Source organism: Streptomyces sp. CNB091, from assembly GCF_000377965.1.
In genome coordinates this window covers 55695-113365 of the sequence record NZ_KB898995.1, presented here as the reverse complement: position 1 = coordinate 113365, position 57671 = coordinate 55695, and the positions used below count along the sequence as shown (strand labels likewise).

The following is a 57671-nucleotide window of genomic DNA, read 5'->3' as shown; positions in this document are numbered from 1 at the left end:
CGGTGGGCCCACTCGACGGCGTCGATGCCGGTGCCCTTGCGGCCGCCGTGCGTGGTGACCTCGAACGTGCCCTCCGGGGTGCGGCGGGCGTCGACGGAGAGCACCAGGACCTGGCGTCCGAACCGTTCGGCGATCTCGCGGATGAGGTCGGGGCGGGCGATGGCGGCGGTGTTGACGCCGACCTTGTCGGCCCCGGCGCGCAGCAGCTTGTCGACGTCGTCGGGGGTGCGGACGCCGCCGCCGACGGTGAGCGGGATGAAGACCTGCTCGGCGGTGCGGCGGACCACGTCGTACGTCGTCTCGCGGTCGCCGCTGGAGGCGGTGATGTCGAGGAACGTCAGCTCGTCGGCGCCCTCGGCGTCGTACAGCTTGGCCATCTCGACGGGATCGCCCGCGTCGCGCAGATTCTGGAAGTTGACGCCCTTGACGACCCGGCCGTTGTCGACGTCCAGGCAGGGGATGACCCGTACGGCGAGGCTCACTTCGCGCCTCCCCGGTAGGCCTCGACCTCGACCTCGACGACCAGGCCCGGGTCCACGAAACCGGACACGATGATCATGGAGGCGGCGGGGCGCACGGCGTCGAACAGCTCCTTGTGGGCGCGCCCGATGTCCTCCACGTCCCGGGCGTGTGTGAGGTACATCCGGGTGCGGACGACGTCCTCGCGGGTGAGGCCCACCTGCTCCAGCGCGGCGAACGCGACGTCGAAGGAGGTGACGGCCTGCTCGTACGGGGAGCCCGCGGAGATCTGGCCGTTGACCACGGAGGTGCAGCCGGCGACCAGGACGAGCCCGTTGGGGAGCTCGACGGCGCGCGAGTAGCCGAACTTCTCCTCCCAGGGCGCGCCGGTGGAGATCCGGCGTACGGAGGAAGCTTCGGTGGACCCAGGCGAATCGGTCATGCGGCGACCGCCTTGAGGGCCTCTTCCAGCGTGAACGCCTTCGCGTACAGCGCCTTGCCGACGATCGCGCCCTCGACGCCCTCGGGGACGAGGAGGGAGATCGCGCGGAGGTCGTCGAGCGAGGAGACCCCGCCGGAGGCGACGACCGGGCGGTCGGTGGCCGCGCAGACGTCCCGCAGCAGGCCCAAATTCGGCCCCTCCAGGGTGCCGTCCTTGGCGATGTCGGTGACGACGTAGCGGGCGCAGCCCTCGGCGTCGAGGCGGGCGAGGGTCTCGTAGAGGTCGCCGCCGTCGCGGGTCCAGCCCCGGCCGCGCAGGGTGGTGCCGCGGACGTCGAGGCCGACGGCGATCTTGTCGCCGTGCTCGGCGATGACCTTGGCGACCCACTCCGGGGTCTCCAGGGCGGCGGTGCCGAGGTTGACCCGGCGGCAGCCGGTGGCGAGGGCGGCGGCGAGCGAGGCGTCGTCGCGGATGCCGCCGGACAGCTCGACCTTGATGTCCATGGCCCCGGCGACCTCGGCGATCAGGGCGCGGTTGTCGCCGGTGCCGAAGGCGGCGTCCAGGTCGACGAGGTGCAGCCACTCGGCGCCGGCGCGCTGCCAGGCGAGGGCGGCCTCCAGCGGGGAGCCGTAGGAGGTCTCGGAGCCGGACTCGCCGTGCACGAGGCGGACGGCCTGGCCGTCGCGGACGTCGACGGCGGGGAGCAGTTCAAGCTTCGGCATTACAGCGTCTCGATCCAGTTGGTCAGCAGCTGGGCGCCGGCGTCGCCGGACTTCTCGGGGTGGAACTGGGTGGCCCACAGCGCGCCGTTCTCCACGGCGGCCACGAACCGTTCGCCGTGCGTGGCCCAGGTGACCTTGGGGGCACGGATCTTGGCGTTGGTCACTTCGAGGGACCAGTCGTGCGCCGCGTAGGAGTGCACGAAGTAGTACCGGGCTTCGGCGTCCAGGCCCGCGAAGAGCCGGGAGTCCTCGGGGGCCTCGACGGTGTTCCACCCCATGTGCGGGACGACGTCGGCCTTCAGGGGGCCGACCGTGCCGGGCCATTCGTCCAGGCCCTCGGTCTCCACACCGTGCTCGATGCCGCGCTCGAAGAGGATCTGCATCCCGACGCAGATGCCCATGACGGGGCGGCCTCCGGAGAGCCGACGGCCGACGATCCAGTCGCCGCGGGCCCGCTTGAGCCCGTCCATGCAGGCGGAGAACGCGCCGACGCCGGGGACGAGGAGCCCGTCGGCGTTCATCGCACGGTCGTAGTCGCGGGTGATCTCGACGTCCGCGCCGACGTGGGCGAGGGCCCGCTCGGCGGAACGGACGTTGCCGAAGCCGTAGTCGAAGACGACGACCTTCTTGGTGTCAGTCACAGCGTGCCTCTCAGTCCCACAGTCCCTGGATCCGCAGGATGCCCGCCACCAGGCACATCACGGAGCCGATCGACAGCAGCACGATGACGCCCTTGGGCATCCCCTGCTTCGCGAAGGAGTAGACGCCGCCGGCCAGGAAGAGGCCGACGACGATCAGGATGGTGTTGAGGCCGGTCACAGGGCGCCCTTCGTGGAGGGCAGGATTCCGGCGGCGCGCGGGTCGTGCTCGCTGGCGTACCGCAGGGCGCGGGCGAGCGCCTTGAACTGGCACTCGACGATGTGGTGGGCGTTGCGCCCGTACGGCACGTGGACGTGCAGGGCGATCTGCGCCTGGGCGACGAAGGACTCCAGGATGTGCCGGGTCATCGTCGTGTCGTACTCGCCGATCATCGGCGCCATCTTCTCGGGCTCGGTGTGCACGAGATAGGGGCGGCCCGAGAGGTCGACGGTGACCTGGGCGAGCGACTCGTCCAGCGGGACGGTGCAGTTGCCGAAGCGGTAGATGCCGACCTTGTCGCCGAGGGCCTGCTTGAAGGCGGCGCCGAGCGCGAGCGCGGTGTCCTCGATGGTGTGGTGGCTGTCGATGTGCAGGTCGCCCTCGGTCTTGACCGTGAGGTCGAAGAGGCCGTGGCGGCCGAGCTGGTCGAGCATGTGGTCGTAGAAGCCGACCCCGGTGGCGACATCGACCTTGCCGGTGCCGTCGAGGTTGATCTCGACGAGCACGGACGTTTCCTTCGTGGTGCGTTCCACGCGGCCTACGCGGGGGCTCATGCGTCGTGCTCCTTCTTGAGTTCGCGTACCGCATCGAGGAACGCGTCGTTCTCTGCCGGGGTGCCCGCGGTGACCCGCAGCCACCCCGGTACGCCGTTGTCCCGGACCAGGACGCCCCGGTCGAGGATCTGCTGCCAGACGGCGTGGCTGTCGTCGAAGCGGCCGAACTGGACGAAGTTGGCGTCCGAGTCGGTGACCTCGTAACCGGTGGCGCGCAGCTCGGCCACCAGCCGGTCGCGCTCGCTCTTGAGCTGCGCGACGTATCCCAGCAGCGTATCGGTGTGCTCCAGGGCGGCGAGCGCGGTGGCCTGGGTGACGGAGGAGAGGTGGTACGGCAGCCGCACCAGCTGGACCGCGTCGACCACGGCCGGGTCGGCGGCGAGGTAGCCGAGCCGGAGCCCGGCCGCGCCGAACGCCTTGGACATGGTCCGCGAGAGGACCAGGTTGCGGCGGCCCTCGATCAGCGGGAGCAGCGAGGGGTGGTGGCTGAACTCTCCGTAGGCCTCGTCGACGACGACCACCGAGGGGCCGGCGGCCTGGGCGGCGTCGTACAGGGCGAGGACGGTCTCCGCGTCGACGGCGGTGCCGGTGGGGTTGTTGGGCGAGGTGATGAAGACGACCTCGGGCCGGTGCTCGGCGATGGCGGCGCGGGCGGCGTCCACATCGATGGTGAAGTCCTCGTTGCGCGGCCCGGAGATCCAGCCGGTGCCGGTGCCGCGGGAGATCAGGGCGTGCATGGAGTACGAGGGTTCGAAGCCGATCGCGGTGCGGCCCGGCCCGCCGAAGGTCTGGAGCAGCTGCTGGAGGACCTCGTTGGAGCCGTTGGCGGCCCACACGTTGGCCGTGCCGACCTCGTGCCCGGCGGTGCGGGTCAGATAGCAGGCCAGCTCGGTGCGGAGCTCGACGGCGTCCCGGTCGGGGTAGCGGTTGAGGCCGCGGGCGGCCTCGCGGACCCGCTCGGCGATCCGGTCGACCAGTGCCTCGGGGAGCGGGTACGGGTTCTCGTTGGTGTTGAGGCGTACGGGGACGTCGAGCTGGGGTGCTCCGTACGGGGACTGGCCGCGCAGTTCGTCGCGGATGGGGAGCTCGTCCCAGGGGTTGCCGGGCGCGGGGTTGTTCGTCACTGCTGCGGAACCTTCCAGCCGAACCGTGCCTTCAGGGCGGCGCCGTGGGCGGGGAGGTCCTCCGCCTCGGCGAGGGTCACGACGTGGTGGGTGACCTCGGCGAGCGCGTCGCGGCTGTAGTCGACGATGTGGATGCCGCGCAGGAAGGACTGCACGGACAGGCCCGAGGAGTGGCAGGCGCAGCCACCGGTGGGCAGGACGTGGTTGGAGCCGGCGCAGTAGTCGCCGAGCGAGACCGGCGAGAAGGGGCCGACGAAGATCGCTCCGGCGTTGCGGACCCGGTCGGCGACGGCGGCCGCGTCGGCGGTCTGGATCTCCAGGTGCTCGGCGCCGTACGCGTCGACGACCTTGAGGCCGTCCTCGATGGAGGAGACCAGGACGATGGCGGACTGGCGGCCGGCGAGGGCGGGCTCGACGCGGTCCTTGATGTGCTTGGTGGCGGCGACCTGGGGGGCCAGCTCGGCCTCGGTGGCGGCGGCCAGCTCCTCGGAGTCGGTGACCAGGACGGCGGCGGCCATCGGGTCGTGCTCGGCCTGGCTGATCAGGTCGGCGGCCACGTGCGCCGGGTCGGCGGTGGCGTCGGCGAGGATCGCGATCTCGGTGGGCCCGGCCTCGGCGTCGATGCCGATACGGCCCTTGAGGAGGCGCTTGGCGGCGGCGACGTAGATGTTGCCGGGGCCGGTGACCAGGTTGACCGGAAGGCAGTCCTCGGTGCCGTACGCGAACATCGCGACGGCCTGGGAGCCGCCGGCGGCGTACACCTCGTCGACGCCGAGCAGGGCGCAGGCGGCGAGGATCGTGGGGTGCGGCAGCCCGCCGAAGTCCTTCTGCGGCGGGGAGGCGACGGCGATGCCCTCGACGCCCGCCTCCTGGGCCGGGACGACGTTCATCACGACGGAGGACGGGTAGACCGAGCGGCCGCCGGGGACGTAGAGCCCGACGCGCTCGACGGGCACCCACTTCTCGGTGACGGTGCCGCCGGGAACGACCTGGGTGGTGTGCGTGGTGCGGCGCTGTTCGCGGTGGACGAGGCGGGCGCGGCGGATCGACTCCTCAAGTGCTGCCCGGACGGCCGGATCCAGCTCCGCCAGAGCGCGCGAGAGGGCGTCGGCGGGCACCCGGACCGACTCGATCCGGACACCGTCCAACTTCTCGCCCCAGTCGATCACTGCCGCGGAGCCCCGATGGCGCACGTCCTCGCAGATGGGCCGCACCGTCTCCAGGGCGGCTTCCACGTCGAACTCGGCACGGGGCAGCAGGTCGCGCAGGGCGGCGCCCTCGGGGAGGGCGTCACCGCGCAGATCGATTCGAGAGATCACACGGCAATTCTCTCAGACCGCTCGGAGCGGCCGGTCGCCCGTATCACTGGCTGATACCGGTCGCCCGTACCACTGGCCGATACGCGTCTCGGCCATGTCCGGCTGTCACTGCTGACCGCTAGCTTTCACGGCGTCACACAGAGGGAAGAACAGCACTACAGCATGTGTGCACGGAGGGAGCGGCCGTGACCGAGCCGCACGAAGGCGATATCCCGGACGGCCTCAGCGCAGCGGAGCTGGGCATGTGGCAGTCCTTCCGCAACGGGACCACCTACGACTTACGCAGCTACGACCCGGCCCACAACGACCCGTTCGCCCCGCAGCTGTGGGGGCCCGAGCGGAGCGTCGGCGCGCGCACGGTGGCGCGGCTGCTGCTGAGCGGCCCGGCGGCCCGGCCCGGCCGGGTGGCGGCGCTGAAGCTCCGGGGGGTGCGGATCACCGGAAAGCTGGACCTGGCGGGCGGCCGGGTGGCTCCGTACGTGGAGCTGACCGGCTGCCGCTTCGAGCAGGAGGTGTCGCTCCCCGAGTGCCACTTCACGACCCTGCGGCTGGTGGGGTGCGCGCTGCCCCGGCTGGAGGCCGCGCGGCTGCGCACGGAGGGCGACCTGCATCTGCCGCGCTGCCGGATCGACCGGGGCATCCGGCTGACCGACGCCCAGATCGGCACGGATCTGCTGATCAACCAGCTCAGCGTCGGCCCGGACCGGCACGGGCGGGCCATCGTCGGGGACGGCATGGCGGTCGCCCAGGACCTCCAGGCCGAGATGATCGAGACGCTCGGCGAGCTGAGCCTGCGCGGGGCGAAGGTGGGCGGTTCGCTGAGCCTGCGCGGCAGCCGGCTGCGCGCCGCGGAGGACCGTCGCGCGTTGAACGCCCCACAGCTGACGGTGGAGCGCACGCTCTACATGACCGAGGCGTGGGTGAGCGTCGACACGGGGAACCAGGGCACCACTCCCCCGTACGGCGTGGTCTACGCCCCGACGCCGGCGCGCGGCACCCGCTCGCAGATCTTCGAGTGCCGGGGCGGGGTGCGCCTGGACGACGGGCGGTTCGGGGACGCGGTGGACCTGCACAAGGCCCGGTTCACCATGACCCGGCAGGAGGAGCTGTCGCTGCGCCGGATCGTGACGCCGGAGCTCCGGTTCAACGCGGAGCGCCCGGAGGAGGGCCGCGTCGTGCTGAACGGCGCGAAGGTGGTGACGCTGATCGACCTGTCGACGAGCTGGCCGGGCCCGGGCGGTCTGGCGATGGGCGGCTTCGTCTACGAGAACCTCGTCCCCTACGGCCACTTCCCGCTCTCCCGGCGGCTGGAGTGGGTGCAGGCCGCGACGCCGGAGTACGTCCCCGAGCCGTACGAGCGGCTGGCCACGGTGATGCGCAGTTGCGGCGAGGACGCGGACGCGCGCGAGGTGTTGCTGGCCAAGCAGCGCCGCCGCCGCGAGACGCTGCCGCCCGCCGCGAAGGCGTGGGGCTACCTCCAGGACTGGACGGTGGCGTACGGCTACCGGCCGGGGCGGGCCGCGGTGTGGATGGCGGTGCTGTGGGCGGCGGGCACGGCGGCGTTCGCGCAGCACGTTCCGCCCTCCATCAAGGGCGAGGAGCATCCGCAGTGGAACCCCGCCCTGTACGCGCTGGATCTGCTGATCCCGGTGATCAACCTCGGGCAGGACGGCTACTGGCGGATGGAGGACGCCTGGCAGTGGGCCGCGGCAGGTCTGGTGTTGGTGGGGTGGGTTCTGGCCACCACGGTGGCGGCGGGGGCGTCCCGGATGCTGCGCAGGGGCTGACCGCGGAGGGCTCTTCGGCAGGTTGCGGGCGGTCGGGGCCAGGGGGCCCGACCGCCCGCGCCCCGTGACCGGAGGGAGGAGCGAGCGTCACGAGAGGGTGCGATCAAGCCAGCGGAGGACATTTCCTTTGCCCTTTCTTGACCCGGTCCGATACAACCCATTCACTCGGCACAGAAGCTTCACAGCACACCCCTGGCGCGGCCCTCACCAGCGCTTTTCAATGGTCTGCACCATGGCCTTCCTTCGCGCTCTGCTCAGTACCGCGCGCATGATCCGGCACAGCCCTCCGCTGTCCGCCGGACTGTCCGCGGATGACGCGGTGCTGCTCGACGCCCCGGACGAGCGGCTCTCTCCCGCGCTGGTCGCCGCTGCCCTGGGCGACTACGAACCCGCCGCCGAGCTGCTCGCCACCACCCGGTCCGCCGCCGACTGGGAGAACCGGGACCGCTACCTCGGCCGGCTCGTCGCCTTCGCCCGCGGCCGGGACGGCTGGCTCGTCGACTGGCTGGCCGCCGCCCCGCGCGACCCGGACGCGCTGCTGGTCAAGGCGGAGCTGTCGGTCCGCCGGGCCTGGGAGTCGCCCGCCCGCGCGGAACGGCTCCGCGAGGTCGGCCCGCTGATCACCGCCGCCGCCGACGCGGACCCGCGCGACCCCGTGCCGTGGCGGCTCGCCCTGGACCACGCGCGCGGCACCCACGCCACGCACACCGCCTTCGAAGCGCTGTGGGAGCAGGCCGTACGGCGCTCCGCGCACCACTACGGCTGCCATGTGGCGGCCCTGCGCTACCTCTCCGCCGCCTGGTACGGCTCGCACCGGGAATGCTTCGACTTCGCCGAGCAGGCCGCCGAGGACGCGCTGCCCGACTCCCTGGTGCAGGCCCTCCCCGCCCGGGCGGCCTTCGCGCTGCTCCTGGACACCCAGGCGGCGGGCCGCACCACCTCCGTACTGGAGGAGCGGATCGACGCGGCGGCCGACCTGGCGATCAGGCTCTCCGCCGCCTACCGGCCCGGCGATCCCTGGCCGGCCGAGGTCCGCAACCTCCTCGCGTACGTGCTGCTCGCCCGGGGGCGCTGGGCGGAGGCGCTGCACCAGTTCAACCTGATCGGCCTGCACGCGACGTCGTTCCCGTGGTCGTCCGTGTCCGAGGACGCGCTCGGCCGGTTCCTGGACGCGCGGGACGGCGCACGGCTCCAGGCGGCCTCGCTGCCCCCCTTGCGCGACCGGGCCGACCACGGCCGCCCCCGGGGCCATTACGCTTGAGCGTTGTGACCACCGCCCGCCTTCCCCTTTTCCCGCTCAACGCGGTGCTGTTCCCCGGCCTGGTGCTGCCGCTCAACGTCTTCGAAGAGCGATATCGCGCCATGATGCGGGAACTGCTGAAGAGCGACGAGGACGAACCTCGCCGCTTCGTCGTGGTCGCGATCCGCGACGGCCGCGAGACCGCCCCGACGGCCACCGGCATGCCGGACACCGTCGCGGCCGCCCCTCCCCCCGAACGCGCCCCGGCGGAGGGCTTCGGCCCCGACCCGATCCAGACCTTCCACCGGGTGGGCTGCGTCGCCGACGCGGCGACGATCCGCGAGCGCGCCGACGGCAGCTTCGAGGTCCTGGCCACCGGCACCACCCGGGTCAGGCTGCTGTCCGTCGAGGCGAGCGGCCCGTATCTGACCGCCGAGGTCGAGGAGGTGGCCGAGGAACCGCCGGGCGAGGACGAGGGGGACGAGGCGGGAGCGCTCGGCGAGGGCGTCCTGCGGGCCTTCCGCGCCTACCAGAAGCGGCTGGCCGGGGCGAGCGAACGGTCGCTGGCGACCGGCTCCGAGCTCCCCGACGACCCGTCCGTGATCTCCTACCTGGTCGCGGCGGCGACGGTCCTGGACGTCCCCACCAAGCAGCGCCTGCTCCAGGCCCCGGACACGGCGACCCGGCTGCGCGAGGAGCTGACGCTGCTGCGCAAGGAGACCGCGGTCATCCGCTACCTGCCCTCGCTGCCCGCGACCGACCTGACCAGGGCCCCCACCCACCCCAACTGACGAGGACCGGCGCCCGGTGGCGAAGAAACCCAAGAAGCAGCAGTCGGGCGGCACCCCGGCCACGGTCGCCCTGACCGCGGCGGGCACGGCCTTCACGGTCCACGCCTACGACCACGACCCGGCGAGCCCGTCCTACGGCGAGGAGGCGGCCGAGGCCCTGGGCGTCTCCCCCGACCGGGTCTTCAAGACCCTGGTGGCGGAGGTGGACGGCGCCCTGACGGTCGCGGTGGTCCCGGTGGCCGGCTCCCTGGACCTCAAGGCCCTGGCCTCCGCGGTGGGCGGCAAACGCGCCGCGATGGCGGACCCGGCCGCCGCGGAACGCACCACGGGCTACGTACGCGGCGGCATCTCCCCCCTGGGCCAGCGCAAGCGCCTGCGCACGGTGCTGGACGCTTCGGCGCGCGCCCACACCACGATCTGCGTGTCGGCGGGCCGCCGGGGCCTGGAGGTGGAACTGGCGGCGACGGATCTGGCGGAGCTGACGGGGGCGGTGTTCGCGGAGATCGCGCGGAGCGCCTAGCGCCTCTGCTTCTCCTCAAGGAGCGGGGTCCGGGGCAGCGCCCCACATTTCCAGCCCCTCCGGCGATTGAGGAGCGGGGTCCGGGGCAGCGCCCCGGTTTCGGGAAGGGGCGGGGTGGGGAACAGCCCGCCGCAGGCGACTCTAGGCCGCCCCACCGCCACCGGCGGGCGACGACGGGGGCCCGGACCCCGGCCCCGCCAGGGGCCCCTGCACGGGCCCGTCGTAGTACGACCCGTACCCCGACCACCCCGGCTCCACATCCCGCGGCCCGAACGCCGCCGTGAGCAGCAGATGGATCCCCATCGCCGCGAACGGCCACGCCAGCACCGCCACCCCCACCGAGTGCAGCTCCAGCGGCGCGTCGAACGTCACGCCCTGGCCGGCCTCCCGGGCCCGCGCCACCACGTCGGACGACGGTCCCAGCCAGATGCCGACCCGCCACGCCACCAGCGAGGCGAGCAGGGCGCCCAGTGCCAGCCCCACGACCACGAGGACGCCTCCGCGACGCAGCCGCCAGAAGACGGCGGCGGCCGAGAGCGCGCCGAAGCCGAGGGCCAGCAGGACGAACGTTCCGTCCGCCCCGATCGCCTCCTCGCCCTCGCTGTTCTTGAGGAAGACGGCCGTGTCGTCGGAGATCAGCGGCACACGCGGCGCGAGCCACAGCCACAGCAGCCCGAGCACGATGCCCGCGAGCGCGACCAGAACAAGGACGCCGGCGGCCTGACGAAGCTCCGTGGCCGTATCCGGGTGGTCCGGGCCGCCCACCGAGGGTGCCGGGTGGGAGCCCGAGGGCGGGGCCTGCCACGGGTCGTGGGGGCCGGGCTGGTGAGGCGGCGTCAGAGGTGCGGTCACCGTGCCATCGTGCCAGGCCATCCGGTGAGGCGCCTCACCGGATGCCGCACCCGGGCGCCGGGCACGCCGCCCAGCGCCAGGAGCCCCTACCGTACGGCGGCCCGCCGGTACGCCCACGTCGCCACGGCCAGCGAGAGAACCCCCACCGCCGCGCAGATCGCCAGGAAGAACGCGATGAGCCCCCAGTCCGGGCGGGCGTCGAAGGACCGGGCCAGCGCCTCGACCCCGTACGTCGAGGGCAGCAGGTCACGCGCCCACCCCACCGGCGTAGGCAGCCGGTCGGCCGGCAGCACCCCGAGCAGCAGGGCGGCCGACATCCCCAGCTGGCCCAGCAGGGTCGCCAGCTCCGGCCGCGGGGCGAGCAGCCCCAGGGCGGCGCCGAGACCGGCCAGGGCCGCGCCGGAGAGCGGGACGACGGCCACCAGGACCCAGAGATGGGTCATCGGCAGCTGGAACAGCACGCTGCCGGTGATCGCCGTGAAGACCGTGCCGGGCACGGTGAAGGATGCATAGGCGGCGGCCGTGCCGAGCACCACCGCGGCGGGCGGCACCGGCAGGGTGGCGTAGTGGTCGAGCCCGCCGCTCGCCCGCAGCTGCCCGAAGTACTGGGCGAGCAGGTTGAGCGCGACGAACGCGACGACCAGGACGCTGGATCCCGCGACCACCGCGCGGGCCTCCGCACCGCCGTCGACGACGCCCCGCATCAGGACCATGATCCCGACGGACTGGAAGGTCGCCACGAAGAGCAGCGGGATCCGGGCGACGCGCGCCCGGGAGAGCTGGGCGCGGTAGACGGCGGCCAGCGACGGCAGCAGCCGGGCGCGCGGCGCGAGAGGCGCGGCGACGGTACGGGCGGGGCCCGTAGGAGAGGTGCCGGGCGCGGACCGGACGCTCGGCGGTGCGGTCCTGGCCGGAATGATGCTCGTCACCTGCGGCTGCCCCCCTGAGACACGTCCGAACTGCCACCTGCATCCATCGCGTTCACCGCGTTCACGCTGCCCACGCCGTCTCTCATGCCGATCACGCCGATCACGCCTTGACCAGCCCCTTGGTCGCATTGGCCGCGTCTCCCCCGAGCGCGAGATAGACATCCTCCAGGCTGGGCGTGGCCAGGGTGAAATCGTCGAGCGCGGCGAAGGCCGCGCCGCCCGTCACCGCGGCGACCGCTGCCCGTGCCTCGTCCGGCCCGAGCCGCAGCACCCAGCGCCGCCCGGACTCCTGGGCGGACGGCCGCAGGGCCGCCACCTCGGGGACGTCCAGCGGGGCCCGTTCACGCCACACCAGCTCGACGCGCACCTCCCCGGCGACCTGCTCCTTGAGCCCGGCGGGGGTGTCGCAGGCGATGACCCGGCCGCGTTCGAGGACGGCGACCCGGTCGAGGACGGTCTCGGCCTCGATCACGTTGTGGGTGACCAGCAGGACGGTGGCCCCGCGCTCCGCCCGGCGGCGGTCGACGGCGGCCCAGACGGCGCGGCGGGCGACCGGGTCCATTCCGGTGGTCGGTTCGTCGAGGACGAGGACGGGCCGGTCGCCGACCAGGGTGGCGGCGAAGCAGGCGAGCCGCCGCTGACCGCCCGAGAGCTTCTTCAGGGGCCGCCCGGCGATCGCGGTGAGGCCCAGCTCTTCCAGGACCGCGTCGCGCTCGGCGCGCGCGTCGCGGACGGCGAGACCGCGCAGCCGTCCGGTGGTCTCGGCGGCGAGCGAGACGGTCAGTTCGTCGAGGGCGGTGGACTCCTGCCCGAGGTAGCCGATCAGCCGGGAGGCCCGCTCGGGGTGGCGTACGAGGTCGTGGCCCAGCACCTCGACGCTGCCGGAGTCGGGCCGCATCAGCCCGGTGAGCTGGCGGACCAGGGTGGACTTGCCGGCGCCGTTGGGGCCGAGCAGTCCGAAGATCTCGCCGCGCTCGACGTCCAGACTGATGCTGTCGGTGGCGCGGATCTCGGGCGTCGCGGGGGCGCCCCGGCGGCCTCGGACGGCGGGATAGGTCTTGACCAGATCACGTACCGCGCACACGGTGCCGGTGTCCCGCTGCGCCTGTGCAGTGCCCGTACTCACGAGGTATGAGGGTACGGGGTCACCTGCCCCGGTTCACGTCCGGGGCCACCCCGCGTCGCCGGACGGCACGGGAACGGGGCGGGACGGCTACTCCCCCGCCGGTACGTGCTCCGCGGCGGCCCGCACGTCGATCTCCCGCCAGAAGCCGGCCCGGATCGCGTAGCGGTCGTGCTCGTCGATCTGGTCGTCCTTGTGGGCGAGGAGCCCGAAGCGGGCCGCGTACCGCAGCAGTTCGCCGTCGATCCGGTGCGGGATGCGCGGGTACATGGTGGAGAGTTTCTGCAGGTGGACGGTTTCCGGCAGGCGCTCCATCCAGCGGCGGGCGAAGACCTGGCCCACCTCGAAGGGGTCGCCGCCGACGGTGGTGATGTCCTCCTCCCGGTCCGCCCAGCGCTGTTCGGCGCTGGTGACCTGGGCGAGGGTCGGCAGGGACGCGGTCTCCGCCGGCTCGCCCAGGGGCCCGCCGCGCTCCACCCAGCCCTTGTCGGAGGACCAGCGCAGCGTGGCGTTGGCGGGCTGGGGCGGGTGCTGGCGGTCCGGGTGGGTGGCGTGGGCGCGCAGCGCGGCCAGGTCCTTGGGGGTGGGGACGGTCTTGTGTCCGGGGGCGGACGAGGTGTCGGACGTCGAAGCGGCGGCGTTCTCGGCGGGGGCGGCGGCGCCGCTCCGGGCCGCGGCGGCCTGGGCCTCGGAGGCGCGTTCGGCGGAGGCGGCGAGGGCCGCCTCCGGCAGCGGTGCGGAGAGGATCGCGGCGATCTCGGGGCGCGGGACGGGCGGCGGGGCGCAGGTGCCGCCGAGGTCCTTGGCGCGTACGGCCTTGGTGATCCAGACCCGGTCCAGGACCCGTCGTTCGTCGGCCTCGGCGACGAGGTCCTCGGACTGGTTGTAGTCGCCGTCGGCTGCCTGGACGGCCCAGAGGTGGACGGCGACCCCGTGTTCCTTGGCGGACATCAGGCCGGGCAGCAGATCGCCGTCACCGGTCACCAGGACGATGTCGGAGCAGGCCCGGTTCCTGGCCAGTTCGGTCAGCTCGGCGTGCATGGCGGCGTCGACGCCCTTCTGCGCCCAGCGTCCGTCGCTGCGGGTCAGGGCGCCGAGCCGGACGGTCACACGGGGCATCACGCGGAGCCGGCGGTGCTCGGGCTGGGGCACCCGGTCGGGGGCGCCGTCGAACCAGTAGATGCGCAGCAGGGGCTGTTGGGTGTCGGCTTCGGCACGCTCGCGCAGCCCCTGGATGAGGGCCGCGTGGTCGACGGTGATGCGGGAACGGGCGGGCTCTCCGGCCAGCAGACTCGCGGCTGCGCCCAGCAAGTAGCCGGCGTCCACCAGGACGACGCAACGGTCCACGCGTTCCACCCTCTTCCGAATTCGGGAACGGTTCAGCGGCCCGCTCCTCGATGACCGGGTCCGCTTACCCAGGGTTTCCTTCGAGTCTGCCCGACCGCGCGGGGGTTAACGGCCGGAACTGGATCATCGGCGTGGCGGATCCGGAAAGGAAGAGGGAGGGGAGGGTGAGAAGCGAAGAGGGACGCGTCGCGCGAGGCGCTGAGAGGCCGGGCGAGGGCGGCGGGGCCGGCCCCACTGCGGAAACCACTACGCACGGTAATGATCCAACATGCGGCGTTTACGGCGCTATGTGAATCTGACAGCGGTCCTGGCCCCCCAGGATTCCCCACAGGAGGCATTCACCATGGCCAAGAACAAGAACCGCAAGCAGGGCAGCCAGCACGACCGCGCGTCCGCGTCGGAGCGCAGCGCGGAGCAGGCCAAGTCGACGGCGTACGAGTCGCAGAATCAGCCGCAGGCGCAGGCCCAGGGCAGCCCGTCCGACGTGGCGCGCAAGCATCAGCGACGCTTCGGCCACAACTGACCCGTCGGCCGCGTGCGGTAGGGACAGACGCCGGCGGAGACAGGCGTCGAGGACAGCGAGAGGGGCGTCCCGCACGTGCGGGACGCCCCTCCTGCCGTTCGCGTCGCCGGAGGCGCGTCCGCTCAGCCGGCCAGGCAGGCCGGGCCGAGCAGCACCTTCAGGTCGCCGAAGAGGGCCGAGTCGGCCTTGACCCGGTGCCGGTCGAGCCGGAGCACCGTGGTCTTGCGGGGGCCCTGGAGCTTGATGCGTACCTCGGTGTCGCCCCGGTGGTGGCTGAGGACCTCGCCGAGCCGGGTGACCATGGGCGGGGTGATCTTCACGGTGGGGATGGTGAGGACGACGGGCGCGTTGGTCCCGGCGTTGGAGATGTCGGGGACCTGCATCTCCATGGCGACCAGCCGGGGCACGTCCTCGCGCTTGTCGAGCCGTCCCTTGACGAAGACGACGGTGTCCTCGACGAGCTGGGTGGAGACCAGCTGGTAGGTGGCGGGGAAGAACATGCACTCGATGGAGCCCGCCAGGTCCTCCACGGTGGCGATGGCCCAGGCGTTGCCCTGTTTGGTCATCTTGCGCTGGAGGCCGGAGATGATGCCGCCGACGGTAACGATGGCGCCGTCTCCGTAGTCCCCGCTCATGAGCTGGGAGATCGAGGAGTCGGCCTTGTCGGACAGCACGTGCTCCAGGCCGAACAGCGGGTGGTCGGAGACGTACAGGCCGAGCATCTCCCGTTCCTGGGCGAGCAGGTAGGCCTTCTCCCACTCGATGTCGGAGAACTCCACGTCGAGCCCGAACCCCGGCTCGCCGCTCTCCTCCTCGCCGCCCCCGAAGAGGTCGAACTGTCCCTCGGCCTCCTTGCGCTTGACCTGCACCACGTTGTCGATCATCGGCTCGTGGTGGGCGACGAGGCCCTTACGGGTGTGGCCCATCTCGTCGAACGCGCCGGCCTTGATGAGCGATTCCACGGTGCGCTTGTTGCAGACGACCGCCTCGACCTTGTCGAGAAAGTCGGGGAAGGTGCTGTACTTCCCCTTCGCCTTGCGGGACCGGATGATCGAGTCGACGACGTTCTGGCCGACGTTGCGGATGGCGGTCAGGCCGAAGAGGATCACGTCGTCGCCCTGGGCGGCGAAGTTGGACAGCGACTCGTTGACGTTGGGCGGGAGCACCTTGATGCCCATGCGGCGGCACTCGTTGAGGTAGACCGCGGACTTGTCCTTGTCGTCCTTGACCGAGGTCAGCAGGGCGGCCATGTACTCGGCGGGGTAGTTCGCCTTGAGGTATCCGGTCCAGTAGGTGACCAGCCCGTACGCGGAGGAGTGCGCCTTGTTGAAGGCGTACCCGGCGAACGGGACCAGCACGTCCCACAGCGCCTTGATCGCGGCGTCGGAGAAGCCGTTCTTCTTGGCGCCCGCCTCGAAGAGGACGAAGTTCTTCGCCAGTTCCTCGGGCTTCTTCTTGCCCATCACGCGGCGCAGGATGTCGGCCTCGCCCAGGGAGTACCCGGCGACGATCTGGGCGGCCTTCTGGACCTGCTCCTGGTAGACGATCAGGCCGTAGGTGAGGCCGAGGACCTCCTTGAGGGGCTCCTCCAGCTCCGGGTGGATCGGGGTGATCTCCTGGCGGCCGTTCTTGCGCTCCGCGTAGTTCGTGTGCGAGTTCATGCCCATCGGGCCCGGCCGGTAGAGGGCCGAGACGGCGGAGATGTCCTCGAAGTTGTCGGGCTGCATCTGGCGCAGCAGCGAGCGCATCGGCCCGCCGTCGAACTGGAACACGCCGAGCGTGTCACCGCGGCAGAGCAGCTCGTACGTCTTGGGGTCGTCCAGCGGGAGGGAGAGCATCTCCAGGTCGACGCCCTTGTTGGACTTCACCATCTTGATGGCGTCGTCCATGATCGTCAGGTTGCGCAGGCCGAGGAAGTCCATCTTCAGCAGGCCGAGCGACTCGCACTGCGGGTAGTCCCACTGCGTGATGGTGACGCCGTCGGTGTGTCGCGTCCAGAGCGGCGCGTGGTCGACGATCGGCTCGCTGGACATGATGACGCCGGCGGCGTGCACGCCCATCTGCCGGACCAGGCCCTCGACGCCCTTGGCGGTGTCGATGACCTTCTTGACGTCCGGTTCGCTCTCGTACATCCCCCGGATCTCGCCCGCCTCGCTGTAACGCGGGTGCTTGGGGTCGGTGATGCCGTTGAGGTCGATACCCTTGCCGAGGACGTCGGCGGGCATGGCCTTGGTGAGCCGGTCGCCCATCGCGTACGGGTAGCCCAGGACGCGGGCGGAGTCCTTGATGGCGTTCTTGGCCTTGATCTTGCCGTAGGTGCCGATCATGGCGACCTTGTCGGCGCCGTACTTCTCGGTGACGTACCGGATCACCTCGACGCGCCGGCGCTCGTCGAAGTCGATGTCGACGTCGGGCATGGAGACGCGCTCGGGGTTGAGGAACCGCTCGAAGATCAGTCCGTGCTCGATCGGGTCGAGGTCGGTGATGCCCATCGCGTACGAGACGATCGATCCGGCGGCGGAACCACGGCCCGGGCCCACCGCGATGCCGTTGTTCTTCGCCCACATGATGAAGTCGGCGACGACCAGGAAGTACCCCGGGAACCCCATCTGGATGATGATGTCCATCTCGTACTCGACCTGCTTCTGCCGGTCGTCGGGGACGCCGTTCGGGAAGCGTCGGCCCATGCCGACCCGGACCTCCTCCTGGAACCAGGTGATCTCCGTGAAGCCGTCCGGGATCTCGAACTTCGGCATGAGGTTCTTCGCCTCGAACATGCCGGCGGTGTCGATCTGCTGGGCGACCAGGAGCGTGTTGGCGCAACCCTGCTGCCAGGCGTCGGAGGAGTCGACGGCGTACATCTCGTCCGTCGTCTTGAGGTAGTAGCCCGTGCCGTCGAAACGGAAGCGGTCGGGGTCCGAGAGGTTCTTGCCGGTCTGGATGCAGAGCAGGGCGTCGTGGGCCGTGGCCTCGTGGGCGTACGTGTAGTGGGAGTCGTTCGTCACGAGCGGCGGGATGTCGAGCTTCTTGCCGATCTCCAGCAGCCCGTCGCGGACCCGGCGCTCGATCTCGATGCCGTGGTCCATCAGCTCCAGGAAGTACTTGTCCGCCCCGAAGATGTCCTTGTAGTCGGAGGCCGCCTGGACCGCCTCGTCGAACTGGCCGAGCCGCAGCCGGGTCTGCACCTCGCCGGAGGGGCAGCCGGTGGAGGCGATGAGGCCCTCGGACCACTGGGAGATGGTCTCCTTGTCCATCCGGGGCCACTTCTGGAGCCAGCCCTCGGCGTACGCGTCGGAGGAGAGCCGGAAGAGGTTGTGCAGTCCGGTCTTGTTGGACGCCCAGATCGTCTTGTGGGTGTAACCACCGGATCCGGACACGTCGTCGCGCTTCTGGTGCGGCTGTCCCCACTGCACCTTGCGCTTGTGTTTGCGGGACTCCGGGGCGACATACGCCTCGATGCCGATGATCGGCGTGACGCCCGCCTTCGTCGCCGAGTGGAAGAAGTCGTAGGCCCCGTGGAGGTTGCCGTGGTCGGTCATCGCGATATGCGACATGCCCATCTCGTTGCAGGCATCGAACATGTCCTTGAGCCGCGCCGCACCGTCCAGCAGCGAGTACTGGGTGTGAACGTGCAGGTGCGTGAAGGGCGGCTTGGTCACGGCGTCGGGCCTCCGGGAAGTCGGGCGATGACGGACGGGGGGACAGCGTGGAAGTCTACGACGTGACGGAGTCGAACGACGGGCACTCCCGGCTTCCGCCGAGCGTTGGAGAGAGCGGGACACCTGTCCGTTTTGTCATGCACTCGGTCAGGACCCGATCGGGTGGACCACGGTCCGGCCGGACACGCCAGCTACAGCAGGAGGCAGCAAGAAATGTCGGAAACGCAGACCGGCGCAGCGCAGCGCGGGGAGCAGATTCTCGCCGTTTTCGACACCGCCTTCGGGGAGCTGCTGGCCGCCGATCCGGCAGCTTTCCGGGTCAAGTTCCGCAAGATGGCGGGCTCGGCCTTCGCCTTCTACCGGGGCACGGCCTGCCTGTTCTACGGCGACCTGGAGCGGGAGCGGCACGGCGGCCCGTTCCTGGACGAGCGCACCGGCCGGGTGTGGATCCACGGCGATCTCCACGCGGAGAACTTCGGCACCTACATGGACGCCAACGGCCGCCTCGTCTTCAACGTCAACGACTTCGACGAGGCGTACGTGGGTCCCTTCACCTGGGACCTGAAGCGCTTCGCCGCCTCCGTGGCGCTGATCGGTTACGCGAAGGCGCTGGCCGACGAGCAGATCAGCGAGCTGGTGACGATCTTCGCCATCGCCTACCGCGAGCGGATCCACGCGCTGGCGACGGGCGCGAAGAACGACGAGGTGCCGCCGTTCACGCTGGACACGGCGGACGGCCCGCTGCTGGGCGCGCTCCGCGCCGCCCGGTCGCGCACGCGTTTCTCGCTGCTGGACTCGATGACGGTGATCCGGGACTTCGAGCGCCGGTTCGCGGACGGCGGCGGGTCGATCGACCTGGACGCCGCGACGCGCTACAAGGTGCTGGCCGCGTTCGACGGCTATCTGGAGACGCTCCCCGAGTCGAGCCTGACCCGTCCCGACTCCTACCGGGTCAAGGACGTGGTGGGCCGCCGGGGCATCGGCATAGGGTCCGCCGGCCTGCCTTCGTACAACATCCTTCTGGAGGGCAACAGCGACGCCCTGGAGAACGATGTGGTGATCTACCTCAAGCAGGCGCAGACCCCGGCGGTCTCCCGGCACATCACGGACGCCGCCGTGCGGGAGTACTTCCAGCACGAGGGGCACCGCACGGTGATCTCGCAGCGCGCGCTCCAGGCCCACGCGGACCCGTGGCTGGGCTGGACCGAGCTGGACGGTTCGGGTCAGCTGGTCGCCGAGGTCTCGCCGTACGCGGTCGACCTGGACTGGTCCGACATCGACGAGGCGGACGAGATCGCGGCGGTCGTCGCGGATCTGGGCCGGGCGACGGCCACGATGCACGCGGCCGCCGACGACGAGAGCGGGCACTCGCTGGTGCCGTTCTCCACCGAGCGGGCGATCGACGCGGCCATCGCGGCCGACGAGGAGAGCTTCGCGCCGATGCTGGTCGACTTCGCCCACAGCTACGGGGCGAGAGCCCGCGCGGACCACCAGATCTTCGTGGACCTCTTCCGCAACGGCCGGATCCCGGGCCTGTAGGGCGTCGGAGCCCCCGGGAAGCCGTCCCGGGGCTCTCAGCCTCTTTTAAGGTCCCGCTCACCTCGACCTCTTTTAAGGTCCGCTTACCTCGGCGCATGACACACTTTCCGGCGATGGACATCTCAGGGACGCAGCTCAGGGTCGCGCGCGCGGCGGTCTTCACCGCGCTCGTCGTCACCCTGTCCACGGCGTCCCATGTGCTGCTCTCCGGGGCCCCGCTGCCGCTGACCGCGGTCGCGCTGCTCGCCGGTGTCGTCCTCGCGGTGGCGTACGCGCTGGCCGGCCGGGAGCGCGGCTTCGGGGCGATCGCGGGCCTGCTGGTCCCACTGGAGCTGGCCGCCGACACGCTCTTCACCACGGGCCAGCACCTCTGCTACGGGGCGGCGGGCGGCCCGGTCGCGGGCACGCTGCGCGCGGTGGGCTTCGACGTCCTGTGCGGCGGCGGCGAGGTCGGCGCGGGCGGGGCCCGGATCGCGGGCGTCGGCGCGGTGGGCGCCCCGCTGGCCGATGTGGCCGGTGCGGGCGACCGTGCGGCGGCGCTGCTGGCGCAGCCGGGACCGGCCGTGCCCTGGTTGCTGCTCGTCGCCCATGTGGCGGTCGGGCTGCTCGCCGCGGCCTGGCTGCGGCGCGGTGAGGTGGCCCTGGCCGGGCTGCTGCGCGCGGCGGCCCTGCTGGCGTTCCGCCCGCTGCTGGTCGCGGTCGCGGTGGTGCGCGCGGGCGTCCGGGCCGCGGCCCGCCGCTCCCGGCCCGCCGGGCGTCCGCACCCGCCGCTCACCGCCCGCTTCCTCGTGCACTGTGTGGGACGCAGGGGCCCGCCGCTCGCGACGTACGCCGCCGCCTGAGGGCACGGCCACGCGACGACGGCAGCACCCGCCCACCCCCACACACGTACTCACGGAGAACGACCATGAGCAAGCGCAACACCCAGGCGAACAAGGCAGCGGCCCGCGAGCGGCTGCGCGCCGAGCGCGAGGCCCAGGCCAAGAAGGACAAGACCCGCAAGCAGCTCGTCGTGGCGGTCTCGGTCGTCGCCGCCCTCGCCGTGGTCGGCGGCATCAGCTACGGCGTGATGCAGCTGAACAAGCCGGACGCCTGGGAGAGCGCCGCCGACGCGAAGAACGTCACCGCGCCGAAGAACACCTCGGGCGACGACGGCACCACCGTGGTCGTCGGCGAGCCGGGCGCGAAGAAGACCCTGGAGCTGTACGAGGACGCGCGCTGCCCGGTCTGCGCCACGTTCGAGCAGGGCGTCGGCGAGACCGTCTCGAAGGACGTGGAGGCCGGCAAGTACAAGGTCAAGTTCGTCGGCGCGACCTTCATCGACAACACGGACAACGGTGAGGGCTCCAAGAACGCCCTGAGCGCGCTCGGTGCGGCGCTGGACGTGAGCCCCGAGGCGTTCATGGAGTACAAGGCCGCGCTGTACTCGGCCAAGTTCCACCCCGAGGAGAGCGACGACAAGTTCGCCAAGGACAGCTACCTCATCGAGGTCGCGGACTCGGTCGACGCGCTGAAGGGGAACAAGGACTTCCAGAAGGACGTCGAGGACGGCACGTACGACGCCTGGGCCATGAAGATGTCCAAGACGTTCGACAAGAGCGGGGTGCAGGGCACGCCGACGGTGAAGATGGACGGCGAGAAGATCACGGCCGAGGGCAGCGAGAACGCCCCGATGACGGCCGCCGAGTTCACGAAGGCCATCGACAAGGCGCTCAAGGCGTAACGGCGTCCGTCTTCCGCGACACCCGGCGCACCGGGCGGGCCGACCGCCCCGACGCGCCGGATGTCGCGCGTCTCCACGGAGTCACCGGGCCCACAGGGTCGCCGGGTCTACAGGGTGGCGAGGAAACCGAGCGCGACCTTCCAGGTCTGCTCGGCGGCCGCCTGGTCGTAGTCGTGCAGATCGGGGTCGGTGAACAGGTGCCCGGCCCCGGGGTAGCGGTAGATCTCGACGTCCGCGCCGGTGCGCTGCATCTGGAGGTACCAGCTGTTCAGCCAGTCGTGGGACTCGAAGGGGTCCGGGTCCGCGACGTGCAGCTGCACGGGGAGCTCGTCCACGGAGGCGTTCTCGGCGAGGTCCGAGGTGCCGTGGAACAGCAGCAGCCCGCGGGCCTTCGCGTCGCCGAGCGCCAGGGTCTGCGCGGTCGCCGCCCCGAGGGAGAAGCCGGCGTAGACGAGCCCCTGGTCGGAGTAGGGTGCGGCGGCCAGCACGGCGCGCTTCAGCAGCTCCTCCTTGCCGATCTCGTCCTTGTAGGCCATGCCCTCTTCCACCGTGTCAAAGGTGTGCCCCTCGAACAGATCGGGCACGCGCACCTCGTGGCCGGCGTCCCTGAGGCGCGCGGCCGCGGCGTGCACGGCGGGCCTGAGCCCGTACGTCGAGTGGAAAAGCATGATGTTCATGAGGCCCATGGTGCCATTTGTGCCCTGGAGCCCGCCCTACAGCTTGGAGGACGAGGGAATGGAGAGCGTGCTGCGCCCGCTGATCGTCATCGGCGGTTCCGTGGTGATCACCCTGCTGGTCGGCTGGCTGGTCGACCGGCTGCTGCGGCGGGCCGACAGCCGTCACCACGAGACCCCGCTGTGGGGGCTGCTGCGGCGCTGCCGGCCTCCGCTCCAGGTGGTGATCATCACGGCGCTGCTGCGCGGCAGCTACCGCCAGATGGGGATCTCCTGGGTGTGGGAGCACCGGGCCGGGATCGGCCAGGTGCTGACCCTGGTGCTGATCGGCGCGTCCGCCTGGCTGGTCGTCCGGGTCGCGGCGACGGTCGTGGAGGCCAGCTACGCCCGGTACGCGACGGCCGGCCGCGACCCGGCCCGGGTCCGCCGGGTCCGTACGCAGGTCACGCTGATCCAGCGGGTGGTCATCGCGGTGGTGACGGTGGTCGCCATCGCGGCGATGCTGCTGACGTTTCCGCCGATGCGGGCGGTCGGCACGTCGATGCTCGCCTCGGCCGGTCTGCTCGGCATCGTCGCGGGTGTCGCCGCCCAGTCGACGCTCGGCAATCTCTTCGCCGGATTCCAGATCGCGTTCGGCGACATGGTGCGGCTCGGTGACACCGTGGTGGTGGACGGCGAGTGGGGCACGATCGACGAGATCACCCTGACGTTCCTGGCGGTACGGACCTGGGACGAGCGGCGGATCACGATGCCGGTCTCGTACTTCACCAGCCAGCCGTTCGAGAACTGGTCGCGCGGCGGGGTGCAGATGACCGGCACGGTCTACTTCCACCTCGACCACTCCGCTCCGATCGCGGCGATGCGGACGAAGCTGCGGGACCTCCTCGGGGACATCGCCGCCTGGGACGGCCGGGACTGGTCGCTGGCGGTCACCGACACCACGCCGACCACGATCGAGGTGCGCGCGGTGGTCACGGCGAAGGACGCGGACGACATCTGGACGGCGCGCTGCGCGGTGCGCGAGCAGCTGATCGGCTGGCTGCGCGACCACCACCCGTACGCCCTGCCGCGGGTCGCCACCTCGCCCGCCGTACTGCCGCCGGGCGAACAGTGGGCGGAGCTGACGGGTGCCGGGCCCCGGGCGGGCCGCGGGAAGGCGGTGCCGGCCGACGGGGACGACTCCAGGGCCCCGCGCACGGGCCGCGGCTGAGGCTGCCCCGCGACGGCTCCTCAGCGCAGCGAGCGGAAGTCCAGATACCGCAGCACCCGGTCCACGACCTCCGGGTCGGAGCCGGGCTCGCTGCGCGCGGAGAGCACTTCGTGGCGGGCGGCCGACATCATCTCGCGCTGGACACGGCTGATCGCCCTGAAGCGTTCCGCGCGCTGGGCGTAGGCCTCGCGCCGTTCCTCGTCGACCATGTCCGGGCTGATCCGGGCTCCGATGTCGTACGCGGCGCGCTGGAGCCGCTCCATGACCTCCTCGGGGAACTCCTCGACCTCCTGGATCTCCTTGAGGCGGTACTTGGCGGCCTTGGCGGCCCGGACGGCGAGGTCCCGCTCCAGCGCCTCTTCGGCGTCGGTGTCGGCCCGGACCCTCAGCCTGCGCACCAGCCAGGGCAGGGTGAGCCCCTGGAAGACCAGGGTGGCCATGATCACGGCGAACGCGATGAAGATGATCTCGTCACGGCCGGGGAAGGGCTGCCCGTCGTCGGTCTCCAGCGGGATCGCCAGCGCCAGGGCGACCGAGGCCACCCCGCGCATCCCGGCCCACCACATCACGACGGTCTCCCGCCAGCTGGTGGGGATCTCCTCGCTGACGTCACGGCGCGTGTGGAGCCGCTTGGCCAGCCAGGTCGCCGGCAGCAGGTACAGCAGCCGTACGCCGACGACGACCGCGACGATCGCGAGCCCCCAGCCGACCATCTCCAGGGCGTGCCCGTCGGCGGTGCCGAACACGCTGTGCAGCTCCAGGCCGATCAGCCCGAAGGCCACGCCGGTCACCAGGGTGTCGACGATGTCCCAGAACGTGCGTCCGGTGAGCCGGCCCAGCACGTCGTCGGCGTCGGCGGTGTGTTCGGCGAGGAACAGCGCGACGGTCAGGACGGCCAGCACACCGGAGCCCATCAGCTCCTCCGCGAGGACGTAGGCGACGAACGGCACCAGCAGGGTCAGCCCGACCTGGAGGGTGGCGTCGCCCAGCAGATTCATCAGCTTGATCGTGAGCCAGCCGAGGGCGAGGCCGACGGCGACCGCGACGACGGCGGAGAGGACCAGCAGCCCGAAGGCCTCGGGGAGCGAGAAGGTGCCGCTGACGGCGGCGGCGATGGCCACGTGGTAGAGCACGATGGCGGTCACGTCGTTGAAGAGCCCCTCACCCTCCAGGATCGACACCAGTCGGCGCGGCAGTCCCACGGAGCCCGCCACGGCCGTCGCCGCGACCGGGTCGGGCGGGGCGACGAGAGCGCCGAGGACGACGGCGGCGGCGACGGGCAGCCCCGGCACGATCGAGTTCGCGACCGCGGCGACGGCGGCGGTGGTGACGAAGACGAGGGCGACGGCCAGCAGGAAGATCGGGCGTCTGTTGGCGGCGAACTGCCGCCAGGAGGTGCGCTGCACGGAGGCGTAGAGCAGCGGCGGAAGCAGCGCGGGGAGAATGATCTCCGGCGGGATGTCGACGTTCGGCACGAACGGCATGAAGGCCATCGCGACGCCGATGAGGGTCATCAGCACCGGCGCGGGCAGCCCCAGCCGGTCGCCGAGCGGCACCGTGACCACGGCTCCGAGCAGCAGCAGGAGCAGCAGGGACATCTGTTCCACGAGGTGCCTTCCGGAGCATGCGGGTCCGGCACACCACGAGCGGCCGAACAGGGCTCCCACCCTGCCACGCGGGGTGCGCGAATCGGCCGATACTCCCCGCTACCGGGACTCAGGCCGGGCGGATCTCCCGCCGCATGGCCCGGTGGGGCATGCCCGCGTCGGGGAACTCGGGGCCGTACGCGACATATCCGAGCCGCTCGTAGAAGCCGAGGGCGTGCGTCTGGGCGTGCAGGTCGACGGCGGCCAGGCCCAGCGCCCGCGCCTCGTCCTCGATGGCCCGCACGAGGGCGGCGCCGACGCCGAGGCCACGGGCCTCCCGGCTGACGGCGAGCCGGCCCAGCGAGCCGACCGCCGGGTCGCCGCCGGTCTTCCCGGCCGCGTCGGCGCCGTGCAGCAGCCGGCCCGTGCCGAGCGCGGTGCCGTCCGCCGCGACGGCCAGGACATGCACCGCGGTCGCGTCGTAAGCGTCGTACTCCAGCTCCTCGGGCACGTTCTGCTCGCCGACGAACACCTCCTTGCGGACCTGGAAGCAGGCTTGGAGGTCGCTCTCCTCGACGGCCCTGCGGGTGCTGTACGGGGTGGGAACGGCGGTCACTGACTCTCCGCGGAGATGGTGTCGAGGGCGTGCTGGAGGTCGGCCGGGTAGGTGCTGGAGAACTCCACCCAGCTGCCGTCGCTCGGGTGCTCGAAGCCCAGGCGCACGGCGTGCAGCCACTGGCGGGTCAGCCCGAGGCGCTTGGCCAGGGTCGGGTCCGCGCCATAGGTGAGGTCGCCGACGCAGGGGTGGCGGTGGGCGGACATGTGGACCCGGATCTGGTGGGTGCGGCCCGTCTCCAGCTTGATGTCGAGGAGGCTGGCGGCGCGGTAGGCCTCGATCAGGTCGTAGTGGGTCACCGACGGCTTGCCCTCGGCGGTGACCGCCCACTTGTAGTCGTGGTTGGGGTGGCGCCCGATGGGGGCGTCGATGGTGCCGCTCATCGGGTCCGGGTGGCCCTGGACGAGCGCGTGGTACTTCTTGTCGACGACCCGGTCGCGGAACTGGGCCTTGAGCAGGGTGTAGGCGCGCTCGGACTTGGCGACGACCATCAGGCCGGAGGTGCCGACGTCGAGGCGGTGGACGATGCCCTGACGCTCGGCGGCGCCGGACGTCGAGATCCGGTAGCCGGCGGCGGCGAGGCCGCCGATGACGGTGGTGCCGGTCCAGCCGGGGCTGGGGTGGGCGGCGACGCCGACCGGCTTCATGATGACGACGATGTCATCGTCGTCATGGACGATCTCCATGCCCTCGACGGGCTCGGCGACGATCTGGACGGGGGCGGGCGCACCCGGCATCTCCACTTCCAGCCAGGCGCCCCCGTGGACCCGCTCGGACTTCCCGGCCACCGAACCGTCCACCTGGACCTTCCCGGCTGCGGCCAGCTCGGCGGCCTTGGTGCGGGAGAAACCGAACATCCGGGAGATGGCGGCGTCGACGCGCTCGCCTTCCAGGCCGTCCGGTACGGGCAGGGTGCGGATCTCGGGGTGCGTACTCACCTGTCGAGTATGCCTTGCGCCCGCGGGTCCCCGCGCCGGACGGTCAGTCCTTGTGCACGGTCCCGTCGGGGTCCAGGCCCTTGAAGGAGAGGATCACGATGAGGATGCCGCCGCAGACGATGGCGGAGTCGGCGAGGTTGAAGACGGCGAAGTGCTTGGGGGCGATGAAGTCCACCACCGCGCCCTCGAACGCGCCGGGCGCCCGGAAGATGCGGTCGGTGAGGTTGCCGAGCGCACCGCCCAGGAGGAGGCCCAGGGCGATGGCCCACGGCAGGCTGTAGAGCTTGCGGGCCAGCCGGATGATCACCACGATCACTCCGGAGGCGATGATGGTGAAGATCACCGTGAACGCCTCGCCGATCCCGAACGCGGCGCCCGCGTTCCGGAGCGCCCGGAACTGGAGCCAGTCGCCGATGATGTCGATCGGCGGCTGGTGCTCCAGCTTCGCGACCACGATCATCTTGGTGACCAGATCCAGCAGATAGGCCACGACGGCCACGCTCAGGAGAACGAGGACCTTCCGCTTGCCCCTGCCCGCGTTCACGGCCGCGTCGGCGGCCGTGCTGCCGGCTTCGTCCGTGCCCTCGGCCTCGGGATTGTCCGGCGTACCGATGATGCGCTCCGCCTCTGCCACGTGAGTCCCTCAACCTAGGTGCCTGCCTGAGGATGAGGGTACGACACACCTGTGCGGATCAGCCGCGCCGCTCCTGCTTCTGCTTGTCCTCGACGCACAGGGTGGCCCGGGGGAAGGCCTGCATCCGCGCCTTGCCGATCGGTTTGCCGCAGACCTCGCAGAGCCCGTACGTCCCCGCCTCCAGCCGGGCGAGCGCCCGCTCGGTCTGCTCCAGCGTCTCCTGGGCGTGGGCGGCCAGCGACAGCTCGTGCTCGCGGGTGATGTTCTTGGTGCCGGTGTCGGCCTCGTCGTCACCCGCACCGTCGCCGGAGTCCCGCATCAGCCCGGCGAGCGCCGCACCGGAGGCCTCCAGCTCGCTGCGGAGCCGCAGCGTCTCGCTCGTCAGCAGGGTGCGCGCCTCGGTGACCTCCTCCGGCGTCCAGGGGTCCTCCCCGGGCCGGACGGCCAGCTCGTCGGGGGCGGCGGCGCGGGCCGGCGGCACAGGGGCCGTGGCCTGTGCGCCTGCTGCGGGACGACTCGCGCTCTTCTTGGCTACCACCGTGTGGGCTCCCGTCTGCTCGGCGGCCCGTGCCGCCTCCGTGGCCTTCTCCGAGGCCTTCTTGGCCGCGCTCTTCTTGGCGGTGCTCTTCTTGGCGGCGGTCTTCCTCGCCGTCGTCTTCTTGGCGGACGCCTTCTTGGCGGCGGCCTTCTTCGCCGTCCTCCTCGCGGGCGCGGGCGCCTGCTCGGCCGGCGACTCGTGGCTGCCGTCGTGCTCGGCCGCGGTCTCTTCCGCCGTCTTCTTCGCCACCATGGCCGCGGCCCCTTCACATATTGTGATCTTGCTCGCGAGTCGTGCTGGGACGATAAATCGACTCCAGCCCCGCGGCAACGGGGCACGCCGCCTTCTCGCCCCTCCCCGTGTCCGGTCGTGGCGCGCCTGCCTCCGTTGTTCCCAGCTCCCCGTCCGGTAATCCGGCCCTCGGGCCCCGCCCGGGAAGCCTTGTACCCCGTCCCGCCACTCGGGTCACACCCTCGCGCCGTGGATAACCGGTCGGCCGTCGCCCGTACGGGCCCGTACACTGGGCCCAGCGAGAGGCTTGGATGGGACGAGTAGCGCCGTACGCAGCCAGAAGCGACCCGGGGACGGTGGGAGCCCGGGGGCGAGCGCGCCGTGAAGATCACCCCGGAGCCGCCGGAAGAACGCCTTGACCGATGGGCCCCGCCCACCGGCGCAAGGTCACTAGACCCGGCATCGCGACCCCAATGAGGGGGCCACGGGCCTGCGCCCGGGGCCAAGGAGGGTGGTACCGCGGGAGCCGAGACGCTCTCGTCCCTCCGACGGAAGTGGAAGACGTCCGCCGGAGGAAGCCGCACATGACATCGCCGCAGTACCGCCAGGTGCCCGCCCAGGTCGACCTGCCCGCGCTCGAACACGCCGTGCTCGACTTCTGGCGCGAGAGCAAGGTCTTCGCCAAGAGCCTGGAGCAGTCCGAGGGCCGCCCCGAGTGGGTCTTCTACGAGGGTCCGCCCACCGCCAACGGCATGCCGGGCGCGCACCACATCGAGGCCCGCGTCTTCAAGGACGTCTTCCCCCGCTTCCGCACCATGCAGGGCTACCACGTCGGTCGCAAGGCCGGCTGGGACTGCCACGGCCTGCCGGTCGAGCTCGCGGTCGAGAAGGAGCTGGGCTTCAACGGCAAGAAGGACATCGAGGCGTTCGGCATCGCCGAGTTCAACGCCAAGTGCCGCGAGTCGGTGACCCGGCACACCGACGCGTTCGCCGAGCTGACGACCCGCATGGGCTACTGGGTCGACCTGGACGACGCGTACCGCACGATGGACCCGGAGTACGTGGACTCCGTGTGGTGGTCGCTCAAGGAGATCTTCAACAAGGACCTGCTGGTCCAGGACCACCGCGTCGCCCCCTGGTGCCCGCGCTGCGGCACCGGCCTGTCCGACCACGAGCTGGCCCAGGGCTACGAGACGGTCGTCGACCCCTCGGTCTTCGTCCGCTTCCCCCTCACCTCGGGCCCGCTGGCCGGTGAGGCGGCCCTCCTGGTCTGGACGACCACCCCCTGGACCCTGGTCTCCAACACGGCGGTCGCCGCCCACCCCGAGGTCCGTTACGTCGTGGCGACCGACGGCGAGGAGAAGCTCGTCGTCGCCGAGCCGCTCCTGGAGAAGGCCCTCGGCGAGGGCTGGGAGGTGACGGGCCAGTCGTTCACCGGCGCGGAGATGGAGCGCTGGAGCTACGAGCGCCCCTTCACCCTGGTCGACTTCCCGTCCGAAGCGCACTACGTCGTCAACGCCGAGTACGTCACGACCGAGGACGGTACGGGTCTGGTCCACCAGTCTCCCGCGTTCGGCGCCGACGACCTCCTGGTCTGCCGTGCGTACGGCCTCCCGGTGGTCAACCCGGTCCGCCCGGACGGCACGTTCGAGGAAGACCTCCCCCTGGTCGGCGGCGTCTTCTTCAAGAAGGCCGACGAGGCGCTCACCGCGGACCTGGACACGCGCGGCAAGCTCTTCCGCCACGTCCCGTACGAGCACAGCTACCCGCACTGCTGGCGCTGCCACACGGCGCTGCTCTACTACGCGCAGCCGTCCTGGTACATCAGGACGACGGCGATCAAGGACCGGCTCCTCGATGAGAACGAGAAGACCAACTGGTTCCCGGACTCGGTCAAGAACGGCCGCTTCGGCGACTGGCTGAACAACAACGTCGACTGGGCGCTCTCCCGCAACCGCTACTGGGGCACGCCGCTGCCGATCTGGCGCTGTGAGGACGACCACCTCACCTGCGTGGGCTCACGCGCCGAACTGACGGAACTCACGGGCACCGACCAGTCAGCCCTCGACCCGCACCGCCCGTTCATCGACGAGATCACCTTCACCTGCACGCAGGAGAACTGCCAACTGGAGGCGTACCGCGTCCCGGAGGTCATCGACGCCTGGTACGACTCGGGTTCGATGCCGTTCGCGCAGTGGGGCTACCCGTACAAGAACAAGGAAGTCTTCGAGAGCCGCTACCCGGCGCAGTTCATCTCAGAGGCCATCGACCAGACCCGCGGCTGGTTCTACACGCTGATGGCGGTCGGCACCCTCGTCTTCGACAAGTCGAGTTACGAGAACGTCGTCTGCCTGGGCCACATCCTCGCCGAGGACGGCCGCAAGATGTCCAAGCACCTGGGCAACATCCTCCAGCCGATCCCGCTGATGGACCAGCACGGGGCGGACGCGGTGCGGTGGTTCATGGCGGCGGGCGGCTCCCCGTGGGCGGCACGGCGCGTGGGCCACGGCACGATCCAGGAGGTCGTCCGCAAGACGCTCCTCACCTACTGGAACACGGTCGCCTTCCAGGCCCTGTACGCGCGCACGTCGGGCTGGGCACCCTCCGAGGCCGACCCGGCCCCGGCGGACCGCACGGTCCTGGACCGCTGGCTGCTGAGCGAACTGAACGCGCTGGTCGACCAGATGACCGTCGCGATGGACGGCTACGACACCCAGCGCGCCGGCAAGCTGCTCTCGGCGTTCGTGGACGACCTCTCCAACTGGTACGTACGCCGCTCGCGCCGCCGCTTCTGGCAGGGCGACAAGGCCGCGCTGCGCACGCTGCACGAGGTCGTCGAGACGGTGACCCGGCTGATGGCCCCGCTGACCCCGTTCATCACCGAGCGGGTCTGGCAGGACCTGGTGGCACCGGTCACTCCCGACGCCCCGGAGTCGGTCCACCTGGCCTCCTGGCCGAAGGCGGACCTGTCTTTGATCGACCCGGCGCTCTCCACGCAGATGGCGCTGGTGCGCCGACTGGTGGAGCTGGGCCGGGCGACGCGCGCCGAGTCGGGCGTGAAGACCCGTCAGCCGCTGTCGCGCGCGCTGGTGGCGGCGACGGACTTCCCGGCCCTCTCCCCCGAACTGCGCGCCCAGATCACGGAGGAGCTGAACGTCACGTCGCTGGCCTCGCTCTCGGAGGTGGGCGGCTCCCTGGTCGACACGACGGCGAAGGCCAACTTCCGCGCCCTGGGCAAGCGGTTCGGCAAGGGCGTCCAGGCGGTGGCCAAGGCGGTGGCGAACACGGACGCGGCCGCCCTGTCCCTGGCCCTGCGCGAGGGCACGGCGACGGTGGAGGTCGACGGCGAGCGGATCACCCTCTCCCCCGACGAGGTCATCATCACGGAGACCCCGCGCGAGGGCTGGTCGGTCGCCTCGGACTCGGGCGCGACGGTCGCCCTGGACCTGGAGATCACCCCGGAACTGCGCCGCGCGGGCCTGGCCCGTGACGCGATCCGCCTGATCCAGGAAGCCCGCAAGAACAGCGGCCTGGACGTCGCGGACCGCATCGCCGTCCGCTGGACCTCGACGTCCCCCGCGACGGTGGAGGCGCTCACCGAGCACACCTCGCTGATCTCCGAGGAGGTGCTCGCCCTGGAGTACGCGGAGGGCGAGGCGGACGAGAGTTACGGCGAGGTGTTCGAGGACGAGGGCCTGGCGCTCACGTTCCGCCTGCGCAAGCGGTAGCCGGCACGTCTACGGGGCCCGGCCGGAAGGTTTCCGGCCGGGCCCTTCCGCGTACCCCCTCGGGGGCTCCGCCCCAGAACCCCCGCGCCTCAAACGCCGGCGAGGCTATCTATAGCCCCTCCGGCGTTTGAGGAGCGGGGCCCGGGGCAGCGCCCCGGTTTCGGGAAGGGGCGGGGAGGGGAACAGCCCGCCGCAGGCGCCCCACCCGCACCCGGCCGACACGGCCCCGCCCCCGGCAGCCGCGGCCGGCCCCACGCCAAAGGGCCGGGCCCCGGGAAATCCCGGGGCCCGGCCCTCTGCCTGCCGACGGCTACGCGCTCAGCGAGCGCGAACCGCTCAGTTGTCGTCCTCGTCGATCAGGAACCCACGCATCGGCGAAGGCGCCTGCTGCATCGGCTGCGGCGCCTGCGGCCGCACCGGCGCCATCGGCTGCGTCATCGCGGGCGACATCTGCTGCTGACCCCCGTAGGACGGCGCGCCGCCCATCGTGGACGGGCCGCCACCCATCTGCTGGCCGCCGTGGCCACCGTGGTTGGAGCCGCCCATGGAGTGACCCATCGCACCCGCACCGGCCGGGGCCAGCGAGGGGGACGGCGGCAGCGAAGCGGCTGCCGGAGTCCGCGGCGGGGCGAGCGAGTCGTCCGCCTGGGTCTCCAGCTGACGCAGCTGGCTCTCCAGGTAGGACTTCAGCCGCGTGCGGTACTCGCGTTCGAAGCCGCGCAGGTCCTCGACCTTGCGCTCCAGCGTCGCGCGGGCCGACTCCAGCGAGCCCATCGCCACGCGGTGCTTCTCCTGCGCGTCCCGCTCCAGAGCGTCGGCCTTGGCACGCGCGTCGCGCTCCAGGCCCTCGGCACGGCTGCGCGCCTCGCCGACGATCTTGTTGGCCTCGGAACGGGCCTCCGCGATCGCCTGGTCGGCGGTCTGCTGTGCGAGCGAGAGGACACGGGCGGCGCTGTCGCCACCGGGGCCCTGCCCCTGCTGCTGCATCTGCGGCGGCTGCATCTGCTGCATCTGCTGCTGCTGGGGGTGCTGACCCATGGGGCCGCCCTGCATCGGGCCACCCATGGGACCGCCCTGCATCGGGCCGGGGCCGTGCGGGCCCTGCGGACCGGGACCATGGCCACCCTGGGGGCCGTGGCCACTGGGACCTGCGGGCAGCTGCGGCGCGCCACCGGGCAGCTGGGGCGGACCCATCTGCGGGGGCTGCTGCTGCTGCGGCGGTCCTGATATGGCGGCGGGAACGGGCGCACCCGGGCGATCCTGCTGCTCCGGAGGCTTGCGCATACCCTGCTGCTGTTGCTGCTGTTGCTGCTGTTGCTGGTTCTGCGCGGCGGCACGCGTCGCGGCGGCCAGCTTGGCGCGCAGGTCCTCGTTCTCACGGAGCAGACGGGTCAGCTCCGATTCGACCTCGTCGAGAAAGGCATCGACCTCGTCCTCGTCATAGCCTTCTCGGAGGCGGACGGTCGTGAACTGCTTGTTCCGCACGTCCTCGGGGGTCAACGGCATCTCTTCTTCACCTCTACGTAGTCGTCGGCAGTCGGCAAGACCGTATCGCTCACAACCTGACCACAACGCTGATCAGGATGTAGACGATGATCATCAGAACGAAGAAGGACAGGTCGAGTGCCACGCCCCCGAGACGCAGCGGCGGAATGAACCGCCGCAGAAGCTTGAGCGGTGGATCGGTGACAGTGTAGGTGGCCTCAAGTACGACCACCATCGCCTTGCCGGGTTGCCATGAACGTGCGAACTGGAAGACATAGTCCATGACCAGCCGGAAGATCAGCACGATGAGGAAACACATCAGCGCGATATAGACCACATCCAGTGCGACGCCCATGTCCCGCGGTTCCCTCTCCCCTGGCTCTCGTCAGCTCCGGCCTCGTGGCCGGCACCGGCCTCTCGGCCGGGTTGTTCCGGTGTCGTGTTCTCAGCTCTGGTTGAAGAATCCGCCCTCTGCGATGCGGGCCTTGTCCTCCGCCGTGACATCGACGTTAGCAGGCGACAACAGGAACACCTTCTGCGTCACGCGTTCAATGCTGCCATGGAGACCGAAGACGAGTCCCGCGGCAAAGTCGACAAGTCGCTTCGCGTCCGTGTCGTCCATCTCCGTGAGATTCATGATCACCGGAGTGCCCTCACGGAAGTGTTCCCCGATGGTACGGGCCTCGTTGTAGGTCCTGGGGTGCAGCGTGGTGATGCGGTACGGCTCCCGCTCGGACACGACCTTGGGCATGATCACCGGTGCGTTCTTCTCCATGTTCGGGCGTTCAGGTGTGATGGATGCCACGGGCGCGATCCGGGCGGGTCGCACGCTTTCCGCGGGGAGCTGAACCGGCTCGCGCTGGGCGGGCGGTTGCACTACTCGTACCGGTTCGTCCCTTTCGCGCTCGCGTTCCCGCTCCACCTGGTGGGGGGGCTGATGCCGCCGCCGGTCGCGCTCGGGCTCCGGCTCAGGTTCGAATTCGTCATCGGGGTCGAACCCCGGACCGTCGTACCCATCGTCCTCCACGAGGCCGAGGTAGACCGCCATCTTGCGCATCGCGCCGGCCATGCTCCGAGTCCTCCGCTCTGTGGTGGATCGGCATTCGTCACCAAGTGCCCGCGATCCACTGTGGTCTGCCCGCTGTGAGCGGTAATGACCATATTTTCTGCTGTGGTCCGACTTGCTTCGCGACGTTACCCGAGCCGGGGTCGGACTCCGAGTACCGCCGTACCGACGCGTACATGTGTCGCTCCGGCCGCCACCGCGTCCTCCAGGTCCCCGCTCATACCTGCGGAGACCATGTTCGCAGCCGGATGACCTGCGCGCAGGCGGGATGAGATTTCCATCAGCCGGTCGAACGCGGCCCGTTGCCGGCCGGCGTACTCCCCGGCCAGTGGCGCCACGGTCATCAGCCCGTCGAGCCGGAGTCCGTCGGCCGCGCCGATCGCGGCCGCCAACTCCTCGATCCCGTCCGGCGCGACGCCGCCGCGCTCACCGCGCTCACCGCTCTCCGCGTCCAGGGCGACCTGGATCAGGCAGCCGAGTTCACGCTCCCCGCGCACCGCGGCGGCGGAGAGGGCCGTGACCAGCTTGGCGCGGTCCACCGACTGCACGACATCGGCATAACTGGTCACAGAACGAACCTTGTTCGTCTGCAATTGTCCGACAAAGTGCCATGTCAGCGAAAGATCCGCACAAGCGGCGGCTTTGGGGGCGGCGTCCTGGTCGCGATTCTCCGCGACATGGCGCACACCGAGTTCATGCAGGATCCGCACATCGCTCGCGGGGTAGGTCTTGGTGACCACGATCAGGGTCACTTCCTCGCGCTGACGACCGGCCGCGGCGCAGGAGGAGGCGATCCTTTCCTCCACCTGTGCCAGATTCGCGGCGAGTTCAGCCTTACGATCCGTCATGCCCTATCAGTCCAACCAGACATATCCGGCGAGCCGCCCGGTGGTGCGGTCGCGGCGGTACGAGAAGTGGTCGCCCGATTCCAGGGTGCAGTACGGCGAGGAGTGCCGGTCCGTCACACCGAGGGCGGTGAGCTGGGCTTGGACTCCGCCGGTGACGTCGACCGCCGGGGTTCCCCAGCTGGTCTCGGACCAGGCGCCGGGGACGGCCTCGGCGACCTCGGCCCGCATCGCCTCCGGCACTTCGTAGCACCGTCCGCAGACGGCCGGTCCGGTGTGCGCGGTGATCCGGGAGGGGTGTGCGCCGAGCTCGACCATGGCCTCGACCGCCGCCGGAACGACTCCGGCGACCAGCCCCGGCCGCCCGGCGTGCGCCGCCCCGACGACCCCGGCGACCGGGTCGGCGAGAAGAACGGGGGTGCAGTCGGCGGTGAGGACCGCGAGCGCCAGTCCGCGCCGGGCGGTCACCACCGCGTCCACGGCCGGAATCTCCGCGTCCGCGCCCCAGGGCCCGTCCACCACCGCTACGTCCCGGCCGTGCACCTGGTTCATCCAGACGACGTGGGCCGGGTCGAGACCGAGGCGTCGGGCCGCGCGCTCCCGGTTCGCGCCGACGGCGGCGGGGTCGTCGCCGACCGCGCCGCCGAGGTTGAGCTCACCGTACGGAGCCGCGCTCACTCCGCCCCACCGGTCGGTGAAGGCGAAATGAGCGCTGCCCGTGACGGGTGCCGTCCGGTGATGGGCTATCACTTCAAGAAGTCCGGAACATCCAGCTCTTCGGCCTGGGTGTCCTGGTAGGGACGGGCCGGCGGGACGTGCGGCGGCGAGACCGGCCCGAGCGCGCTCTCACTCGAAGCCGACGCGGGGGCGGACTCGGCCGGAGCCGGGCTCTCCTCGCGCGGAGGTACGGAACCGAGTCCGCCCGTCGGGCGCGTGGACTCGGCGGAGGACCTGGCCGGGGCGGCCGGCTCCTCGCGCTTGTTGCTGTTCGCGCCGAGGACGTTCTCCCGGCGGGCCGGCGGCTGTCCGCCGTCGAAGCCCGCCGCGATCACGGTGACCCGCACCTCGTCGCCCAGGGCGTCGTCGATGACGGCGCCGAAGATGATGTTGGCCTCGGGATGCGCGGCCTCGCTCACCAGTTGGGCGGCCTCGTTGATCTCGAAGAGACCGAGATCGCTGCCGCCGGAGATGGAGAGGAGGACACCGCGGGCGCCGTCGATGGAGGCTTCCAGGAGCGGCGAGGAGATCGCCATCTCCGCCGCCGCCACCGCGCGGTCGTCGCCGCGCGCCGAGCCGATGCCCATGAGCGCCGATCCGGCCTCGGACATGACCGACTTGACGTCGGCGAAGTCGAGGTTGATCAGACCCGGGGTGGTGATGAGGTCGGTGATGCCCTGCACACCCGAGAGCAGCACCTGGTCGGCCGACTTGAAGGCGTCGAGCACGCTGACCTGGCGGTCCGAGATGGACAGCAGTCGGTCGTTGGGAATGACGATGAGGGTGTCGACCTCTTCGCGGAGTTCGGCGATGCCGTCCTCCGCCTGGTTTGCGCGTCGCCGGCCCTCGAAGGTGAACGGGCGGGTGACCACGCCGATCGTCAGGGCGCCGAGCGAGCGCGCGATGTTGGCGACGACGGGTGCGCCGCCGGTGCCGGTGCCGCCGCCTTCTCCGGCGGTGACGAAGACCATGTCGGCCCCCTTGAGGACCTCCTCGATCTCCTCACGGTGGTCCTCTGCCGCCTTACGACCGACGGCCGGGTTCGCCCCGGCGCCGAGGCCCCGGGTGAGTTCGCGGCCGACGTCGAGCTTGACGTCGGCGTCGCTCATCAACAGGGCTTGTGCGTCCGTGTTGATCGCGATGAACTCGACGCCCTTGAGACCGACCTCGATCATTCGGTTGATGGCATTGACACCACCGCCGCCGACACCGATGACCTTGATGACTGCGAGGTAGTTCTGCGGTGCTGCCACGTCGAAGGCCTCTCGCCTCGAGTTACGTGTCGTCGCTCTGCGGTAGCTCCGCGGCGACGACTGATGTCGATGGGGACGGTCCGAACGCCGACCCAAACCCTAACGTTGAAGTTTAGGGTTACCAGTGTGTCTGCTTCCTGGACTCTTCCGAACAGGACACTAAGTCGACAAGTGGCGCACGTTCAACGAACACGCCGAACCTCCCGTTTTTCTTTTCACCCTATGTGATCACCCGTAGCGCTGACCAACCAGGGTGCTGGCCAGCACAAATACCCGTCAACTCGTCGATACCGCCGGGGCGGTGGGAGCGCTTACGTCGAACTGTCCCGCTTTGGGAGCCGCTTTCATGAGTGCGGTGAGCACGCGTGCCTTCACCGCCCCGTCTTCACCACTCCCCCAGGTCACCACACGATCCCGGGTGAGCAGCAAGGAGATCGCATCGTACGAGGTGACCCGTACGGTCTCGGTGTCCTCGGCCACACCTGCCGGAAGGTCGCCGGCGACCCGGACCGCTTCCCGCAACAGACCGTCACCGCCGAAGCGGCGAAGGCTCGCGGACGGTTCGGGAGTCAGCTCCAGCAGGGGCACGCCCTTCGGCGCCTTGTCCACGGTGGCGAAGCGCACGCCCTCGGCATCCACTTCCACGAACGCGCCGCCCTTTTCGACCAGCAGGACCGGCTTCCGTTCGGTCACCTTAAGGCCGATGCCGTCCGGCCAGGACCGAACGACATCAACTGTGTCGATACGAGGCAACTTCTGGCGCAACCGGCGCTCCATGGCACCGGTGTCCACGGAGACCAGCGGGGCGCCGATCGGAGTGGCGGCAACCGCTTCCACTTCTTCGCGGGTCAGCACCTCGACGCCGCTCGTGCTGACCTTCTCGACACGGAGCCAGGAGGAGCCGTAGAGCACCCAGATCACGAACGCGGTGAGCAGGGCGACCGCGACGCCGATCAGGATCAGCAGGGTGCGGCGGCCGATCCGGGGCCCCTCGGGGCCGCTGTGCGGCGGGCCGGCGGAGGTGTCCGCCCGCCCGGGTGCGCCGCGCTGGGCGGTCGTCGGTCCGGCCACGCTCGCTCCTTCGACGGACCCGGGGCGCCCGCCCCGGGTCCGCACCGCATCGCGCCGGGCGCCTAGCGGCGCGCGGCAATCGCTTCGTACACCATGCCGACGAGCAGGTCGTCGGCGTCGCGCCGGCCGAACTCGGCCGCGGCGCGGGACATTTCGTACAGCCGGTGAGGGTCCGACAGTACCGGCAGGACGTTGCCCTGCACCCACTCCGGGGTGAGCGCCGCGTCGTCCACCAGCAGGCCGCCGCCGGCGTTGACCACCGGCTGGGCGTTGAGCCGCTGCTCGCCGTTGCCGATGGGCAGCGGGACGTAGGCGGCGGGGAGCCCGACGGCGGAGAGTTCGGCGACGGTCATCGCGCCCGCGCGGCAGAGCATCATGTCGGCCGCGGCGTACGCGAGGTCCATCCGGTCCACGTACGGTACCGGGATGTAGGGCGGCATCCCGGGCATGTTGTCGATACGCGGCAATTCGTTTTTCGGGCCGACCACATGGAGGATCTGGATCCCGGAGCGCTGGAGCAGCGGCGCGACCCGCTGGACCACCTCGTTGAGGTGGCGTGCGCCCTGCGAGCCGCCGGAGACCAGCAGCGTGGGCAGGTTGGGGTCGAGGCCGAAGGAGGCGCGGGCCTCCGGGCGGACCCGGGCGCGGTCCAGGGTGGCGATGGTGCGGCGCAGCGGGATGCCGATGTAGCGGGCGCCGCGCAGCTTGCTGTCGGGGGTGGAGACGGCGACCCCGTGGGCGTACCGCGAACCGATCTTGTTGGCCAGGCCCGGGCGGGCGTTGGCCTCGTGGACCACGATCGGCACACCGGCCCGCTTGGCCGCCAGGTAGCCGGGCAGCGCGACGTAGCCGCCGAAGCCGACCACGCAGTCCGCCTTGGTGCGCTCCAGGATCTGCTCGGCGGCCTTGATGGTGCCGCGCAGCCGGCCCGGGACGGTGATCAGTTCGGGTGTGGGTTTACGGGGCAGTGGCACGGCGGGAATGAGCGCCAGCTCGTACCCCCGCTCGGGCACGAGCCTGGTCTCCAGTCCGCGTTCCGTGCCGAGGGCAGTGATTCCCACGGTCGGGTCCTGCCTGCGCAGGGCGTCTGCGAGGGCAAGCGCGGGCTCGATGTGTCCGGCGGTCCCCCCGCCGGCGAGTACGACATGCACCGAAATTCACCGCTCTCCGGACGGACGCTTCTTGACGCGCCGTCTCATCGTCTTCCATCTCACCCCGGGCTTCCGCATGGCCAGGGCCGCCTTGGCGGCTGGGTCCTCCCGTGCGAAGGCGATCATCAGCCCGACCGCGAACATCGTCGGCAGCAGGGCCGACCCCCCGTAGGAGAACAGCGGGAGCGGCACCCCGGCGATCGGCAACAGACCGAGCACCGCACCGATGTTGATCACGGCCTGGGCCGTGATCCACGTGGTCACGCCTCCCGCGGCAAACCTCACGAAGGGGTCCTCCGTGCGTCCGGCCACGCGGATACCCGCATAGCCTAGAGCCGCGAACAGGGCGAGCACGGACAGCGTCCCCGCCAGACCCAGTTCCTCACCGGTGATGGCGAAGATGAAGTCGGTGTGAGGTTCCGGGAGTTGACCCCATTTTTCCACACTCGCCCCCAGTCCGGAACCGAACCATCCGCCGGACGCCAGAGCATAGATCCCGTGTGCGGCCTGCCAGCAGCCGCCCTCCGGATCGGGCTCGCTCACGCCCATGCAGGCGAGCCGGGACATCCGGTTCGGGCTCATCCTGATCAGCAGGAACGCGATGACGGCGGCGAAGCCGAGCACCCCGGCGAACAGCCGGGTGGGAGCGCCCGCCAGCCAGAGCAGACCGAACAGGATCGCCGTGAGAATGATCGCGGTTCCCATGTCGCCGCCGAGCATGATCAGTCCGAGCAGCATGAAGGCGACCGGCACGAGCGGTACGAGCATGTGCTTCCACTGCGCCAGCAACCGCTTGTCCTGCTTGCGGGCCAGGAGGTCCGCCCCCCACAGGATGAGGGCCAGCTTGCCGAACTCGCTGGGCTGGAGCTGGAACGGGCCGCCCAGGTAGAGCCAGTTCTGGTTGCCGTTGACCGACATCCCTATCCCCGGCACCTGGACCAGGATCATCAGGAAGACGGTGACCATCAGTATCGGGTAGGCCAGCGCCCGGTGGAGCTTCACCGGCATCCGGGCGGCGATCAGCATCAGCGTGCCACCGATGACGGCGGCGAGGAACTGCTTGCCGAAGAAGTACGTCGAGGGCTTGCTGATGTCCAGCGCCTTGATCATCGAGGCGGAGTAGACCATCACCAGGCCCAGCACGGTGATCAGGAGGCTGGAGCCGAGGATCACGTAGTAGGCGGTCAGGGGCCGGTCCCAGGCCCGTCGTGCCCGCTCGTAGGTACGGCGGGGTCCACCACCGCGCCCGGTGCGCGGGGGGCGGGGTCCCGAGCCGCCGCGTCCGGAGCCGCGGGGCTTCTCGGGGCGCCGGGCACCGGTGGCGAGGCGCCCGCGCAGGGCGAGCCCGTCGGGCAGCGGTACTCCGGAGAGGGCGGGCGTCGCGGTGAGGGGGCGGGGAACCGAGGCCCGCGCGCGGTCCCGCCGTACGGCGAATCTCTCGTCGGCCGGCATTGTCGCTGTCCCCTCCACTGCTCGTGCCCGGGGCCCGTGGACCCCGGGCGCGGAGGCCCCGTCGGTCAGGCGCTCTCGTCGGCGCGTGCGCGGACCGCGTCCGCGAACGCCTCGCCCCGCTTGTTGTAGTTGGTGAACATGTCCATCGAGGCACAGGCCGGGGCCAGCAGTACCGTATCGCCCGGCCGGGCGAGCTCGGCCGCCCGCGCGACCGCTTCGGACATCGCCCCAGTGTCGGTCCGGTCGAGGTCGACCACCGGGACTTCGGGGGCGTGTCGCGTCAGGGCTTCGTGGATCAGCGCCCGGTCGGCGCCGATCAGCACGACCCCGCGCAGCCGCTTCGCCGCGCCGGTGACCAGCTCGTCGAACGTGGCGCCCTTCGCCAGTCCGCCCGCGATCCAGACGATGGAGTCGTAGGCGGCGAGGGAGGCCTCGGTGGCATGGGTGTTGGTGGCCTTCGAGTCGTCCACGTAAGCGACTTCGCCGATGTCCGCGACGTGTTCGATGCGGTGGGCGTCCGGCCGGAAGGCGCGCAGTCCGTCGCGGACCGCGGCCGGTTCCACGCCGAAGGCGCGGGCGAGAGCGGCGGCGGCGAGTGCGTTGGCGATGTTGTGCGGGGCCGGCGGGTTGACGTCGGTGACCTCGGCCAGTTCCTGGGCCTGCTTCTGGCGGTTGGCGACGAAGGCCCGGTCGACGAGGATGCCGTCGACCACGCCGAGCTGCGAGGGGCCGGGGGCGCCGAGGGTGAAGCCGATGGCCCGGCAGCCCTCTTCGACGTCCGCCTCGCGCACCAGGTCCTCGGTGGCCGGGTCGGCCGCGTTGTAGACACAGGCGACCGTGTTGCCCTCGTAGACGCGGCCCTTGTCCGCGGCGTACGCCGCCATCGAGCCGTGCCAGTCGAGGTGGTCCGGGGCCAGGTTGAGGACGGCGGCGGAGTGGGCGCGCAAGGAGGGCGCCCAGTGCAGTTGGTAGCTGGAGAGTTCGACGGCGAGGACGTCGTACTCGGTCTCGCCGAGCACCGCGTCCAGCAGGGATACCCCGATGTTGCCGACGGCCGCGGTGCGCAGGCCCGCGGCCTGAAGGATCGAGGCCAGCATCCGTACGGTCGTGGTCTTGCCGTTGGTGCCGGTGACCGCGAGCCAGGGGGCGGGCTCGCGGCCGTTGGTCCCGCGCAGGCGCCAGGCCAGTTCGACGTCGCCCCAGACCGGGACGCCCGCCTCGGCGGCAGCCAGGAAGAGCGGCTTGTCCGGCTGCCAGCCGGGGGCGGTGACGACGAGTTCCGTGGAGGGCGGCAGGGTCGCGCCGTCGCCGAGGCGCACGGTGACGCCGAGCGCCTCCAGTTCGGCCGCCTGCGCGCGGGCGCGCTCGTCGTCTCCGTCGTTGACGACGGTGACGAGCGCGCCGCGCTCGTGCAGGGCGCGGGCCGCGGGGATCCCGCTGACGCCGAGCCCGGCGACGGTGACGTGCTTGCCCTGCCAGTCCACGGTGCTGCTCACTTCTTGGCTGCCCATCCCGCGTAGAAGAGGCCGAGGCCGACGATGACGCACATGCCCTGGATGATCCAGAAGCGGACCACGACAAGGACTTCGGACCACCCCTTGAGTTCGAAGTGGTGCTGGAGGGGCGCCATCCGGAAGACCCGCTTGCCGGTCATCTTGAACGAACCGACCTGGATGACCACGGACATGGTGATCATCACGAAGAGGCCGCCGAGGACGGCCATCAGGAGCTCGGTGCGGGAGAGGATCGCGAGGCCAGCGATCGCGCCGCCGAGGGCGAGCGAGCCGGTGTCGCCCATGAAGATCTTGGCGGGCGAGGTGTTCCACCAGAGGAAGCCGAAGCAGGCGCCCATCAGGGCGGCGGCGACGACGGCGAGGTCGAGCGGGTCGCGTACCTCGAAACAGGCGCTCGGGTTGGTCAGCTTGTCCGCGTTGGCGCAGGACTCCTGGAACTGCCAGAGGCCGATGAAGGTGTAGGCGCCGAAGACCATGACGGAGGCGCCGGTGGCCAGACCGTCGAGGCCGTCGGTGAGGTTCACGCCGTTGGACATGGCGAGGATCATGAACAGTGCCCAGACGCAGAACAGCACCGGGCCGATGGACCAGCCGAAGTCCTCCACGAAGGAGAGCCGGTCGGAGGCCGGGGTGCTGCCCGCGGAGTTGGGGAACTGGAGCGAGAGCACCGCGAAGGCGATGCCGACGATCAGCTGTCCCGCCATCTTCGCCTTGGCCCGCAGACCGAGCGAACGCTGCTTGACGATCTTGATGTAGTCGTCGAGGAACCCGACGAGGCCCATCCCTGCCATGAGGAACAGCACGAGGACGCCGGAGTAGCGGATGTCCTCACCCGTGATGACCTTCGCGAGGAGGTACGCGATGATCGTCGCCAGGATGAAGGCGATGCCGCCCATCGTGGGCGTGCCCTTCTTGCTGCCGTGCGTGCGCGGGCCGTCGTCCCGGATGAACTGCCCGTATCCCTTGCGGGCCAGCAGCTTGATCAGCAGCGGGGTACCGACCAGGGTCAGGAAGAGCCCGATGGCCCCCGCGAAGAGGATCTGCCTCATCGGCCGGCGACCTCGCCCTCGGTCGAGTTCTCCAGCAGTGCCTGGGCGACCTTCTCCAGGCCGACCGACCGGGACGCCTTCACCAGCACGACGTCTCCCGGGCGCAGTTCACTGCGCAACAGGTCGACGGCCGCCTGTGCGTCGGACACGTGCACCGACTCCTCACCCCACGAACCCTCGTTATATGCGCCCAGTTGCAGCCAGGAGGCTTCTCTCCCCCCGACAGCTACGAGCTTGCTGACGTTGAGCCGGACGGCGAGCCGTCCGACCGCGTCGTGCTCGGCGAGCGACGCGTCACCGAGCTCGGCCATCTGACCGAGCACCGCCCAGGTGCGTCCCCCGTCGGCCCCTCGGGCCTGGCCCATGGCAGCCAGCGCACGCAGTGCGGCTCTCATGGATTCGGGGTTCGCGTTGTAGGCGTCGTTGACGACCGTCACACCGTCCGGACGCTCGGTGACCTCCATGCGCCAGCGGGAGAGGGTGCCCGCCTCCGAGAGCGCCTCGGCGATCTCGGTCACGGACATGCCCAACTCATGGGCGACGGCGGCCGCGGCGAGCGCGTTCGACACGTGGTGCTCACCGTACAGGCGCATGGTCACGTCGCTGCACCCGGTGGGTGTGTGGAGCTCGAAGGCGGGCCGCCCGTCGGCGGTCATTCTGACCTTCTCGCCCCGTACGTCCGCTTCCGGGGCTTCTCCGAAGAGCAGCACCCGGGCCTGGGTGCGCGAGGCCATGGCGCGGACGAGCGGGTCGTCCGCGTTGAGCACGGCGCAGCCGTCCTCGGGCAGGACCTCGACCAGCTCGCCCTTGGCCTGGGCGATGGCCTCCCGGCTGCCGAACTCGCCGAGGTGCGCGGAGCCGACGTTCAGGACGAGGCCGATGCGGGGCGGGGTGAGGTTGGCCAGGTAGTGGATGTGGCCGACGCCGCGGGCCCCCATCTCCAGGACCAGGTGCTCGGTCTCGGCGGTGGCGGTCAGCGCCGTGACCGGCAGGCCGATCTCGTTGTTGAGGGAGCCGGGCGTCCAGACGGTCGGGCCCTTGCGCTGGAGGAGCTGCGCGATCAGGTCCTTGGTGGACGTCTTGCCGGCGGATCCGGTGAGCCCGACGACGGTGGTGCCGAGGCGTTCGACCACGGCGCGGGCGAGGGCGCCGAGCGCGCCGACGACGTCGTCCACGACGATCGCCGGAACGCCGACGGGGCGGGCCGCCAGGACGGCCGCGGCGCCCGTCTCGACGGCGCGCCGGGCGTAGTCGTGGCCGTCGACCCGTTCGCCGGCGAACGCGGCGAACAGGCTGCCTGGCGCGACCTCGCGGGAGTCGATGACGACGGGTCCGGTCACGGTGACTGCCGGATCCGGTATGTCGTACGGCTGCCCGCCGACGATTTCGGCGATCTCGGCGAGGGAAAGGGTGATCACTTGGTCATCCCTGACTGTTGTTCTCGAGGTGAGGGGCACGGTCCGCGGCGCCGGGGCGCGTCAGGGACCGCTCGATGGCTGCGTGCAGGACCTTGCGGTCGTCGAAGGCGCGTACCACCCCGTGGATGTCCTGGCCCTGTTCGTGCCCCTTGCCCGCGACGAGGACGGTGTCGCCCGCCTCCGCGCGGGCGACGGCGGCGGCGATGGCCGAGGCGCGGTCGGCGTCGACCAGCACGTCGCCGCGCTCGTGGACGGGCACTTCGGCGGCGCCGGAGAGCATCGCGGCGAGGATCGCGAGGGGGTCCTCGGAGCGGGGGTTGTCGGAGGTCAGCACGGCGGTGTCGGCGAGCCGGGCGGCTGCCGCGCCCATCGGGCCGCGCTTGGTGGTGTCGCGGTCGCCGCCGCAGCCGAGGACGATGTGCACCTTGCCCTCGGTGACCTTGCGCAGGGAGCGCAGTACGGACTCGACGGCGTCGGTCTTGTGCGCGTAGTCGACGACGGCGAGGTAGGGCTGTCCGGCGTCCACCCGCTCCAGCCGGCCGGGGACCCCGGGGACGGCCGCGATGCCGTCGGCGGCGGTCTGCGGGTCGACGCCCGCGACGGCCAGCGTGACGATGGCGGCGAGGGTGTTCGCGACGTTGAACGGGCCGGGCAGCGGGGCGCGGGCGGTGATCCGCTCGCCCTTCGGGCCGACGGCGGTGAAGGTGCTGTCCTGCGGTCCGACCTCGACGTCCTCGGCGTGCCAGTCGGCGTCCGGGTGGCCCTCGACGGAGAAGCTGGTGACCGGCACCCCGGACTCGGTCAGGAGCCTGCGGCCGTACTCGTCGTCGAAGTTCACGACGCCGCGGTGGCTGCGTTCGGGGGTGAACAGCTGGGCCTTGGCCTGGAAGTAGTCCTCCATGCCGGAGTGGAACTCCATGTGCTCCGGGCTGAGGTTGTTGAAGACGGCGACGTCGAAGACGCAGCCGTCGACCCGGCCGAGCACCAGGGCGTGGCTGGAGACCTCCATCGCGACGGCCTCGACGCCGCGTTCGCGCATGACGGCGAACAGGGCCTGGAGGTCGGTGGCTTCTGGGGTGGTGCGCTCGGACTTGATGCGCTCGTCGCCGATCCGCATCTCGACGGTGCCGATCAGCCCGGTGGGGCGTCCGGCGGCGCGCAGTCCGCCCTCGACGAGGTACGCGGTGGTGGTCTTGCCCGAGGTGCCGGTGATGCCGAGCTGGAGCAGGCCGATGCCGGGCCGCCCGTAGATGTCGGCTGCCAGCTCGCCCATGACGGCGCGCGGGTCCTCGGTGACCAGCACCGGCAGGCCGGTGGCCGCGGCGCGTTCGGCGCCGGCGGGGTCGGTGAGGACGGCGGCGGCGCCGAGGCCGGCTGCCTGGGCCGCGAAGTCGGCGCCGTGGAAGCGGGCGCCGGGCAGGGCCGCGTACACGTCTCCGGGTCGCACGGCCCGTGAGTCGTGGGTGATGCCGGTGACCTCACCGGTCCCGGCCGTTTCTACGCCGAGCCGGTCTGCCAGCTCGCCGAGAGGGGTGGGCCGGAGCCGGTCCGGTCGGGGCGCTCCCGGGTAGGTCACAGGCGCGTCCTTCTGAGAGGTTTGGGACTGATCAGCGTGGGGCACGGCGGTGAGCGTACCGGGCCGGTGCGGCGTCTCGCGAAGCGAGGGACCTTGGTTCCGGCGGTTCTCGTTCCGGTTCCCTGGATCGGGGGTGATGGTTGTCACTGAGGGTTCCCTTGGAGGAGATGCTCGCGCATCCCCGTGTTCACTCGCCGGGTTTGAAGGACACCGGCAGCCGGGGCGGCTCGCTGCCGGACGGTGGGGTCTGGAGCGTCTTGAGCGCGAACTCCATGACCTGCTTGTAGATCGGGCCGCAGATCTGGCCGCCGAAGTAGCTGCCCTTGGTGGGGTTCTGGATCGCGCAGTAGACGGTGACCTGTGGGTTGTCGGCGGGGGCGAAGCCCGCGAAGGAGGCGGTGTAGCCCTTGTAGACGCCGCGGACGGGGTCGACGCGGTTGGCGGTGCCGGTCTTGCCCGCGACCCGGTAGCCGGGGATGGCGGCCTTGGTGCCGGTCCCTTCCCGATCGTCGACGACGGACTCCAGCATCGTCGCCAGGGTCTTGGCGGTCTTCTCGCTGACCACCCGGTTCTCCTCGGGGGCCTCGGCGGCCGTGAAGCGCCCGTCGGAGCCCTTGGCGCCGCGGACGAGGGTGGGGGCGATCCGTACGCCGCCGTTGGCGATGGTGGAGTAGACCGAGGCGGCCTGGACGGCGTTGAGCGAGAGGCCCTGGCCGAAGGGGATCGTGTACTGCTGCGAGGTCGACCAGTCCTTGGGGTGGGCCAGCAGTCCCGGCGACTCCCCGGGGTAGCCGAGCCCGGTCTTGGAGCCGAGGCCGAACTTGCGCAGGTAGGAGTAGAGGACCCGGTTGGACTCCGCCTGGGTCTTGCCGAGCTGACCCGTCGCCAGGATGGTGCCGATGTTGCTGGACTTGGCGAGGACCCCGTTGAGCGTGAGGTACCAGGTGGGGTGGTCCACGTCGTCCTTGAAGAGCCGGTCGCCGCGGTGCAACCGGTTGGGGACGGTGACGTGGGTGCCGGGTGTGGCGGCCTTCTCCTCCAGGACGGCGGCCATGGACATGACCTTGCTGGTGGAGCCGGGCTCGTACACGTCCTGGAGGGCGGCGTTGCCGAGAGAGGCGGAGGTCGCCTGGGAGAGGTCGTTGGGGTCGTAGCCGGGGGCGTTGGCCATGGCCAGCAGCTCGCCGGTCCGCGTGTTCTGGACGATGACGTAGCCGCGGTCGGCCTTGGACTTCTCGACCTGGTCGCTGATGGCCTTCTGGGCGGCCCACTGGATGTCGCGGTCGATGGTCAGCTCGATGTCGGAGCCGGGCACGGCCGGGATCTCGCTGCTGCCCGCGGTGGGGACCCGGCGGCCGCCGGCCTGGGCGTAGCGGATCATGCCGTCCTCGCCGGCGAGTTCCTTGTCGAGCTGCGATTCGAGGCCGCCGCCGCCCTTGCCGTCGGCGCTGACGAATCCCAGTATCCCGGCGGCGAGATCTCCGTTGGGGTAGACGCGCTTGGTGGTGGGCACCTGGAGGACGCCGGCCAGGACGTCGGCTCCCGGACCACCCTTCAGCTTGTCCTCGTACGCCTTCTCGGCGAAGACGGACTTGAGGTCCTTGATCTGCTTCCAGACCTGGGGGGTCTGCCGGTAGGCGAGGACGGTGTAGCGGGACTTGGGCGCCGACAGCTTCTTGACGAGCTCGTCGACGTCCTTGCCCAGGATCGGGGCGAGCAGGGCCGCCGCCTGCTGGGGCGCGTCGGGGGCCTTGCTGTCCTCGGGCGTGAACATCTTCGGGTCGGCCGTGATGTTGTGCGCGTCCACGCTGGTGGCGAGCGCGACGCCCTTGCGGTCGGTGATCTCGCCGCGCTCGGCGGCGACCGTGTACTCCAGGTAGCGGTTCTTCTCCGCCTTGGCCGCGTACGCGCTGGCGTCGACGGCCTGGACCTGGAGCAGGCGGGCCACGAAGGCCAGCATGACCAGCGTCAGCCCGAGGCTGACGAGCCGCAGCCGGGGGCGGGGGCTGCCGAGGCGCAGGGAGCGCTGTGCGCCTGGGCGCGCGGTGGTGCGCCCCGGGGAGGAACGGGGGCGGCGGGCCGGTGGGCGCGCGCCGGGGCGGCCGGATCCCGATCCCCCGCTGCGGGGGCGGGCCGGGCCGGGTACGCGGCGGCGCGGCGGTTCCTTGGGCGGCACTGCGTCACCTGCCGGGGCTCGTCGGGGGCGGGGTGCTCTCCGCCGCGGTTGCGGGGTCGGGCTCGGTCGCGAGGGCGGTCGCGGGGACGGATCCGGAGGGCGAGGCGGAGCCGAAGGGCACGGCCGGGGTCCCGGCGGCGGGGGTGCCGGCGTCGGCCGGGGCGCTGGGGCTCGGCGTGGGGCTGGGGCTCGGCGACGGCGGGGCGGTGGCCTCGGTGGGGTTGCCGCGGACCGTGCCGTCGGGGTTCAGGAATGCGGGGCTGCCGCCGGGGACCATGCCCAGCTCCCGGGCCCGGCGTTCCAGGGCGTCGGGCTGGGAACGGCTGTCGACGTCGCGCTGGAGCGCCTGCTGCTCGTCGGTGAGTTCGGTGGTGTCCCGCTTCAGCTCGCTGAGCCTGAACGATCCTTCGTTGAGCGCGGAGTTCAGCAGGAGCAAGGTGATGAGCCCGCCGCCCAGAAGCAGGACGACCAGCAGCACGAAGGGGGTACGGGCCGCCGTGCTGGGCCCGGTGGACGGCATCAGCCGGGCGAGCCGCGCGGCCCGCCCCTTCAGTGGTGCGGCCGGTTTGCTCACCGTACGGCTCCCCTGCCGCCCGGCGCCGGGCGGCCGCTGCGCGTCGGGCGACGGCGGGTGCTCATCGCTCCTCCGCGCGGATGCGCTGGGCGCCGCGCAGCCGGGCGGGAGCGGCGCGCCGGTTCTCGGCGACCTCCTCCTCGGCGGGCAGCTCGGCGCCCCGGGTGAGCTGCTTCAGCCGGGGCTGGTAGCGCTCGGGAACGACGGGCAGGCCGGGGGGCGCGGTGTTGGCGGCGCCGGCCGCGAAGACCTGCTTGACCAGCCGGTCCTCCAGCGAGTGGTAGGACAGCACGGCGATGCGGCCGCCGACGTCGAGGCACTGGACGGCGGCCGGAATGGCCCGCTCCAGGACGCTCAGCTCGCCGTTGACCTCGATACGCAGGGCCTGGAAGGTCCGCTTCGCGGGGTTGCCGCCGGTGCGCTTGGCGGCCTGCGGCAGCGCGTCGCGGATCAGCTCGACGAGCCGGGCGCTGTTGCTGAACGGCTCCTTCTCGCGCTCGCGGACGACGGCGGAGACGATCCGCTTGGCCTGCTTCTCCTCGCCGTACTGACGCAGGATCCGGACCAGTTCGCCGGGCGGATAGGTATTGAGCACCTCGGCGGCGCCCATGCCGGTGCTCTGGTCCATCCGCATGTCGAGCGGGGCGTCCTGGGCGTACGCGAACCCGCGGTCGGCCTCGTCCAGTTGCATGGAGGAGACGCCGAGGTCGAACAGCACGCCCTGGACCTTCGGGATCCCGAGCCGTGCGAGGACCTCGGGGAGCTCGTCGTAGACCGCGTGGACGAGGGTGGCGCGGTCGCCGTAGGGGGCGAGCCGTTCGCCGGAGAGGCGGAGGGCCTCCTTGTCGCGGTCCAGGGCGATCAGCCGGGCGGTGGGGAAGGAGGCGAGCAGCGCCTCGCTGTGGCCGCCGAGGCCGAGGGTGCAGTCGACGACCACGGGTTCCGGGTGGGCCGGGTCCTGGAGAGCCGGGGCCAACAGGTCCAGACACCTCTGGAGCATCACGGGGACGTGTCGGGTCTGGCTCAAGGCGCCCTCTCAGGCTCTGTCCCGCGCGGCCGGCACGTACGTCCTGGTCCCCGCCCGCTCTGAAGGGGAGGTCGCCGGCGCCGGGGAAGGGGCGTCGGCCGACCGAGAGCGGGAGAGGGCCGGGTCGCACGTACGCCGCACATCACGGGGGAAATACGGAATATGCAGGAGGTGCAGGGGGTGCGATGGGGCAGTGGATACGGCGGTGGTCGGTGACTTCGCGTTACTTTAGTCCACCCTGCCATTCGATCGATTCACGATCAACGAACCGGGCAGCGAGTCGCGCCACCCGTCCGGATGCGGCGAACTCACCCGAACGGGTGCACCCCCGCGCGTCTTGTGGGTTAGCTCACAACAAGCCGAGTTGACGTTTTTTGTCCGCTCTCACAGCACGCCCGGGCCAGGCGGGAAGGCTAACGTCGTATCCATGTCGACTTCTGCTCACTCTCCCGCCGAGTCCGTGACGTCCACCGCTGCGGCGGTCCGTGAGGGGGGCCAGGTCACCGACCGGCTCGTCGCCCTGAACGCCGGGTACGCCGAGGACTTCCGCGATCCGGGCATGGACGCGCGCCCCGTCCTCCAGGTGGCCGTGGTCGCCTGCATGGACGCCCGTCTCGACCTGCACGCGGCGCTCGGCCTGGAGCTCGGCGACTGCCACACCATCCGTAACGCGGGCGGCGTGGTCACCGACGACGTGATCCGCTCGCTGACCATCAGCCAGCGGGCGCTCGGCACCCGCAGCGTGGTCCTCATCCACCACACCAACTGCGGCCTGGAGTCCCTCACCGAGGACTTCCGGCAGGAGCTGGAGCGCGAGGTGGGCCAGCGTCCGGTCTGGGCGGTCGAGGCCTACACGGACGCCGACCAGGACGTACGCCAGTCGATGCAGCGGGTGCGCACCTCACCGTTCCTGCTCCACACCGACGACGTGCGCGGGTTCGTCTTCGACGTGACCACCGGCCTGCTGCGCGAGATCCACTCCGTTTCCTGAACGCGCCCACCTCGCTTTCCCGGCCCTCCGCCGCACCTCACGCACGCGTCACCGCGTCTCGCGGTGCCGAAATCGCGACAGACGCTGACTTTTCACACCCACTTATCCACAGGCGAGTGACACGAAGCGGTAACGGCAACAAGAATGCGGGTGTGACATCCCCGGGCCTTCCGGCGGAGTGTCCGATTTTTTCGGGGTGGGCCGCGCGGGTACGCGCGACGGCCCCTGCGCAAAAGGGCCGAGGAGGGCCGGGTGACGACCTATGACGATCGAGCGAGCCTCACGGATCTGACCACCACAGCAGAGCGGGTGCGCGGGTCGGTGGAGAGTGTGATCGAGGGCAAGCCCGAGGTCGTACGGCTATCGCTGACGGTGCTCCTCGCCGAGGGGCATCTCCTCATCGAGGACGTCCCCGGTGTCGGCAAGACCATGCTGGCCAAGGCGCTGGCGCGGTCCATCGACTGTTCGGTGCGACGGATCCAGTTCACACCGGACCTGCTGCCCTCGGACATCACCGGTGTGTCGATCTTCGACCAGCAGCGGCGGGACTTCGAGTTCAAGCCGGGCGCGATCTTCGCCCAGATCGTGATCGGCGACGAGATCAACCGCGCCTCGCCGAAGACCCAGTCGGCGCTGCTGGAGTCGATGGAGGAGCGCCAGGTCACCATCGACGGGCACTCCTACGAGCTGCCCGACCCGTTCATGGTGGTGGCCACCCAGAACCCGGTCGAGATGGAGGGCACCTACCCGCTGCCCGAGGCCCAGCGCGACCGCTTCATGGCCCGGGTCTCCATCGGCTACCCCAGCCCGGAGGCCGAGCTCCAGATGCTCGACGTGCACGGGGGCGTCTCCCCGCTGGACGACCTCCAGCCGGTGGCCCACGCCCACGACATCGTGAAGCTGATCGACGCCGTCCGTACGGTGCATGTCGCCGACGCCGTGCGGCGCTACGCCGTGGAGCTCGTCGGGGCCACCCGGAGCCACCCCGATCTGAGACTCGGCGCCTCCCCGCGCGCGACGCTGCACCTGCTGCGCGCCGCGAAGGCGTCCGCCGCGCTCAGCGGGCGCGACTACGCCCTGCCGGACGACGTGCAGGCGCTGGCCACGCCGGTGCTCGCGCACCGGCTGCTGCCGACCGCCCAGGCCCAGCTGAACCGCCGCACGGCGGAGCAGGTGGTCCTGGAGATCATCCAGCGCACCCCCGTGCCGACCTCGGCCGGTGGCACCGCGCCGCCCGCGCCGGTGGGGCAGGAGCCGGGCCGCCCGCTGTACCACCAGCAGCAGCCCGGGGCACGGCGGCTGTGATGGCGGCCGGCGAGCCCGGCGCCGTGGAGGACGGCGACAGGAAGGGCGGCCTCCGGGCGGCCCTGGGCGGACTGACCACCCGGGGACGCTCGTTCCTGGCCGCCGGTCTCGCCGCCGCCGTCTGCGCGTACGTCCTGGGCCAGGGCGATCTGCTGCGGGTCGGACTGCTGCTGGCCGTGCTGCCCCTGGTCTGCGTGACCGTGCTCTACCGCACCCGCTACCGGGTGACGGGCACCCGGCGGCTCTCACCGTCGCGCGTGCCCGCGGGCGCGGAGGCCCGGGTGCACCTGCGGATGGAGAACGTCTCCCGGCTGCCCACCGGACTGCTGATGCTCCAGGACCGCGTTCCGTACGTCCTCGGCCCGCGCCCCCGCTTCGTCCTGGACCGGGTGGAGGCGGGCGGCAGGCGCGAGGTGTCCTACCGGGTCCGCTCCGACCTGCGCGGACGCTATCCGCTGGGCCCGTTGCAGCTGCGGCTGAGCGACCCGTTCGGGATGTGCGAGCTGACCCGCTCCTTCAGCGCGTACGACACCCTCGTCGTCGTCCCGCGCACGGTGCCGCTGCCCGTGCTGCGGCTGGCGGGCGAGGCCTCCGGATACGGCGACGGGCGGCAGCGGTCCCTCGCGCTGGCCGGTGAGGACGACATCATTCCGCGCGGCTACCGGCACGGCGACGATCTGCGCCGGGTCCACTGGCGCTCCACCGCCCGCCACGGCGAGCTGATGGTGCGCCGCGAGGAACAGCCGCAGCGGGCCAGGTGCACGGTCCTGCTGGACACCCGGGGGATCGGCTACCAGGGCGCCGGCCCCGACTCCGCCTTCGAATGGGCGGTCTCCGGGGCGGCCTCGGCGCTGGTGCACATGCTGGAGCGCGGCTTCGCCGTACGGCTGCTCACGGACGACGGGAACGCGGTGCCCGGCGAGGGGTCGGGCGGTTACGCGGGCTCGACCCAGGAGTCCGCGGACTCGGCGGGCCTGATGCTCGACACGCTCGCGGTGGTCGGCCATTCCGACGGCGGGGGCCTCTCGCGCGCCCATGACGTGCTGCGCGGCGGCAACGAGGGACTGCTCATCGCCTTCTTCGGCGATCTGGACGAGGAACAGGCCGCGGTCGCGGCCCGGATGCGGCAGCGGGCCGGGGCGGGGGTCGCCTTCGTCCTCGACAGCGCCGCCTGGGCCGGCGACGAGGACGGCGCGGGGCGGGCCGAGGAGCGGCTGCGGCGGCTGCGCGAGTCGGGCTGGACCGCGGTGCCCGTGGAGCCGGGGGCCGAACTGCCCGCGCTGTGGCAGCTGGCGGGCGGGATGCGCACGGATTCACCGTCGGCCACGAGCGGCGGCGCGACAGGTTTCACGGGGAGATGGTCATGAGCGGGCGGGCCAGGCTGGCGCTGTGCGCCTATGCGGCGACTCTGCTGGCGGCGGGGGCGCTGATCCCGCTGGTGGAGGGGGTCGGCTGGCTGGTGCAGGCGGCGGTGCTGCTCGGCGTCCAGAGCGGGGTGGGCGCCCTCGCGCGCCGGGTGCCGCTGGCGAGGACGCTGACCATCGGCGTCCAGACGCTGGTCACCCTGCTGCTGCTGACGCTGGTGTTCGTCCGGGACCACGCCCTGTTCGGGGTGGTGCCGGGGCCGGGGGCCCTCATGCGCCTCGGTGAGCTGCTGGTGGCGGGCGGGGAGGACGTCGGCACGTTCGCCATCCCGGCCCCGATGACCGACGGCATCAAGCTGATGGTGGTCGGCGGGGTGGTCCTGATCGGCCTTGCCGTGGACGCCCTGGCGGTGACCTTCCGCAGCGCGGCCCCCGCAGGACTGCCCCTCCTCGCCCTGTACTCGGTCGCGGCCGGTCTCTCCGACGGCGGAGCGAGCTGGCTGTGGTTCCTGCTGGCCGCCTCCGGCTATCTGCTGCTCCTGCTGGCGGAGGGCCGGGACCGGCTCTCCCAGTGGGGCCGCGTCTTCGGTGGCGCCACGCGGAATTCGGGCGGTCTGGCCGACGGGCTGGCCGGGGTGAGCGGCGGCTCCTCCCCCGTCCGGACCGGGCGGCGGATCGGCGTGTTCGCGCTCGGCATCGCCCTGGTGGCCCCCCTGGCCCTGCCCGCCCTGGACAGCGGCCTGCTGGGCGGCGACGGGCCGGGGAACGGCAGGGGCAGCGGCGGTGGCACCATCTCCGCGGTGAATCCGCTGGTCTCGCTGCAGAACAACCTCAACCAGCCGGACAACCGGGAGGTGATGACGTACCGCAGCAACATCGAGGACCCGCAGAGTCTCTACCTCCGGATCCTGGCCCTGGACGAGTTCAACGGCAGCGAGTGGCGTTCCTCCACCCGCCGGCTGACGGACGTTCCCGACCGCCTCCCGCAGCCCACCGGTCTCGGCAGGGACGTCTCCGTCACCGAGGTCCGGACGAACATCTCCGCGTCGCGCTCCTACCAGCAGACCTATCTGCCGCTCCCCTACCCGGCCAGCGAAGTCCGCGTCGACGGTCGCTGGCGGTACGAACCCGAGGGCCGCACCCTGGTCGGCGACGACGGGCAGACCACGCGCGACGCGCGTTACGAGGTCGGCAGTCTGGTCGTCGAACCCACGGCGGACCAGCTCGCGGCCGCGGGCTCACCGCCCGAGGAGCTGGTCCGCGAATACACCCAGGTTCCCGGCTCCCTGCCGAAGGTGGTCGCCGAGACCGCCGAGCAGGTCACCGAAGGCGCGTCCAACGCCTACGAGCAGGCCGTGAAACTCCAGGACTGGTTCGCGTCCGACGGCGGCTTCACGTACGACACGACGGTCACCTCGGGGACGGGGTCGTCCGCCATCGCCCGGTTCCTCAGCGACAAGGAGGGCTTCTGCGTCCACTTCTCCTTCTCGATGGCCGCGATGGCGCGGACGCTGGGCATCCCGGCCCGGGTGGCGGTGGGCTTCACCCCGGGGACCGTGCAGGCGGACGGGGCGATGTCGGTCGGGCTGCGTGACGCGCACGCCTGGCCCGAGCTGTATTTCGAGGGGGTCGGGTGGACCCGGTTCGAGCCCACGCCGAGCCGGGGCAGCACGCCCTCGTGGACCCGCCCCGAAGTCCCCACGGACAGTGCGAGCGACGCCGCCGAGCCCTCCGCGGAGACCTCCGACGAGCCGTCCGCGGCGCCCACCGCCGAGGACAGCTGCCCGCCGCAGTTGCGTCAGGAAGGCGGGTGCGGTCCCTCGCAGGAGCCGGGAGCCGCGCTGCCGACCGACCGGGGCACTCCGCTCTGGAAGGTGCTGCTGGTGGTCCACGCGGCGGTCCTGCTGGTGGCGGCGCTGGCGTTGTCGCCGCTGCTGTGGCGGATCCGGACGCGGAATCGCCGGCTGGGCTCCGGGGGCCGTACGCCCGCGGACGCCGCCGCGCGCACGCTGGCTGCCTGGCGGGAGATCACCGATGTGGCCTGGGACCACGGCATCGCGCCGGACGGGTCGCTGACGCCACGGAAGGCGGCGGCCAGGATCGTGCGGCTGGGCCGCCTCGACACCACCGCGGCCGAGGCGGTGCACCGGATCGCGGGCTCGGTGGAGCAGGTGCTGTACGCCGCCGAGCCGCGCCCCGCGTCGGGACTGACCGAGGACGCGCAGGCGGTACGGGCGGCTCTGCGGGCATCGGCCGACCGCTCTGTCCGACTGCGGGCAACGCTCCTGCCCCGATCGTCCGTCCGGGTGGTGTGGGCCCTCGCGGAGCGCCGGTCGGCCCTCGGTGAGCGATGGGCGGGCCGCCCGGGAGCCGGTCGCTGGACGGCCCGGCTGCGTCGCCTCACCCGTCAGCACGGCTGAGGCGACCGGGGCGAGGCACGACAGAGCCTCCGGTCCCGGACCCTGGCAGGGTCCGGGACCGGAGGCTCAGCGCTGTCGGGTCGGGCAGCGGCGCCTCTGCCGGCGGTGCGGTCGGGCAAGGGGCATCGTGGGCAACGGCTCGCGTGGCGCCGTCGGACGACGGCTGAGGGGTGGCCGCAGAGATTGCGGCCACCCCTCACCCATCGGTGTCACGTACCTCCGCCCGGCCCTGCGGAGAAGAGCAGGACCCAGGTCGTGTCCGCACCGTCTCGTCCGGCCCGCCCGGAGGGCGGACGACGACACGGTGCGGACACTCCCCAGGTGTCTACTGGCCCTGTTCGTCGCGGCGGCGCTGCCACCGCTGCTCGATGCGGTTCATCATCGACCGGCGTTGTCTCGGTCGGCGGCCTGCGCCGCTGTCCCCGCTGCCTGCGGCAGCCGGCTGTTGCTCACCGGGCTTGGGCGCCTTGCGCCATCCGGTGACCGCGAGCACGGCGCAGCCGAGCATGACGAGGAACCCCACCACGCTGATCCAGATCTGTTGGGCGACCATTCCGGCCATGAGGAGCGCGATACCCACCAGGAAGCCAGCGACCGCCTGATAGACCCTTTTCCGGGTGTACGTACGCAGTCCGCTTCCCTCGAGCGCTGTCGCGAACTTGGGATCTTCGGCGTACAGCGCTCGCTCCATCTGCTCGAGCATGCGCTGCTCGTGCTCCGAGAGCGGCACGGGATCCTCCTCGTCGTCGGCCGCGGGGGCGACCGGTATGCGGCCCTTCCAGGATAGGCAGGGATTCGCCCCCGTGAAACCCGCCCTCTAGCGCTCAGCCAGTCCGGACCGCTGTGTCGGCTCGGCTGCTGAGGCGTAGATTCCCCGACGACCGATCCGCCATGCCGGATGGTGTCACCCGATCATACGGGGCGTACGCCCGGTACGGGGGTCCTGAGTCCCACTCCGTCCGCGCTTGCGTTGCTGATCAGCGGCGCTTCTCGCCCAGAACGTGGAGCTGGGTGGCGACGGAGTGGAACGCGGGCTGCTCGGCGACCGCCGCTTCGAGCTTGAGGAGCGCCTCCATGGCGCCGGGCTCGGTGTCCACCAGGACGCCCGGCACGAGGTCGGCGAAGACCCGGACCCCGTGCACCGCGGTGATCTCCAGACCGGCCGAGGAGACCAGGCCGGAGAGCTGCTCGGCGGTGAACCTGCGGGGCACCGGGTCCCCCTCGCCCCAACGGCCCGCCGGGTCGGTGAGCGCCTGCCGGGCCTCCGTGAAGTGACCGGCGAGCGCGCGGGCCAGGACGGCTCCGCCCAGGCCGGCGGCCAGCAGGCTGAGCGCGCCGGAGGGTCGCAGCGCCTCGACCGCGTTGCGCACGCCCTCGGCGGGCTCGTCGACGTACTCCAGGACGCCGTGGCAGAGCACCGCGTCGAAGCCGTCGCGCTCCACGACGTCGAAGAGACCGAGGATGTCGCCCTGGACTCCCCGGACCCGGTCGGCGACCCCGGCCTCGGCCGCGCGGCGCTCCAGCGCGAAGAGCGCGTTGGGGCTGGGGTCG

General features: G+C 71.4%; 51 protein-coding genes (2 of these 51 cut by a window edge). 14 read left to right on the top strand and 37 right to left on the bottom strand.

Features of this window, described 5'->3' with window-relative positions:
* The 8 genes in view from hisF to hisD are tightly spaced (at most 10 nt apart) and all read right to left on the bottom strand, a layout consistent with a single transcriptional unit that may run on beyond the window.
* On the bottom strand, window positions 1-482 hold the 5' portion of the coding sequence (gene hisF / locus D581_RS0112285) for an imidazole glycerol phosphate synthase subunit HisF (RefSeq protein ID WP_018957515.1). 274 nt of this gene lie to the left of the window's left edge; only the first 482 of its 756 coding nucleotides appear in the window; its start codon is at window positions 480-482; the stop codon falls past the left edge of the window.
* Window positions 479-901, bottom strand: coding sequence for a RidA family protein (locus D581_RS0112280; protein WP_018957514.1), 423 nt, complete (start codon window positions 899-901; stop codon window positions 479-481). Before D581_RS0112280 ends, hisF begins: the two co-directional genes overlap by 4 nt.
* On the bottom strand, window positions 898-1623 hold the full coding sequence (gene priA, locus D581_RS0112275) for a bifunctional 1-(5-phosphoribosyl)-5-((5-phosphoribosylamino)methylideneamino)imidazole-4-carboxamide isomerase/phosphoribosylanthranilate isomerase PriA (RefSeq protein WP_018957513.1): 726 nt from the start codon (window positions 1621-1623) through the stop codon (window positions 898-900). Before priA ends, D581_RS0112280 begins: the two co-directional genes overlap by 4 nt.
* Window positions 1623-2264 carry an imidazole glycerol phosphate synthase subunit HisH gene (hisH, locus tag D581_RS0112270; RefSeq protein ID WP_018957512.1) on the bottom strand — a complete coding sequence of 214 codons (642 nt, stop codon included), beginning with the start codon at window positions 2262-2264 and terminating at the stop codon, window positions 1623-1625. Before hisH ends, priA begins: the two co-directional genes overlap by 1 nt.
* Before the next feature lie 10 nt (window positions 2265-2274).
* Window positions 2275-2442 (bottom strand): hypothetical protein, encoded by a 168-nt coding sequence (locus D581_RS1000000141615; RefSeq protein WP_003969742.1) that lies wholly within the window; start codon window positions 2440-2442, stop codon window positions 2275-2277.
* Window positions 2439-3035 (bottom strand): imidazoleglycerol-phosphate dehydratase HisB, encoded by a 597-nt coding sequence (gene hisB / locus D581_RS0112260; protein ID WP_015607963.1) that lies wholly within the window; start codon window positions 3033-3035, stop codon window positions 2439-2441. Before hisB ends, D581_RS1000000141615 begins: the two co-directional genes overlap by 4 nt.
* Window positions 3032-4159 carry a histidinol-phosphate transaminase gene (locus D581_RS0112255; RefSeq protein WP_018957510.1) on the bottom strand — a complete coding sequence of 376 codons (1128 nt, stop codon included), beginning with the start codon at window positions 4157-4159 and terminating at the stop codon, window positions 3032-3034. Before D581_RS0112255 ends, hisB begins: the two co-directional genes overlap by 4 nt.
* Complete coding sequence (gene hisD / locus D581_RS0112250; RefSeq protein ID WP_018957509.1) at window positions 4156-5478, bottom strand: histidinol dehydrogenase; 1323 nt, start codon at window positions 5476-5478, stop codon at window positions 4156-4158. Before hisD ends, D581_RS0112255 begins: the two co-directional genes overlap by 4 nt.
* Window positions 5479-5663: 185 nt before the next feature.
* Here hisD and D581_RS0112245 point away from each other — a divergent pair, with 185 nt between their 5' ends.
* From D581_RS0112245 to ybaK, 4 genes are all read left to right on the top strand, one after another.
* Window positions 5664-7265: a hypothetical protein gene (locus D581_RS0112245; RefSeq protein ID WP_018957508.1), complete on the top strand. Its 1602-nt coding sequence runs from the start codon at window positions 5664-5666 to the stop codon at window positions 7263-7265.
* A gap of 220 nt (window positions 7266-7485) precedes the next feature.
* Window positions 7486-8526: a hypothetical protein gene (locus D581_RS0112240; RefSeq protein ID WP_026290448.1), complete on the top strand. Its 1041-nt coding sequence runs from the start codon at window positions 7486-7488 to the stop codon at window positions 8524-8526.
* Window positions 8527-8531: 5 nt separating this feature from the next.
* Window positions 8532-9296 carry an LON peptidase substrate-binding domain-containing protein gene (locus D581_RS0112235; RefSeq protein ID WP_018957506.1) on the top strand — a complete coding sequence of 255 codons (765 nt, stop codon included), beginning with the start codon at window positions 8532-8534 and terminating at the stop codon, window positions 9294-9296.
* Between the two features lie 16 nt (window positions 9297-9312).
* A complete protein-coding gene (ybaK, locus tag D581_RS0112230) occupies window positions 9313-9816 on the top strand; it encodes a Cys-tRNA(Pro) deacylase (RefSeq protein ID WP_018957505.1) in 504 nt (167 codons plus the stop codon).
* Window positions 9817-9957: 141 nt separating this feature from the next.
* Here the strand turns inward: ybaK and D581_RS0112225 are convergent, their stop codons facing one another.
* The 4 genes from D581_RS0112225 to D581_RS0112210 all read right to left on the bottom strand — a co-directional run bounded on the left by D581_RS0112225 (window position 9958) and on the right by D581_RS0112210 (window position 14076).
* On the bottom strand, window positions 9958-10689 hold the full coding sequence (locus D581_RS0112225) for a hypothetical protein (RefSeq protein ID WP_018957504.1): 732 nt from the start codon (window positions 10687-10689) through the stop codon (window positions 9958-9960).
* Between the two features lie 65 nt (window positions 10690-10754).
* Complete coding sequence (locus tag D581_RS0112220) at window positions 10755-11597, bottom strand: ABC transporter permease (protein ID WP_018957503.1); 843 nt, start codon at window positions 11595-11597, stop codon at window positions 10755-10757.
* Window positions 11598-11697: 100 nt separating this feature from the next.
* Entirely contained in the window at window positions 11698-12681 is a 984-nt protein-coding gene (locus tag D581_RS0112215) for an ABC transporter ATP-binding protein (RefSeq protein WP_026290447.1), read from the bottom strand.
* Between the two features lie 129 nt (window positions 12682-12810).
* Entirely contained in the window at window positions 12811-14076 is a 1266-nt protein-coding gene (locus D581_RS0112210; RefSeq protein WP_018957501.1) for an NYN domain-containing protein, read from the bottom strand.
* A 334-nt stretch (window positions 14077-14410) separates the two neighbouring features.
* On the opposite strand from D581_RS0112210, the gene D581_RS0112205 reads away from it, so the two are divergent.
* Complete coding sequence (locus tag D581_RS0112205) at window positions 14411-14590, top strand: hypothetical protein (RefSeq protein ID WP_018957500.1); 180 nt, start codon at window positions 14411-14413, stop codon at window positions 14588-14590.
* Between the two features lie 122 nt (window positions 14591-14712).
* Here the strand turns inward: D581_RS0112205 and dnaE are convergent, their stop codons facing one another.
* Window positions 14713-18249 (bottom strand): DNA polymerase III subunit alpha, encoded by a 3537-nt coding sequence (dnaE, locus tag D581_RS0112200; RefSeq protein WP_018957499.1) that lies wholly within the window; start codon window positions 18247-18249, stop codon window positions 14713-14715.
* 213 nt (window positions 18250-18462) lie between these two features.
* Here dnaE and D581_RS0112195 point away from each other — a divergent pair, with 213 nt between their 5' ends.
* From D581_RS0112195 to D581_RS0112185, 3 genes are all read left to right on the top strand, one after another.
* The gene (locus D581_RS0112195) at window positions 18463-19788 is read left to right on the top strand and encodes a DUF2252 domain-containing protein (RefSeq protein WP_018957498.1); all 1326 of its coding nucleotides are present in this window, start codon (window positions 18463-18465) and stop codon (window positions 19786-19788) included.
* Window positions 19789-19901: 113 nt separating this feature from the next.
* Entirely contained in the window at window positions 19902-20630 is a 729-nt protein-coding gene (locus D581_RS0112190) for a hypothetical protein (RefSeq protein ID WP_018957497.1), read from the top strand.
* A gap of 65 nt (window positions 20631-20695) precedes the next feature.
* Window positions 20696-21511, top strand: coding sequence for a DsbA family protein (locus tag D581_RS0112185; RefSeq protein WP_018957496.1), 816 nt, complete (start codon window positions 20696-20698; stop codon window positions 21509-21511).
* A 107-nt stretch (window positions 21512-21618) separates the two neighbouring features.
* Here D581_RS0112185 and D581_RS0112180 read toward each other — a convergent pair whose 3' ends face one another.
* Window positions 21619-22197 carry a dienelactone hydrolase family protein gene (locus D581_RS0112180; RefSeq protein ID WP_018957495.1) on the bottom strand — a complete coding sequence of 193 codons (579 nt, stop codon included), beginning with the start codon at window positions 22195-22197 and terminating at the stop codon, window positions 21619-21621.
* A gap of 49 nt (window positions 22198-22246) precedes the next feature.
* Here D581_RS0112180 and D581_RS0112175 point away from each other — a divergent pair, with 49 nt between their 5' ends.
* Entirely contained in the window at window positions 22247-23395 is a 1149-nt protein-coding gene (locus D581_RS0112175) for a mechanosensitive ion channel family protein (protein ID WP_018957494.1), read from the top strand.
* Between the two features lie 20 nt (window positions 23396-23415).
* Here D581_RS0112175 and D581_RS0112170 read toward each other — a convergent pair whose 3' ends face one another.
* The 5 genes from D581_RS0112170 to D581_RS0112150 all read right to left on the bottom strand — a co-directional run bounded on the left by D581_RS0112170 (window position 23416) and on the right by D581_RS0112150 (window position 27959).
* Window positions 23416-25002, bottom strand: coding sequence for a Na+/H+ antiporter (locus D581_RS0112170; protein ID WP_018957493.1), 1587 nt, complete (start codon window positions 25000-25002; stop codon window positions 23416-23418).
* 109 nt (window positions 25003-25111) lie between these two features.
* Window positions 25112-25597, bottom strand: coding sequence for a GNAT family N-acetyltransferase (locus tag D581_RS0112165; RefSeq protein ID WP_018957492.1), 486 nt, complete (start codon window positions 25595-25597; stop codon window positions 25112-25114).
* On the bottom strand, window positions 25594-26535 hold the full coding sequence (locus tag D581_RS0112160; protein WP_003969718.1) for an RluA family pseudouridine synthase: 942 nt from the start codon (window positions 26533-26535) through the stop codon (window positions 25594-25596). Before D581_RS0112160 ends, D581_RS0112165 begins: the two co-directional genes overlap by 4 nt.
* Window positions 26536-26578: 43 nt before the next feature.
* Entirely contained in the window at window positions 26579-27169 is a 591-nt protein-coding gene (gene lspA / locus D581_RS0112155) for a signal peptidase II (RefSeq protein ID WP_018957491.1), read from the bottom strand.
* Between the two features lie 58 nt (window positions 27170-27227).
* On the bottom strand, window positions 27228-27959 hold the full coding sequence (locus tag D581_RS0112150; protein WP_018957490.1) for a TraR/DksA family transcriptional regulator: 732 nt from the start codon (window positions 27957-27959) through the stop codon (window positions 27228-27230).
* A 563-nt stretch (window positions 27960-28522) separates the two neighbouring features.
* On the opposite strand from D581_RS0112150, the gene ileS reads away from it, so the two are divergent.
* Window positions 28523-31666, top strand: coding sequence for an isoleucine--tRNA ligase (gene ileS, locus D581_RS0112145; protein ID WP_018957489.1), 3144 nt, complete (start codon window positions 28523-28525; stop codon window positions 31664-31666).
* A 336-nt stretch (window positions 31667-32002) separates the two neighbouring features.
* Here the strand turns inward: ileS and D581_RS0112140 are convergent, their stop codons facing one another.
* The 16 genes from D581_RS0112140 to rsmH form a co-directional block, all read right to left on the bottom strand.
* Window positions 32003-33172, bottom strand: a complete 1170-nt coding sequence (locus D581_RS0112140) for a DivIVA domain-containing protein (protein WP_018957488.1) — start codon at window positions 33170-33172, stop codon at window positions 32003-32005.
* 49 nt (window positions 33173-33221) lie between these two features.
* A complete protein-coding gene (locus D581_RS0112135) occupies window positions 33222-33506 on the bottom strand; it encodes a YggT family protein (protein WP_006123846.1) in 285 nt (94 codons plus the stop codon).
* A gap of 90 nt (window positions 33507-33596) precedes the next feature.
* Window positions 33597-34220 carry a cell division protein SepF gene (locus D581_RS0112130; protein ID WP_018957487.1) on the bottom strand — a complete coding sequence of 208 codons (624 nt, stop codon included), beginning with the start codon at window positions 34218-34220 and terminating at the stop codon, window positions 33597-33599.
* Between the two features lie 125 nt (window positions 34221-34345).
* Complete coding sequence (locus D581_RS0112125; protein ID WP_018957486.1) at window positions 34346-35065, bottom strand: YggS family pyridoxal phosphate-dependent enzyme; 720 nt, start codon at window positions 35063-35065, stop codon at window positions 34346-34348.
* A gap of 6 nt (window positions 35066-35071) precedes the next feature.
* Entirely contained in the window at window positions 35072-35812 is a 741-nt protein-coding gene (gene pgeF / locus D581_RS0112120) for a peptidoglycan editing factor PgeF (protein ID WP_026290446.1), read from the bottom strand.
* Entirely contained in the window at window positions 35809-37032 is a 1224-nt protein-coding gene (gene ftsZ, locus D581_RS0112115) for a cell division protein FtsZ (protein WP_018957484.1), read from the bottom strand. Before ftsZ ends, pgeF begins: the two co-directional genes overlap by 4 nt.
* 276 nt (window positions 37033-37308) lie before the next feature.
* Window positions 37309-38103, bottom strand: a complete 795-nt coding sequence (locus D581_RS0112110) for a cell division protein FtsQ/DivIB (RefSeq protein WP_018957483.1) — start codon at window positions 38101-38103, stop codon at window positions 37309-37311.
* A gap of 62 nt (window positions 38104-38165) precedes the next feature.
* Complete coding sequence (gene murG / locus D581_RS0112105) at window positions 38166-39254, bottom strand: undecaprenyldiphospho-muramoylpentapeptide beta-N-acetylglucosaminyltransferase (RefSeq protein WP_007451369.1); 1089 nt, start codon at window positions 39252-39254, stop codon at window positions 38166-38168.
* 6 nt (window positions 39255-39260) lie between these two features.
* Complete coding sequence (gene ftsW / locus D581_RS0112100) at window positions 39261-40706, bottom strand: putative lipid II flippase FtsW (protein ID WP_018957482.1); 1446 nt, start codon at window positions 40704-40706, stop codon at window positions 39261-39263.
* 65 nt (window positions 40707-40771) lie between these two features.
* The gene (murD, locus tag D581_RS0112095; RefSeq protein ID WP_032752683.1) at window positions 40772-42217 is read right to left on the bottom strand and encodes a UDP-N-acetylmuramoyl-L-alanine--D-glutamate ligase; all 1446 of its coding nucleotides are present in this window, start codon (window positions 42215-42217) and stop codon (window positions 40772-40774) included.
* Complete coding sequence (gene mraY / locus D581_RS0112090) at window positions 42199-43269, bottom strand: phospho-N-acetylmuramoyl-pentapeptide-transferase (protein ID WP_018957480.1); 1071 nt, start codon at window positions 43267-43269, stop codon at window positions 42199-42201. The genes murD and mraY overlap by 19 nt, the downstream gene beginning before the upstream one ends.
* Window positions 43266-44687, bottom strand: a complete 1422-nt coding sequence (locus tag D581_RS0112085; RefSeq protein ID WP_018957479.1) for a UDP-N-acetylmuramoyl-tripeptide--D-alanyl-D-alanine ligase — start codon at window positions 44685-44687, stop codon at window positions 43266-43268. Before D581_RS0112085 ends, mraY begins: the two co-directional genes overlap by 4 nt.
* A 4-nt stretch (window positions 44688-44691) precedes the next feature.
* Window positions 44692-46410 carry a UDP-N-acetylmuramoyl-L-alanyl-D-glutamate--2,6-diaminopimelate ligase gene (locus D581_RS0112080; protein ID WP_026290443.1) on the bottom strand — a complete coding sequence of 573 codons (1719 nt, stop codon included), beginning with the start codon at window positions 46408-46410 and terminating at the stop codon, window positions 44692-44694.
* 40 nt (window positions 46411-46450) lie between these two features.
* Entirely contained in the window at window positions 46451-48439 is a 1989-nt protein-coding gene (locus tag D581_RS0112075; RefSeq protein ID WP_026290442.1) for a peptidoglycan D,D-transpeptidase FtsI family protein, read from the bottom strand.
* Window positions 48440-48443: 4 nt separating this feature from the next.
* Complete coding sequence (gene ftsL, locus D581_RS0112070; RefSeq protein WP_018957476.1) at window positions 48444-49013, bottom strand: cell division protein FtsL; 570 nt, start codon at window positions 49011-49013, stop codon at window positions 48444-48446.
* A 61-nt stretch (window positions 49014-49074) separates the two neighbouring features.
* Entirely contained in the window at window positions 49075-50040 is a 966-nt protein-coding gene (gene rsmH / locus D581_RS0112065) for a 16S rRNA (cytosine(1402)-N(4))-methyltransferase RsmH (protein ID WP_026290441.1), read from the bottom strand.
* A 427-nt stretch (window positions 50041-50467) separates the two neighbouring features.
* Here rsmH and D581_RS0112060 point away from each other — a divergent pair, with 427 nt between their 5' ends.
* The 4 genes from D581_RS0112060 (at window position 50468) to D581_RS0112045 (ending at window position 56120) form a co-directional block, all read left to right on the top strand.
* Window positions 50468-51031 carry a beta-class carbonic anhydrase gene (locus tag D581_RS0112060; RefSeq protein ID WP_026290440.1) on the top strand — a complete coding sequence of 188 codons (564 nt, stop codon included), beginning with the start codon at window positions 50468-50470 and terminating at the stop codon, window positions 51029-51031.
* 252 nt (window positions 51032-51283) lie between these two features.
* The gene (locus tag D581_RS0112055; protein WP_018957473.1) at window positions 51284-52336 is read left to right on the top strand and encodes an AAA family ATPase; all 1053 of its coding nucleotides are present in this window, start codon (window positions 51284-51286) and stop codon (window positions 52334-52336) included.
* Window positions 52336-53703: a DUF58 domain-containing protein gene (locus D581_RS0112050; protein WP_018957472.1), complete on the top strand. Its 1368-nt coding sequence runs from the start codon at window positions 52336-52338 to the stop codon at window positions 53701-53703. The genes D581_RS0112055 and D581_RS0112050 overlap by 1 nt, the downstream gene beginning before the upstream one ends.
* Window positions 53700-56120: a transglutaminase TgpA family protein gene (locus D581_RS0112045; RefSeq protein WP_018957471.1), complete on the top strand. Its 2421-nt coding sequence runs from the start codon at window positions 53700-53702 to the stop codon at window positions 56118-56120. Before D581_RS0112050 ends, D581_RS0112045 begins: the two co-directional genes overlap by 4 nt.
* Before the next feature lie 325 nt (window positions 56121-56445).
* Here D581_RS0112045 and D581_RS0112040 read toward each other — a convergent pair whose 3' ends face one another.
* Both D581_RS0112040 and D581_RS0112035 read right to left on the bottom strand, forming a co-directional pair.
* Window positions 56446-56850, bottom strand: a complete 405-nt coding sequence (locus D581_RS0112040) for a DUF3040 domain-containing protein (protein ID WP_018957470.1) — start codon at window positions 56848-56850, stop codon at window positions 56446-56448.
* Between the two features lie 247 nt (window positions 56851-57097).
* Window positions 57098-57671 carry the 3' portion of a methyltransferase gene (locus tag D581_RS0112035; protein WP_018957469.1) on the bottom strand. Its footprint extends 185 nt past the window's final position, so only the last 574 of its 759 coding nucleotides appear in the window; the start codon falls outside the window, past its right edge; its stop codon occupies window positions 57098-57100.

Excerpts from the sequence above, each read along its gene's own strand:
- D581_RS0112280 (WP_018957514.1), bottom strand. The coding sequence starts at position 901 with ATGACCGATTCGCCTGGGTCCACCGAAGCTTCCTCCGTACGCCGGATC.
- priA (WP_018957513.1), bottom strand. The coding sequence starts at position 1,623 with ATGCCGAAGCTTGAACTGCTCCCCGCCGTCGACGTCCGCGACGGCCAG.
- hisB (WP_015607963.1), bottom strand. The coding sequence starts at position 3,035 with ATGAGCCCCCGCGTAGGCCGCGTGGAACGCACCACGAAGGAAACGTCC.
- D581_RS0112240 (WP_026290448.1), top strand. The coding sequence starts at position 7,486 with ATGGTCTGCACCATGGCCTTCCTTCGCGCTCTGCTCAGTACCGCGCGC.
- D581_RS0112225 (WP_018957504.1), bottom strand. The coding sequence starts at position 10,689 with ATGGCCTGGCACGATGGCACGGTGACCGCACCTCTGACGCCGCCTCAC.
- D581_RS0112205 (WP_018957500.1), top strand. The coding sequence starts at position 14,411 with ATGGCCAAGAACAAGAACCGCAAGCAGGGCAGCCAGCACGACCGCGCG.
- D581_RS0112195 (WP_018957498.1), top strand. The coding sequence starts at position 18,463 with ATGTCGGAAACGCAGACCGGCGCAGCGCAGCGCGGGGAGCAGATTCTC.
- D581_RS0112190 (WP_018957497.1), top strand. The coding sequence starts at position 19,902 with ATGGACATCTCAGGGACGCAGCTCAGGGTCGCGCGCGCGGCGGTCTTC.
- D581_RS0112185 (WP_018957496.1), top strand. The coding sequence starts at position 20,696 with ATGAGCAAGCGCAACACCCAGGCGAACAAGGCAGCGGCCCGCGAGCGG.
- D581_RS0112180 (WP_018957495.1), bottom strand. The coding sequence starts at position 22,197 with ATGGGCCTCATGAACATCATGCTTTTCCACTCGACGTACGGGCTCAGG.
- D581_RS0112175 (WP_018957494.1), top strand. The coding sequence starts at position 22,247 with ATGGAGAGCGTGCTGCGCCCGCTGATCGTCATCGGCGGTTCCGTGGTG.
- D581_RS0112150 (WP_018957490.1), bottom strand. The coding sequence starts at position 27,959 with ATGGTGGCGAAGAAGACGGCGGAAGAGACCGCGGCCGAGCACGACGGC.
- ileS (WP_018957489.1), top strand. The coding sequence starts at position 28,523 with ATGACATCGCCGCAGTACCGCCAGGTGCCCGCCCAGGTCGACCTGCCC.
- D581_RS0112140 (WP_018957488.1), bottom strand. The coding sequence starts at position 33,172 with ATGCCGTTGACCCCCGAGGACGTGCGGAACAAGCAGTTCACGACCGTC.
- D581_RS0112135 (WP_006123846.1), bottom strand. The coding sequence starts at position 33,506 with ATGGGCGTCGCACTGGATGTGGTCTATATCGCGCTGATGTGTTTCCTC.
- D581_RS0112130 (WP_018957487.1), bottom strand. The coding sequence starts at position 34,220 with ATGGCCGGCGCGATGCGCAAGATGGCGGTCTACCTCGGCCTCGTGGAG.
- D581_RS0112125 (WP_018957486.1), bottom strand. The coding sequence starts at position 35,065 with ATGACGGATCGTAAGGCTGAACTCGCCGCGAATCTGGCACAGGTGGAG.
- ftsW (WP_018957482.1), bottom strand. The coding sequence starts at position 40,706 with ATGCCGGCCGACGAGAGATTCGCCGTACGGCGGGACCGCGCGCGGGCC.
- murD (WP_032752683.1), bottom strand. The coding sequence starts at position 42,217 with ATGGGCAGCCAAGAAGTGAGCAGCACCGTGGACTGGCAGGGCAAGCAC.
- mraY (WP_018957480.1), bottom strand. The coding sequence starts at position 43,269 with ATGAGGCAGATCCTCTTCGCGGGGGCCATCGGGCTCTTCCTGACCCTG.
- D581_RS0112060 (WP_026290440.1), top strand. The coding sequence starts at position 50,468 with ATGTCGACTTCTGCTCACTCTCCCGCCGAGTCCGTGACGTCCACCGCT.
- D581_RS0112050 (WP_018957472.1), top strand. The coding sequence starts at position 52,336 with ATGGCGGCCGGCGAGCCCGGCGCCGTGGAGGACGGCGACAGGAAGGGC.
- D581_RS0112045 (WP_018957471.1), top strand. The coding sequence starts at position 53,700 with ATGAGCGGGCGGGCCAGGCTGGCGCTGTGCGCCTATGCGGCGACTCTG.